Origin of the sequence: Bacteroides caecigallinarum (assembly GCF_016901995.1) — a bacterium.
In the GTDB taxonomy this organism is placed as follows: Bacteria; Bacteroidota; Bacteroidia; order Bacteroidales; family Bacteroidaceae; genus Phocaeicola; species Phocaeicola cellulolyticus.
On sequence record NZ_JACJLE010000027.1, the window covers coordinates 1 to 50,478 of the forward strand.

37 protein-coding genes and 2 tRNA genes are annotated in these 50,478 nt (G+C 38.7%); 18 read left to right on the forward strand and 21 right to left on the reverse strand.

Features of this window, described 5'->3' with window-relative positions; all coding sequences use genetic code 11:
• The 8 genes from H6A61_RS08385 to H6A61_RS08420 form a co-directional block, all read right to left on the reverse strand.
• Positions 1–271 (reverse strand): AAA family ATPase (locus H6A61_RS08385; protein ID WP_204392815.1); only part of this gene is annotated, 271 nt, incomplete at its 3' end.
• Positions 272–284: 13 nt separating this feature from the next.
• Complete coding sequence (locus tag H6A61_RS08390) at positions 285–2,333, reverse strand: phospholipase D-like domain-containing protein (protein ID WP_204392817.1); 2,049 nt, start codon at positions 2,331–2,333, stop codon at positions 285–287.
• A 75-nt stretch (positions 2,334–2,408) separates the two neighbouring features.
• On the reverse strand, positions 2,409–4,451 hold the full coding sequence (gene brxL / locus H6A61_RS08395) for a BREX system Lon protease-like protein BrxL (RefSeq protein ID WP_204392819.1): 2,043 nt from the start codon (positions 4,449–4,451) through the stop codon (positions 2,409–2,411).
• Between the two features lie 11 nt (positions 4,452–4,462).
• A complete protein-coding gene (locus H6A61_RS08400) occupies positions 4,463–6,991 on the reverse strand; it encodes a PglZ domain-containing protein (RefSeq protein WP_204392821.1) in 2,529 nt (842 codons plus the stop codon).
• Positions 6,992–7,057: 66 nt separating this feature from the next.
• The gene (gene pglX / locus H6A61_RS08405) at positions 7,058–10,696 is read right to left on the reverse strand and encodes a BREX-1 system adenine-specific DNA-methyltransferase PglX (RefSeq protein ID WP_204392823.1); all 3,639 of its coding nucleotides are present in this window, start codon (positions 10,694–10,696) and stop codon (positions 7,058–7,060) included.
• Between the two features lie 9 nt (positions 10,697–10,705).
• The gene (gene brxC, locus H6A61_RS08410; RefSeq protein ID WP_204392825.1) at positions 10,706–14,263 is read right to left on the reverse strand and encodes a BREX system P-loop protein BrxC; all 3,558 of its coding nucleotides are present in this window, start codon (positions 14,261–14,263) and stop codon (positions 10,706–10,708) included.
• A gap of 1 nt (position 14,264) precedes the next feature.
• Positions 14,265–14,876, reverse strand: coding sequence for a BREX protein BrxB domain-containing protein (locus H6A61_RS08415; protein WP_239469158.1), 612 nt, complete (start codon positions 14,874–14,876; stop codon positions 14,265–14,267).
• Positions 14,873–15,511, reverse strand: a complete 639-nt coding sequence (locus H6A61_RS08420; RefSeq protein ID WP_204392827.1) for a BrxA family protein — start codon at positions 15,509–15,511, stop codon at positions 14,873–14,875. Before H6A61_RS08420 ends, H6A61_RS08415 begins: the two co-directional genes overlap by 4 nt.
• A 400-nt stretch (positions 15,512–15,911) precedes the next feature.
• On the opposite strand from H6A61_RS08420, the gene H6A61_RS08425 reads away from it, so the two are divergent.
• Positions 15,912–16,514, forward strand: a complete 603-nt coding sequence (locus H6A61_RS08425) for a hypothetical protein (protein WP_204392829.1) — start codon at positions 15,912–15,914, stop codon at positions 16,512–16,514.
• A 22-nt stretch (positions 16,515–16,536) separates the two neighbouring features.
• Here the strand turns inward: H6A61_RS08425 and H6A61_RS08430 are convergent, their stop codons facing one another.
• The 3 genes from H6A61_RS08430 to H6A61_RS08440 form a co-directional block, all read right to left on the reverse strand.
• Positions 16,537–17,997: a chondroitinase-B domain-containing protein gene (locus tag H6A61_RS08430; RefSeq protein WP_204392831.1), complete on the reverse strand. Its 1,461-nt coding sequence runs from the start codon at positions 17,995–17,997 to the stop codon at positions 16,537–16,539.
• Between the two features lie 81 nt (positions 17,998–18,078).
• Positions 18,079–19,620, reverse strand: coding sequence for a sulfatase family protein (locus H6A61_RS08435; protein WP_154042809.1), 1,542 nt, complete (start codon positions 19,618–19,620; stop codon positions 18,079–18,081).
• Between the two features lie 153 nt (positions 19,621–19,773).
• A complete protein-coding gene (locus tag H6A61_RS08440; RefSeq protein ID WP_204392833.1) occupies positions 19,774–21,006 on the reverse strand; it encodes a glycoside hydrolase family 88 protein in 1,233 nt (410 codons plus the stop codon).
• Positions 21,007–21,224: 218 nt separating this feature from the next.
• Here H6A61_RS08440 and H6A61_RS08445 point away from each other — a divergent pair, with 218 nt between their 5' ends.
• Entirely contained in the window at positions 21,225–23,693 is a 2,469-nt protein-coding gene (locus H6A61_RS08445; RefSeq protein WP_204392835.1) for a polysaccharide lyase family 8 super-sandwich domain-containing protein, read from the forward strand.
• A gap of 18 nt (positions 23,694–23,711) precedes the next feature.
• A complete protein-coding gene (locus H6A61_RS08450; RefSeq protein WP_204392837.1) occupies positions 23,712–24,989 on the forward strand; it encodes a Y-family DNA polymerase in 1,278 nt (425 codons plus the stop codon).
• Positions 24,990–24,997: 8 nt separating this feature from the next.
• On the opposite strand, the gene H6A61_RS08455 is transcribed toward H6A61_RS08450, so the two are convergent.
• Complete coding sequence (locus H6A61_RS08455; RefSeq protein WP_154042805.1) at positions 24,998–25,453, reverse strand: LexA family protein; 456 nt, start codon at positions 25,451–25,453, stop codon at positions 24,998–25,000.
• Between the two features lie 55 nt (positions 25,454–25,508).
• Between H6A61_RS08455 and H6A61_RS08460 the strand changes: the two genes are divergently transcribed.
• Positions 25,509–26,597, forward strand: coding sequence for an HpaII family restriction endonuclease (locus H6A61_RS08460; protein ID WP_204392839.1), 1,089 nt, complete (start codon positions 25,509–25,511; stop codon positions 26,595–26,597).
• Positions 26,598–26,705: 108 nt separating this feature from the next.
• Here the strand turns inward: H6A61_RS08460 and H6A61_RS08465 are convergent.
• The 5 genes from H6A61_RS08465 to trxA form a co-directional block, all read right to left on the reverse strand.
• Positions 26,706–26,779, reverse strand: a tRNA-Arg gene (locus tag H6A61_RS08465).
• A 29-nt stretch (positions 26,780–26,808) separates the two neighbouring features.
• Positions 26,809–26,882 (reverse strand) — tRNA-Arg (locus H6A61_RS08470).
• Positions 26,883–26,975: 93 nt separating this feature from the next.
• On the reverse strand, positions 26,976–29,288 hold the full coding sequence (locus H6A61_RS08475; RefSeq protein ID WP_204392841.1) for a patatin-like phospholipase family protein: 2,313 nt from the start codon (positions 29,286–29,288) through the stop codon (positions 26,976–26,978).
• A gap of 476 nt (positions 29,289–29,764) precedes the next feature.
• Positions 29,765–31,810, reverse strand: coding sequence for a molecular chaperone HtpG (gene htpG / locus H6A61_RS08480; protein ID WP_154042802.1), 2,046 nt, complete (start codon positions 31,808–31,810; stop codon positions 29,765–29,767).
• Positions 31,811–32,041: 231 nt separating this feature from the next.
• On the reverse strand, positions 32,042–32,485 hold the full coding sequence (trxA, locus tag H6A61_RS08485; protein WP_204392843.1) for a thioredoxin: 444 nt from the start codon (positions 32,483–32,485) through the stop codon (positions 32,042–32,044).
• A gap of 300 nt (positions 32,486–32,785) precedes the next feature.
• Between trxA and H6A61_RS08490 the strand changes: the two genes are divergently transcribed.
• The 10 genes from H6A61_RS08490 (at position 32,786) to H6A61_RS08535 (ending at position 43,699) form a co-directional block, all read left to right on the forward strand.
• Positions 32,786–34,135 (forward strand): Na(+)-translocating NADH-quinone reductase subunit A, encoded by a 1,350-nt coding sequence (locus H6A61_RS08490; RefSeq protein ID WP_204392845.1) that lies wholly within the window; start codon positions 32,786–32,788, stop codon positions 34,133–34,135.
• A 34-nt stretch (positions 34,136–34,169) separates the two neighbouring features.
• Positions 34,170–35,333 (forward strand): NADH:ubiquinone reductase (Na(+)-transporting) subunit B, encoded by a 1,164-nt coding sequence (locus tag H6A61_RS08495; RefSeq protein ID WP_204392847.1) that lies wholly within the window; start codon positions 34,170–34,172, stop codon positions 35,331–35,333.
• Positions 35,334–35,348: 15 nt separating this feature from the next.
• Complete coding sequence (gene nqrC, locus H6A61_RS08500) at positions 35,349–36,029, forward strand: NADH:ubiquinone reductase (Na(+)-transporting) subunit C (protein ID WP_154042798.1); 681 nt, start codon at positions 35,349–35,351, stop codon at positions 36,027–36,029.
• 17 nt (positions 36,030–36,046) lie between these two features.
• Positions 36,047–36,685, forward strand: a complete 639-nt coding sequence (locus tag H6A61_RS08505) for an NADH:ubiquinone reductase (Na(+)-transporting) subunit D (RefSeq protein WP_154042797.1) — start codon at positions 36,047–36,049, stop codon at positions 36,683–36,685.
• Positions 36,686–36,704: 19 nt separating this feature from the next.
• Positions 36,705–37,328, forward strand: a complete 624-nt coding sequence (gene nqrE, locus H6A61_RS08510; RefSeq protein WP_154042796.1) for an NADH:ubiquinone reductase (Na(+)-transporting) subunit E — start codon at positions 36,705–36,707, stop codon at positions 37,326–37,328.
• A 19-nt stretch (positions 37,329–37,347) separates the two neighbouring features.
• Positions 37,348–38,616, forward strand: coding sequence for an NADH:ubiquinone reductase (Na(+)-transporting) subunit F (gene nqrF / locus H6A61_RS08515; RefSeq protein ID WP_204392849.1), 1,269 nt, complete (start codon positions 37,348–37,350; stop codon positions 38,614–38,616).
• A gap of 331 nt (positions 38,617–38,947) precedes the next feature.
• Positions 38,948–39,310: a hypothetical protein gene (locus H6A61_RS08520; protein ID WP_154042794.1), complete on the forward strand. Its 363-nt coding sequence runs from the start codon at positions 38,948–38,950 to the stop codon at positions 39,308–39,310.
• A 126-nt stretch (positions 39,311–39,436) separates the two neighbouring features.
• Entirely contained in the window at positions 39,437–40,792 is a 1,356-nt protein-coding gene (locus H6A61_RS08525) for an MATE family efflux transporter (RefSeq protein ID WP_239469160.1), read from the forward strand.
• 167 nt (positions 40,793–40,959) lie between these two features.
• The gene (locus tag H6A61_RS08530) at positions 40,960–42,111 is read left to right on the forward strand and encodes a C1 family peptidase (RefSeq protein WP_430746799.1); all 1,152 of its coding nucleotides are present in this window, start codon (positions 40,960–40,962) and stop codon (positions 42,109–42,111) included.
• A 1-nt stretch (position 42,112) separates the two neighbouring features.
• Entirely contained in the window at positions 42,113–43,699 is a 1,587-nt protein-coding gene (locus H6A61_RS08535) for a peptide MFS transporter (RefSeq protein ID WP_204392853.1), read from the forward strand.
• A gap of 96 nt (positions 43,700–43,795) precedes the next feature.
• On the opposite strand, the gene uvrB is transcribed toward H6A61_RS08535, so the two are convergent.
• Entirely contained in the window at positions 43,796–45,823 is a 2,028-nt protein-coding gene (gene uvrB, locus H6A61_RS08540; protein WP_204392856.1) for an excinuclease ABC subunit UvrB, read from the reverse strand.
• A gap of 140 nt (positions 45,824–45,963) precedes the next feature.
• On the opposite strand from uvrB, the gene H6A61_RS08545 reads away from it, so the two are divergent.
• The 4 genes from H6A61_RS08545 to H6A61_RS08560 all read left to right on the forward strand — a co-directional run bounded on the left by H6A61_RS08545 (position 45,964) and on the right by H6A61_RS08560 (position 48,617).
• Positions 45,964–46,806 carry an outer membrane protein assembly factor BamD gene (locus H6A61_RS08545; protein WP_154042790.1) on the forward strand — a complete coding sequence of 281 codons (843 nt, stop codon included), beginning with the start codon at positions 45,964–45,966 and terminating at the stop codon, positions 46,804–46,806.
• 26 nt (positions 46,807–46,832) lie between these two features.
• Complete coding sequence (locus H6A61_RS08550) at positions 46,833–47,168, forward strand: DNA-directed RNA polymerase subunit omega (RefSeq protein ID WP_154042789.1); 336 nt, start codon at positions 46,833–46,835, stop codon at positions 47,166–47,168.
• Between the two features lie 92 nt (positions 47,169–47,260).
• On the forward strand, positions 47,261–47,710 hold the full coding sequence (locus H6A61_RS08555) for a DUF4293 domain-containing protein (protein WP_204392858.1): 450 nt from the start codon (positions 47,261–47,263) through the stop codon (positions 47,708–47,710).
• A gap of 130 nt (positions 47,711–47,840) precedes the next feature.
• The gene (locus H6A61_RS08560) at positions 47,841–48,617 is read left to right on the forward strand and encodes a hypothetical protein (protein WP_204392860.1); all 777 of its coding nucleotides are present in this window, start codon (positions 47,841–47,843) and stop codon (positions 48,615–48,617) included.
• A gap of 30 nt (positions 48,618–48,647) precedes the next feature.
• Here H6A61_RS08560 and H6A61_RS08565 read toward each other — a convergent pair whose 3' ends face one another.
• The 3 genes from H6A61_RS08565 to H6A61_RS08575 form a co-directional block, all read right to left on the reverse strand.
• Complete coding sequence (locus H6A61_RS08565) at positions 48,648–49,025, reverse strand: VOC family protein (RefSeq protein ID WP_204392862.1); 378 nt, start codon at positions 49,023–49,025, stop codon at positions 48,648–48,650.
• 36 nt (positions 49,026–49,061) lie between these two features.
• Positions 49,062–49,784 (reverse strand): MBL fold metallo-hydrolase, encoded by a 723-nt coding sequence (locus tag H6A61_RS08570; protein WP_204392864.1) that lies wholly within the window; start codon positions 49,782–49,784, stop codon positions 49,062–49,064.
• A 113-nt stretch (positions 49,785–49,897) separates the two neighbouring features.
• Positions 49,898–50,203, reverse strand: coding sequence for a hypothetical protein (locus tag H6A61_RS08575; protein ID WP_204392866.1), 306 nt, complete (start codon positions 50,201–50,203; stop codon positions 49,898–49,900).
• Between the last annotated feature and the right edge of the window lie 275 nt (positions 50,204–50,478).

A 50,478-nucleotide genomic window follows, 5' to 3' on the forward strand; every position in this document is an offset into this window, starting at 1 on the left:
CATCAATACATACTTCAGAAGGTAAATTTATAAATTCTACTCCTATAACTATATCAACTTTATCGTTTGCTTCTTTTGCTTCTCTGTTCACATCAGTAGAATCCATAACAATGACACCTTTACTATCATTAAAAAAGATATCCAATGCTTCAAGAATTGTTGATTTTCCAACATCATTTCTACCAACAAAAGCTGTAAAATTATTAAGATTTATAACTTGCCTATCTTTATAACCTCTAAAGTTTTCAATAATAACGGACTTGATATTCATATTTTCTAATTTATTATTTTATATATTTTATACCATTATCAGAATAATCAAATTCTGTAACAATAATAGGTTCTTTGGTTTTTATTATTTTCAATGGGATAATCTTAGGTAGTCCTTTCTCTGGGTAAACAGTTACACTGAATGGAATTTCCATTTGTGAACTTCTCTTTGTATACAAGTTTACTTTTACGCAATATTTGCCTATAGGAGCAGTCCCATCCCAATATATATTTTCTACGGGCGTTGTTATATATGGAGTACTTACATTTGCATCTATATCTAATCGTCCTATTACATCTTGGCACTTATGTTCTTTTTGCCCATAATATATTTCTTGTCCATCAGGATCTATAACATGCAAATCTAAATCATCAATTGTATTCCATTTCAATGTAATTTTTAAACCACCCCTTCCTCCTTTACTTTCAATATTAGATGTTTTATTAATAATTTCGATTTCAGAATTGAGCGTATTTATTTGATTTTCAACGGTGCTTATTTCAGCTTCAGTCTCTTTTTTTTCTTGTTCAATTTGAGTTATTCTCGAATTTAAGTTAGCCTCATTTTCTTCGCTTTGTCTTCTTATCAAATTCCTTTCGTCTTCAGAATTTGCTGAGACTAATTGCGCTTCGACTTGTTTTTGGGATTCTTCCTTCTGTTGGATTATTTTATTTTTTTCTTTATCAATATCAGTGATCTTCTGATTTATCATTGCATGTTGACGATTAAGGGTTTCCAAGGTTTGAGTTCTCTTGGCTATTGCAGACTGTGAAGTATCATAATCGATTTCTGCTATTGAACGTGATGAATTATCAGTGTTGACTCCGAATTCTTTCATTGCAGCTATTACATTTTGGTTATCAGGAGATAATGTTTGTGCATCTATGAGATTTTGTCTTCTATTGCCAATGTTTTTCTTAGCTCTAAGGACTAGTTCTTCACTAATATATTGTTTAAATGAACTCCTATCATACTGTGGTCTATACGGAACTGTCTCAGGCATCTTATATACCTGATTAAATTGCATTAATAGAGAGTCAAAAATAGCAAGAAATGCATCTTTTACTTTAGGTAATTCTTCTATAATTATAACATCCTCCTTATTAATTTCTTCTGCATAGAAGGTCCAATTATATGAACCTGTAATTATTGTACTATCATCAATAATACAGAATTTATAATGAAGCATTTCAGGGTATTCTACAAGATGTAATTTTAAACCACAATCAATTAACTCGTCAAAATTAAGACAATATCCTCCATTATTGATAAAATCGTTATTTGTAACAAGAGTTACTTGTATATTTCTATTTAAAGCAGCCTTGATACAATTGAACAAATCAAAATTGGTAAACCAGGCTACAGCTATTTTGACAGAATGTTTAGCTGCGTTGATTTTGGTAATAATATTGTTGGCAATATTTTCAAATAAAGGAATAACTGAACCATTATAGACCTCAACTTCTTTAATCTCTGGTTCTGGTAAAGAAATACCTAATTTGTCAAGAATTTGTTGACGTTCTGTGGTATCACCAATTTTCCAAAGACTTGTAATGATACTGTTACTTGTATATGAAATTAAATTTTCCTTCCACATCCTTGCACCATATTTTGCGTTGCATTTGCTGAAAAGCTCTTTATATAAAGAAGGACGGATACGTAATTTCCTATTAGCAAGAATTAATTGTCTTGCTAAATCATACTTGATGTCATTATCAATAGTATCACCAAGTAAATTGTATACAGAATCAAATAATGATGAGTTGAAATCTTCATTTTCAGTTGAAAAGTTTATTGATATAGAAAGCGGTTCTTCTTTTGACCTTTCATCTAGAGCTTGCATGTTTGAAGAATAAACAGGTTTCCCCTCCATAACCTTTACACATAGCAGAAGTATGGTTTTTCCTTGTTTCATTGCATCAAATAGCTTCGTTTTGTCTTTAAGGAGATCTTTGGATAAAGGAAGGTAACCCTGAGTTTGAGAAGCTATTTCTTGTACAATAAATGTACGTTTTTCTCTATTATAAGAAATTATTTTGCAAATACTTTTATCTCCAATCATAATTTAATTTTTAATAACTATAAAATAATTTACATACTTTAGATATGGGTTTCTATATCATTTGAAAATACAATTCTATACGATTTTAGAGTCTTTAGAATACACAACAGTAAACTCTTTACATTTTCTTTTTCCCTGCTGTAAGGCCCCTAATGAGAATTTATTATAAGGTTCGAATATATCCAAACCTCTTCCGAGGGTGATAATCCAGCCTGTATCTGTTTTTATACAGCGGTCATGAAAGTCCCTGAACTCGTATGTAAACTCAATTCCGATATTAGTTAAATCATCTTTTATATCTTCCAAATCGTCAATAAGAGCCGGAACTTTCTCTTCCTCTTCCCATGTCTGCAAATGAATTTTAAGTCCCTCCACCGGACGTGTTTCCGTTAGCATCGATATAAATTCTGTCAGGTTTTTCAGTTGCCAGAAAGTACGGATAAACGGATCTTCAATTGTAATTATATTAGCGTCATTCAAATATTCTGCAAAAAGAGATTTATAAGAAACACCAGTCTGACCTAACCTAAATGAGAGATGTTTTTCCATTGGTTTATGGATACGCTGTCTTTTAGGTTTTTCCTCACAATTGTCTTGTTTTTCTATATTCTCTTCATCATAGTTTTTAACAGGTATATTTGGACAACATTCTGAGTTATTTATACGTTCAAGTGTTTCAATGAATATTTCCTGACCATTTTTCAGGTTTACATACTTGAATATTGCAGGCTCTGCTTTAAAAGTTTCGTCTATGATATAAAGCTGGTCTTTTACACGTTTACGGCATTCTGCCGCAAAATCAATTATTTCGAAAGCTTCTTCTTGTGTCATGTTTCCATCAGGATATAGTAGTTTCACCATACCTGAGAATGTTTTTCTGATAGCAAGATGGTCGCGCTCTGATAGGGAACTGTCAAATTTGGCATAACTCTGCAATAGTGAAGTCAGATCCTTGTTTCTCAGTTCATGCAATACTGCAGCTATATAGTCTGTTATAAGTCCATAACCTTTTGAGAAACTTTCTTTCTTTAACATTCTAACCTCCCATCCCGGATTATAAAGATGAATGCGGTCGAGGAATGCACCTTTGATAAAAGATGTAGGAATAGATTCAAACAGATGCGATGATTTCAGCATATATGGAACAGTATGTTTCGTGTTGCCCACAAATACCATTGATGCACTTGCCTCGTGAGTGGCTTTACCTCGGTTGAATGACTTGTTGGCGAGATAGTTTTGCATAGTATCTATTAATACAGCATCTACATTCCTACCTTTCTGTTGCTCAAACTCATCCCACGCGACTAAATCCCAATAGCCTACCAGTCCAAGAATTTCACGATTTCCACTCATCTTGACAAAAAGTCTGGCATTTGTTACATCACCACCACTTACCAGAACACCGTATGGTGACATTTCCTGAAAGATATGAGATTTACCTGTCCCTTTAGGACCAAGCTCCATAAAGTTGAAGTTGTTCTCAACAAATGGCAACAAGCGGGATAATGTTATGAATTTTTCCCGTCTGTTAAGTGTATCAGGATTCAGACCAACCGTATGAATAAGAAAATCAATCCATTCATCAGTCGTGAAATACTGTCTTTGTTCAATATAATCCTGAATATCAATATTCGATATTTGAATTGGCTTCAGCATTTGTATTTCCCAACGTACTCTAATGTCTTCTCCACTGATATATCCTATAGTTACTATACACCAAACGCCATTGCCGGACAACAACTTGGGATTTTCCTTAACATATTGTGAGCTGACCGGTACACCGGTTAGTCCTAAGTTTGCAAAAGAAGCCTGATATTCATCTAATTTTTCATTCAGAATTACGTTTACTTTGTCAATGATACGGTATTTTCCCAAATCATGGATTTTTCCTTTCACAGCTTCTGCATCGGCGCGATGAACATAGTTGTTCTGAATAACTTCCTTTACTTTTTCCAGTCCCATACGAATAGCTTCTTCGTCATCGCTTGCACAATATTGTCCCAAGAGGTATTCAAGTACAAATGTAGGTACAGGAAGTCCGCCTTTTACAAGAAATGCCAAATCCTTGCGAACTACCTTACCAATGAAGGAATTCATTATTTTCTGTTGTAAAGTCATATCTTTCTAAATCAAAAATCCTGTTCAATAATTGTATTATTCTTAACGCTTTCCTTTACCAATGGATTGAGGAAAGAGTCATCATTCTTATCATAGATGCGTAATTGCAAGAGATTAGAATGAGTAGAAGTATTTAGAACCAGTTCAACATCGTAAATACGGTTAGCAGGATTTACATTGTCTGTGCTTGATAATTTTATTTCTTTAAATGCAGTAACCTGTCTGTCATTGTCATAAACTGCACATATAATAGTACGTTCCTGCATTTCCATAGAAACAGCTTCACTTTGTATAATCTGAAATTTCAGACGACTGGAAACCATCCTCAGATCTCTCGATATAAGCGTAACTCCAACTTTTCCTGTTTTGTCAACTCGCTTTTGCCTGCTCCTTATAACCGGTATAATCATTTCCTGCAAAGATGCCCCTCCATGTGTGAATGAATAACCACCACCGGGAGCATTGAAACGGTTTGTTCCTGACGGTACTGCCACAATCATATTGCCATCCATTTCTGAAACATCTCTAAGGTAGAACTTATCTACGTTAGTAATACTATCCTTTGAAGAAGTCAGATAATAGCGTGTCTTACGTTCGATATTTTCTTCTGTAACGCACTGCTTGTCTTTTTCTTCAAAATCCATATCATTGTAGAGAAAACCATGATCGGAGGTAAGAACCACACTGGTAACATTCACACTTGCATGAAGTGATTTTATGAGCTTGCTTAACTGTGAAACAGCTGTAGTACAAGCTCGTGTCAGCTCATAAGCACCTGCATCATGACCATCTCGGTCGATAGTATTATGGAATATGTATATAAGCGGACGCTTGCATAAATCTCTTTTTTCGTCCAGGCTTTTCTTTTCCCAATCTGCATAATCTATACACAAAGCACCATCCACGTAATTATTCAGATGTTCGCTCCTTTGCTCATTAGTACGCAGCACCTTTCCGTCCACAGCCATTTCAGAGTCTTGGAATGACAATACACGGTGGGGCAGTAATGCAGTTTTTGTATATTTGGTTTCAGTAGGCAACATAGCTATTGCATAATCCATCTGTGCAATATGCTTTTCCTTTGCCAATTCGTTATATAAATCTGTTGCAACCTCATATCTTAATGCATCACTGACAATAAATACCTGCTTAACATTGGTTTTTCTTTCATTTGAATAGATGTCCTGTTGCCTTTTTGTTCCAAACAGATTTTGACGTCCGCCTTTCTCAAGCCAGCATTTAGTCCACTCCCGATTGATAGTATTACAGAAGTTTGCATAATCTGCATCCAACAGACGCTTTACTTTTGTAACCAACTCTGAATGACAGAATTCAGCCGGTAAATTGGTAAAGATTTCCAGACTCTTTCTGTAATAATTATCCAAAAGATAATAAGAACTCATATAGTTCGAAACATATTCTTCAGGACTATTCAATACGTATGTGGATATATTTCTATACATATTATAAAAATCAGCAAGTATGGCTGCATAATCAATCATAGGAATAAGAAGTTCATTCCCTTCCTGTTTCATACGCAGTTCCTGCATTCTTTCTCTAATACTTTCAGCATCTCCTGAAGTTACTGTTTCCAATGCACGATTTATGATTTGAAGACACAGTTCATCAGGCATATAGAAATATAATGCGTCAATTCCATATACTTTTACAATTTCCTCTACCTTAATGTCTGCTGAGAGAAAATTAAGAGCTTCTATAAATTTATCTCTTTTTGCTTTTGGCTGGTTTAATCCATAGCTGAGCAGTTTGTTGATATAATCCAACTGTATGGCATTATGGATTTTGTATTTCTTATAATTGTCAGCGTTTTCTACCGCCAATGACTGTGTGATTGCATTATACATCATCGATTCTGCCACACATTTCATCTTGTGCGTAGAATTGGGATCATACGTCACATTAAATATCTTATGCAGTTCTCTGTCCAAAGCATCTTTCGCATCTTTGTTCTTATTCAGAGCTGTATAAAATGAGTTCTCTTTCTTTTCCTCGCCAGGCAGCGACAAAGTAAAAAGTCTGATAACAATATCTTCCCATTCCATCAATTTATTTTCCGACAGATAACCGGTAATAAATCCTCTGTTGGCAATATTTATGCTAAAAGTTTCCGGTGTATAATAGTCATGAAGTATCTTGTCAAACTTCTGAAGCTGCAATTCTCCGATATGACGCTGGATATATGCTCCAAATTCATTTACATTCAAACGATGTTGCTGCAAGAAGGCTTCATAACTTTCTGCCTTATATTCCATGTTTGCAGCCAGTACATCCATCAACGGAAATATACCGGCATCAGCAGGTGATATAAAGTCAAACAAAAGAATTGTCTTTAACTCCTTCCATTCATTTTCCAATGCATATTTTGTTTTGAACCAACCTCCATCGAAAGCAACGGCATGATAGCCTTCTTTCCATTCAGCACTTGTCAATTCTGCTTTTATCAATGGATTGAAGACAAACAATACCCGAAGTCCGGGATTTGAGTCAAAATATCTGTATATGTTATCTTGTACGCTCATTTTCTTGTTTTTAAAGTGATTTTCGTGTAAAACTCACATAAATTTCGCGTAAATCACTATATTCCCTTATTTTAGTTTAACTACCACATCTCCAAACTTGGCATAATTAACCACTACACCATCATCCAAATCAAAATCTATCTGTTTGTCGGCTACGAGGTGCAGACGGTCGTGATATTCCCTACATTCTTCCAGGTCTTTCTGAAGCTTAGCCATATCTTTTCGTTCTTTTGTAGAAAGGGTGGCCGCTCTTGATTCCATTTCCGCTATGCGGGTTCCCAAATATTCTATATGCGGAAGCAGGTACTTGTTTCTTATCTGTTCTACAGTGTAAGGATTCATGCGGTGCATATAGGTAATACATTGAAATGCGCCTTTCTTTGAAGCAAACAGCCAATAGATTGGTCTTCTCTGATAACGGGAAAGCTGGTCTTTCCAGAAATCTTTCACAAAGTAAGTATCAATATCTTTTCCGAGTGCAGCTTCTATGAAATTAAGATTTTCGGTCAATGTATCTTCACCCAATGCTACTTTCAGGAATTCTCTGAAACGCTCACCCGCATTATCGGTAAATACGGTGTCACGAGCCATTAAAGGGATGATAGCATCGTCATCTATAGTGAAGTTTCTGCCATTATAGGAATATGTACAGACTTCATCATCTGTGGGATTAGGGTGTGCTATATATAATCCCGGTTTGTCCAGACGGTAACGTCCCATCATGCAGCCCACGGCATAACTGATAAATTGCTTGACAACTACATCCGGTTGGAACTCAATATGATTATCACCTACTTTAATTTCACCTTGCTGCAATATGGTGACTTCATCAAGAGGTACATCAGGTGTCAGCTCATCCTGTAAGCCATAGATTTCAATAAACTGACGGTTCAGTTCTTCTTCATTAGCATGGAGCTGTATAAAGCGTTCTTCCCAGTCTGTAGTATAAAGATTATATAGTGATTCTATCTTATAACTCTTTCCGATTTCTCCTTTTGCTATTCCTTGATTGATATAGCTGAGGAGTGGGTTTTCTTCAAAATCCCATGAGGTCTCGTGAGAGTCCCAGTCTTGTTGGGATATAGAGATATTATTATTGGCCATATCTTCAATTTTATGAACAACAGAATCTTTTATGGCTAATGGTACTTTAATAATATCTCCAATTTGTGTTGATACAGTTGGGTTTAGAATTGACGTGATTAAGTTGCTAACTTTAGTATTCAAGAATCCAATTGTATATAATAATGATGGATTATGCATTTTGGGAAAAATCATTGGACCTTTATTTGAATCAAAAATAAAGCCATTGGGAATCATTCTATATGAAACATATGTTGATGACATTCCACTCCATGTAATCCCCTCATTAAAATAATATGATTCATTACGGAATACAGCTAAACCAGATTCTCGCATAGCTTGAGCTTCATTTTCCCAGTTTACAACTAGAAAATTATTTCCATACCATTTTTGAACACCACCGCCTTTTGAATATGGAAGCCATTTATACATTTTTCTATCTTCTATTTCATTAGAGTATAAAAAACATTCTTTTTTTAAATTAACTTCATGCCAAAATCTAACAAATATGTCATTGTTACCTGTCGATAACCCTGATTTTACATCAAAAAAATCATTTATAGTATTGGCTATAGAAAACATGTTAATTAAGTTTGTACTTACCCAATACCCAATTGTATTTCCTGGTATTTTTTTAAAATTTTTCTGCTGAATATCTGGATAATATATTTTTGCACCATTCTCTGAATATACAATGTCCTCAACTTCTTTATTATAATCCGCAAAATAATAACGGAATTCATGATTGTCTAAAGTTTTTTCAAATAGCAATTGCAGATGCTTTTGATCAAACTCTTGAAATGTGCGCTCAATAAGTCGGAAATATGTACCATCTGCTTCAGGATTCTTTGTATTTGATATAACTGCAGAAGAAGCTCCAAAGTCAGCACCAAATACTCCTCTGCTAAGATGAAGTAAGGAATCTATGGCATTATTTTCGATAATGTTTTTACGTAAATCTTCAAATGTACTTAAAAACATCCATGATGGAGGGATAATGAAACCATATTTACCGTTCTTAACCAGATGTTCTGGCATCAATTCAACAAATACAGTTGCTAAATCACTCTTTCCAATAGCATAATTTTTCTTTACATATTCAGAAAGTTCTGCGTTCATATTGCCACTACCCATATACGGAGGATTCATCACCAATGCCGTATACTTGTCTGTCAAGGCAAGAATTATATCAAAAGCGGAAAGTAACGTCTTTATCTTGTTATTATCTGTTCCTATTTCTTTCCACTCGCTACTGCGCATAGCAATTGCAGTACGTGTAGTATCAGACAACTCAAACTTCATAATAGAACCTAAGTTGTCTGCCTGTTCCATCAGAGCAAGCGCATCAAGAGTTTCAGTTATCAACTTCTTATTTGCACCGGCAAAAAACTCAGTAAGAAGTTCGGCTACATTACCCTTAGCATTTAAGCGGCGCACTTTGGAAGCTACACTCATATCCAATACCCTTGGGAGGCAGTGAGCATCCAAAAAAGAATTGTCCTTCTGACAGGCTTTAATCAGCAAGGCAAACATAGCCAACTGCTTGGCACGTGTATCCAAATCCACTCCAAGAAGATTGAAATGGAATATATCTTCAATTGCTTTTCTGCGGTTATAGCCTTCTTCTATATAAATAGAATAAAGCAAATCGAAAGCCTCGTTCAGTATATGACCTGAACCGCAACCTAAATCGGCTACAGAAAGACTGTGTATATCCTCATAATGAAATACTGCTTCCGCAGGTGTCGGTTCGGCAGGTTCTACCAAATACTTCATCTGTTCCTTAATATCCATAGCATACGGATTATTATCCAGATAGATACGTCCCACCGTATTTTGTACCATGTACTTCACAATCCAGTTGGGAGTAAATATCTGAGTAGCAGCCGGAATATCGTCAGCCTCTGCTTTTTTCTTATTCTTAAATGAAGCAAACACTTCATCCTTCTTTTCGGATATATAGAACTGATACAGCCATCCTATCAGTTCGCTTTGTCTGTAATCATCTTCTGTAATAAACTCTGTATGGTTGAGCATATCCACAAAGCCACCTTCTGCAAGTATATTAACAGGTAGCAGGAGTTCTGTGTAATCGTCCATACTGCCGAAACAAGCAGACAGTATAGGATTCCGGTGACAGTAATTTATAATAAGCAATGTGAACTGTTCTGTTATCAATGCATCGTTGTCCAACAATTCCATCAGGTAAGCACGGTCTGATTCCGACATCGGTGCATAGATACCACGACGTGCATCTGCCACAATACGAGGCAGACGCAGTGATGTGCTTTGATATTCCAAAACCGGTTCGGTAAAACCGTTTTTCACTATGATGCGGATAGCTACAAACCTGTTGAACCAGGTATAGGCTGCTTCTTCCTTTACTTCCTTAATTCCTTTCTCTATAATACGCTCTCTCAATGACATCCATTTATCGTAAAATGTCATATCAGTAATTACTTTGCCCATAAAGACAATATGGTCTGTTCCCTTAACGGGCATCTTCTCTTCAGCAATATATCCCTGCTTGTCGAATCCCAACAGTCCCAATTTGTTATCAATACCCTCCAACAAAACCTTTCTGGCTTCCTGGGCAAACTTCTTTATCTGGTTTGTTTCCATACAATTTTTTTACAGAATAATCAATTCTTCACCTTTGGATATGTGATCCATAAGTTGTTGCTTCAATGTCTGCAGATAAGTATCTACATCCTGTTCGCTACAGATTTTATGCACAGTACGTGTACTTAATTTTACCTGTCTTACAGGTTTTGTGGCAGGCTGTGAATGCTCTTCCTTTCCCGGAACGGTTTTAGGTTTTGCGGATGCAGCCTGTGCCATAATCTTTGCAGCTTCCTGTTCATAGAAGGCAGCAGTATCCAGATTATTCTTCAAGGCAAGGATATTGTCAGGCTGTGATTTCTGTATGATGACGGCATCTGCTTGTATTCCATATTGTACCTCATTGTTTTCTGCCAACTTGAAAAGAGTCTCCACAGTCTTTGTATATTCAATCTTTATCTTGCTACGAAGTTCTTTTTTAAGTTCCTCAAGTTTATAACGAAGTTCATCCCTGAGTCTCTTGTAATACGGCATATTATCTATTGGCCACTCATCTGTAAGAATAGTACGTATAGACTGAATGCTTTCATCACATCCGGTCAGCTCACCGAAGTTCAATTCGTTGTCCTTTACGAAGGTTACATACTCTTTGTAGCGGCTTATCTGGTCATCATAAAACTCCCTCACCTGTTTGCATTTATCCATCTGCTCCAAAGCTGCTATCCTGTCGGATGTTATTCTTTTAAGAAACATCTCTACATCTCTTATTCCCATCCATTCACTTACCATCTTTTGCCATTTCTCTATTACGACGGCAAAAGGATATGTGCGGATTGAAGAGTAAATATCCGACAAAATAATCTGCTGTTTTTCAAGAGCATCCTTACATTTGGTATGAATCTCATTTACATCCAGGTCAGGATTTATAGCTTCACTCATACCGAATATGTCCTTCCAACTGCTTATAAAGTCGTTTACAATATCCTGTGAAATTTTCTGGGCTGCACGAATCGTAAATTTCTGCTGATCTTTCATCAGATTGTTGGCAATAATCTGTTTCTCCACATGAGGATTGTTGTTATATACAAATTCACGGATACGGCGGCGCACCAGCTCATCCAATACATACAGCGTGCATACCTCGTTCCATCCGTATGGAGCTGCTGCATATCGCAAAACCAAATCTTTCACATTCATTTCCGGGAAACTCCTTGAAAGATAATTGTCAACCTGAAGCTCTGCCTCTGTCATAGGGTACAGTTTGTAATGTTCCTGACTGACAGGGGAGAGAATGGTGCGTTTCAAATCTTCTGATGAAGATGTGATGCCTTTTACCAAAGAAGCGTATGGATACACATTTCCTAAATGTTTTTCCATTGCTTTTCTATAACGTTCCTGACCTTTCAATGAACCAAGTTCGGCAGCAGATAAAGTGGAAGAACCGATAACGATTTTACATTTATCAAACATTTCTCGGAAAGGCTTCTCTATTTTTGAAGTATATAAATCCTTTGCGCGATTTTTGAATTCTTCGTGTGTCTTGCCACGAAGTTCGGTATTAGCCTTATTGTTTCTCATATAGGTCTGAACCTGACAATACCAGTAGAAATCATTCTTCAACTGTTTCATGTCTTTATACAGGTCTGCCATGAAAAAGGCCATAACCTTAGATGTATTGCCGAAAGCATACTGTTCTGCCGTATCACAATCGGCATCCATTACAAACTCAATATTTATATCCGCATTGTTTGTAAGGAAATTCTTGCCCATAATGCTTGCACCAACAGAAAACTTGCCTGTAAAGTATGATTCCCTCGGCTGGGGATTGATATATGTGCTGAAAATTTCCTTCAGTTCTTCAGCCATAGTATTGTTGTCAATAGTCTGGCTCTTGATAAGCTGTGCTACTTCTGTCTCATCTTCACTGTAAAAACAGTATGAAACCGGAACACCTGGTTTTGCCTCTTCTGTACGGATTATATTATTGTCACACAGATATTCCAGCACCTTTTTAACTTTTTCTTTCAAAGCCAGCTTCTGTGTATCTACATCACTCATAAGCAGACAGGTGATATTATCAACTGTAGCCGGGAAAAGCAGCTTGTCTGTCTGCGAAAGATTACATATCATAAACAGGATGTTGACAATACGCTGACCGAAAGCTTTGTCTTCATAACTGTCTATCATCTTGTTGGCATTATGAATAGCCTTCTGTCCTTTGGCTACCAAAGCTCCTTTGAACATCGGTCCGAAGAACTGATCAAAAGAAATGAAGTTTCCTACTTCCAGTTCTTTAGTTTGTCTTGCAGTGCTGTGAGTTACCTTTATGATGGAACGTTCATTACCCTTTACTTCTTTCTCTACAAAGCCAAGATTTACAAAAGAGTTGAAAACTTGCATAATCAGTCTGAACTGATAAGGGACAAACGGATAGTAGTCAATGAATTCCTCTTTGTTTTCGAAAGATTTGTATGAGTTCGGAAGCTGGAACTGGGCAGAAATGGCATTACGCTTATGTTCGTAAAGTTTACCTAATTCAATTCCGGCAGTACCGTTTTTATCCAAAATACGTTTTTGCGTGATAAACTCAGGCTTGGTTCCGGTAAGAGATACTTTTACCTCAAATCGTCCCATGATTTTACCATAATCTTCACTGGTTTCATTTATCTGGCAACTCTGCAGGATTTCCTGAAGATCTTGCTGGGCAGTTGCTGTAATCCAGACTTTATCATCACAAGTCTCGTGAAGTCGTGTTACGATTTCCTGTAGCTGGAGCAGCAGTCCTTTACGACTGTCAATGAACTGACTTACTTCATCGACAAGGAAAATGAGTCTGTATTTTTCCTCCTGTTTGTTCAGGTATGCTTTCAGCTCATTGCAGAATGTCTCCACACTGACATGAGTATCATCTTTGGCTATACGTTCCCTGATAATATCCGTTGACAGTGTAGGAACCAGCTCTTTTCCTACTTCAAGGATATAATCCAGTTCGTTGATAGCAAGGTCGGCAGCATCAATGCTCCAGTCGAATCCATCTTCCTGCATTCTTTCTTTAAATGCTTCAAACTGACCTTTCTCGTCAAGAACCTTTTCAAAATGCTGTGCCAGAGCCAAATTGAATTTATTGTATCCGCGGAATGAATTGAATTCACTCCAGAATACATCAAGGAATACCTGCTTTTCATTACCGCGCACATTATGAACTGTACCTATATTAAAAAGTATGGTATCTACTTTTGCAGATTTCAACCACAAGGCTACATCCCTCATTTCGCTGATAGAAACCTCCGATTTACTTTCCGGCTGTTTTAACGGATCGGCTTCTTCTACTGCCTTTTCAAGTCTTCCCAATGCAAATTCACGGTATTCCGGATGCATGCAATATCCAAGGTATTTCAGGAAATGTGATTTACCGGAGCCAAAATAACCGTTTATCCAGATACCATTATGACTGAATTTATGACTCCGGATAGCTGATAATATTTTAAAAAGTCCGTTTATGATTTCGTCAGTGAATACATACTCTTCTATTTCTGTCTTGACGGTTTTTGCAGAAAAGTCGCTGGCTGACACAGCAGGATTGACCGGACGCTCTATGTCTTTGAGGTATATATCTTTAAGTTTCATATTAGTCGTTGATTAATAAAATGGCACGGTATGTATGTTCATCATCTATTCTGTTGAACAGGCGGAAAGTATTTCCTTCTTTTTCACCCGGATAAAACACTATGATTTTATACTTGTTGCTCTTGTTGTACTGTTCATAACTGGCAAGAAGGCTGCTGGTACGCATATATGGATACATTGAGCCTATACCATATAAAAAAACGTATGGACGCAGTTTGTCGTCCTTAATGGAAATATGTTCCATTATCCGGTTATGCAGATACTCGTAGAACTGTGGAGAATTTGCTTTATTAGTTAAAGTTCTCGTAACAGCTTCATGGTCTGTCTCATCCTTTTCGAGCATATATTTCAGATAGGAGGGATGTTTCTTTCCAAAAGACTGATTGTCGAGAAATATGCAAAACTCCTTGAATAAATCAATTTTCAAAACATCTACATAATTTACAGGACGCAATAATTGAACTTTGAATTCTTCAATCCGGCATCGCATTTTATATTCATCTTCTGGAGGATACTGAAAGATATAGAAATTATAGAAAATATCATTTTCAGTATTCTTGAAGTCTTCGCTGCACAGAAGATTATATAATTCAGGAATAGTCATACTCTTCATAATGCAACTTGTTTTATACGGTTGATTTCATATTGCTGAAGCAGGCAAGCATCCAAGAACCACGCTTCACCAAGTTTCAGATAAAAAGCAAATTCTTCATCACCCAAATATATAGGAGAGAGAGTTCCTGACTTGTCTTTTATAAAACCGGTTTTCTTTAGAAAAGACAAAAAAGAAATGGCGATTTTTTCTTTTGTTATTTCGCTCCAACCGCACACAAACTCATCATTAGCGGCAATCTCGTTAATCTCTACCAAGACATCCTGCTTTGTTATACTTTGATGTACCGAATTCCATTTCTTTAAAACAAGATTCAGATGTAAATCATAAAACAACTTGTAGCATTTCAGATTTACAAAATACATGGCTACTATCTTAGCTTCTTTTGAAAATCCCTTATAAGACTCCCAAAAGTGCATTGGTACTGCCTTATATCTTTTTACAAATTCGGCTACAGCTCTTTTTCTGGTCTGTTCTGTTCGCATCATTAAATAATTATTCTCTATAATCTCTTGCTTTAACAATGCTTCTGAATCATCAGACATTAATAGCGGCAACACATTTGTCATTTCCTCCCACATAAATCCGCAACCGGTCATAGCTGCAGAATACGGACTGTTTATTTTATTGCTCATATCCTTCATTCATTATAACCGGCAAACTTTTATTCTATTTAAATCAGACATCTCTATTAAATTTTATTACTTTGAATGCAAAAATATTAATTATATTTTATTTCTCATTATTGTTTCGTTCAAATACTTACTCAGTATGACTATTTTTACCACATCCTGACATCCTCACTATCATAAAAAACCGAATACGGACAAATACAGCCTGCGAAAATAATAACTTATCCGTAAGTTTGGCTGTTTCGAAAAATTTAAGCATCTTTACCTCCACACGGCCGTGTCGAGTGCTCCACACGGGCGTGTGCAGCTCTCCACACGAGCGTGTTGAGATCTTGACACGAACGTGTGGAGACAGACGAATAATGACGTCTGGAAATGTGAAACAAAACAAAGTTTTTAAATTATGGAAATAGAATATGATTTATATGAGAATCCCGGCAATGAGGGAAACGGCAGTCAAAAACTGCATGCCAAGGTGGTGACTAAGGACGTCATTACAACAAAAAATATTCGTGAGTATATCACAATGAAGTGTACCGCTACACCTGCCGATGTGGTTGCGGTGCTGACAGCCCTAAGCGACGAACTGTATAATGCTTTGAGCGACGGCTATTCAGTACATATTGACGGGCTGGGGTATTTCAGTCTGAGTCTTGGATGTAATTCTGAAGTCGGTTTGGAAAATAAGGCTGATGTTGATGTATGGGTGAGGGGAATAAAATTTGTTCCCGAAAAGGAACTTCTGGAAAAATTTGAAACAGCGAACTTACAGAGAGTGACAGACAAGTCGCGACACTCGGAGAAAATGACTGATGAGGAAGTGATGAAAAGACTGCAAGGCTATTTTGCCGAAAATGAATATATGCAGCGTAAGGATTTTGAGAAACTGACGGGATTCAATCTGTCAAAATCGTCGAGGTATATAAAACTTCTGGTGGACAGCGGGGTGTTGAAGAACATTGCTTCGAAATTCCATCCTGTCTATATCTTGGCAGGAAAGGAGTGACCGTGTCCACCAGAACTGTATTTTACTGTGCGAAGATGCCCGTTTCGGCATAATTGCCCGGGTATTCGTCACACCATGAAGGACCTGTAATCTTTTTGTTCAGAGGTTTGTCCTGAAGAGGAGTGGAGAGTACCTTTACGAAATCCATGTCTATTCCTTCGATAGATGTGTATGGAAGAATTCTTGTTAACTCTTCTGCGGTGATGCCTTTTGGTGCTGTACCGTTCTCCCAGCCTTTTATGCCCGTAACATCTATGCCTGAACACACATTGCCTTCCCATTTCTGATTGGCTGAGTTGCCTTTTTCTTCGTACCAGATAGACTTTGTCTTGTTGTGGGAAGATATATAATTGTTGACAAATGTTATGTCGTGAGGCAATTCTGCTGCATCTCCAAAGGCTTTCAGACGTCTGTCATACATAGGCGCAAGGTTGAATGCTGTTCCTTGTACAGCTATAAAAGTATTGCTCACTACCACCATATCGTATGCCAGAGCGTGTTCGCTTGCTTTCGGTCCGCAGTTGAAATATATACCTGCGTATCCTCTGTCTTTCATCGTTTTAGGAAGATAAAAGAAGTTATTGCCTATAATGTGGTTACTGCCCCAGATGTACATGCCGCCATAACCGTACATTTCGTCTGATCCTATGAATATGTTGTTCAGGGCAACCTGCTTGTCGCCATGACGGAAATTAAGTGTTCCGCGACAGTTGATGAATGTGTTGGCGAAATATACATTCTCCATAGATTTGCTTGTCACAATCTCGGCTTCAGAGTCTTGTCTTTCAAACAGGTTGTGGTCTATCAGACATCTTCCGTAGTCTTTGCGCCAGTAGCCTACTCTGATGCCGCCTCCGGCATTGCCTTTCTTTGGGGGATTGGAGAAATAGCAATAGCTGATGCGGTGATACATCGGTTTTCCAGGTTCTCCTTCAAGGGTTTTCTTTCTGGTGTTATTAAGATTTATAACCTGATCCTGGGTCGTTTTGCCTACAAATGCACAGTGGTGTATATGGCAATATTGAGGTACATGACCTGTTTCGTCGAGATTGGTAGATATATATGATGAGTTTGCGTTATCGAAATCGTAGAACAGGCAGTCTGACACTTCGCAATGGTCGGCATAAATGCTTACTATACCAGGGCCGTGAGTTTTCCATTCGCTAGGATTTCTGCTGCCGTCCTTGAAATACAATCCCGACAGGTGGATGTAATCTCCGCGGAGTTCGATTGCTGAATTGCCGGAGATATATGCTTTGCCCGGGTTCTGGGCTTTTATGGTTATCATCTTGTCGCCTGTTCCGTCTGCAGTTACCGTAAGACGTAGGTCTCTGTATGTTCCGTCGGTCAATAGAATAGTATCGCCGGGTTTTACTGTTGCCGCAGCATTTACGAGGTCTTGCGTTGTGCCTACTGTAATGTTTTCAGCCATGACACAGGTGGCAAAGGCCAGTGATGGAAGAATTGATAATATGCGTTTCATTTTAAATTTATTATGAGAAATGATAAAAATATCCGACTGCTTTATAATCAGAATGATTAAGGCAGCCGGACATAATAGGTATTAATATTTTACCATGTCGGAAAGTATCTGTTCCTTATACCATGGATCGTTTATTTCTTTCAGTTGTTTGCCCATAAGTGCCAGAAGCTCTTCTACTGCCTGTTTGTTCTCGTCAAGTGAAAGATTGTTCAGCTGATATGGGTCTTTCTCATCATCGAAAAGTAATGTCTTTGTAAGCTTGTTTTCCCTGTCGATGTAGAGTGCCAAAGTATATTTGTGTGTCTTTATACCTCTAGAACGTGGAAAATAGCTTATTACTTTTCCGTCTTTGTCTTTTTCTCCATCCATGTTCTGTATGTAGAGTGCTCCTTCAGGACGTACTATTGTCTCTGTGTTTTCTTCTTTGAAGAGTGGAGCGTAGTTATGTCCGTGTATTCCTTCTGGGATGAACTTTTCGAGGTTACACATTGCCAGCATTGTAGGCATGATGTCAGGAGTTGAAATCATCAGATTGTCAACTCTTGGGCGAAGGTGTCCCGGGTATCTGATGATGAAAGGAACATTCATTGACTCTGCATACGGTGAGTTCTTCGGATCATCGGTAAACTGGCTGCACATGGTCTCGCCGTGGTCGGAAGTAAATACTACTATTGTGTTCTTGTCTAATCCCATTTCTTTCAGGCAGTCGAGTATCATACCGAAGGCACGGTCAACACCTGTTACGGATGCGAAATAATATCTTGCAGATTCGGATTTCTCACGTTTCTTGTCGGCATTAGGACGGATAAGCAGACTGTCAATAGGCTGGTCCTTATAGAGATTGAAATCTTCTTCCATACAGTCGTCAAGCGAACGGTATGGGCTGTGAGGAGGATTCATACCTACCATTATGAAGAACGGTTTGCTTGTGTCGCGCTGGTTTCTTTCATTTTTCAGATATGAAACGACTTCTTTCGCTTCGTGTATAGGCGACCATTCTTTTGGCTCGTGTTTCTTTCCGTCGTTGTCCCAGTAATGCGGGTTCTTGTGTACGTCGAAAGTTCCGTAAGAATACCAGTAGTTGAATCCGTGACGTCTTTCCTTAGGAGTATAGGCATCCCATGCAGGTATTCTCTCTTCTACATATTTGCCCGGGTTTTCCGGGTCATTAGGGGTTGGGAAATCGGCATGCAGTTTTCCGAAGTATGCACAGTCGTATCCGTTCTTGCTGTAAACGTCGCTTATACATTCAAGGTCTGTGCGCAGTGAGCTGATAGGACGGTTGGAGTTACAGTTCAAAGGTACTCCACTTTCGTTAGGATACATTCCTGTGAGAAGACTTCCACGGTGCGGACTACTCAAAGGACAGTTACTCATGGCATTTGAAAGCACGAGCGATTCTTTGGCAAATCTGTTTATGTTTGGAGTGTGTACTGGGTCAGCCTTGAAGTTGACGTTCTTGTTGAATTCCGGTTCGTTCCAGAAGCCCATAGCCATGTTTCTGTACTGATCCGGGAAAACATATACTACGTTAGGCATTTCCGGTGTTTTCTGCTCCTGCTTTTGTGCGCATCCGGCAGAAAAGAGTGACAGACCGGTAAGAGGAAGAATTAGATTTCTCATGATTTTTATAGCTTTGATTGATGGTTTCAAGAAAAAAATATCTGTATTGCGTATAGTGATGTCGAGATTCTTTTTCATCCCAAAGCAATACAGATATTTCTACGGGATTCTCCCGATTTGATTTTTAATTATTAACTTATTCTCTCTTGTAATTTATTTTCCTACAAATGGTAATGGCTGGTTGTTCTCCAGATTACGTTTGCGAACAATTGCTTCCTGATAGTAGTAGTCGGCGTAGTTCAATGGAACATCTATTTCCTGTCCGTGAGGAATACTACCTACAGAGTGCATAAGGATGAAATTACCGTTTTCACCAACTTTGGCTTTGTAGTTAGGTGAAGAAAGGTTTGTCAGAATCTTGTCTGCAAGTTCCTTATAGTTCTTTCCCGGGCAATAACCATCCATTTCGTACAATGCAGATGCTATACATGCTGCAGCAGATGCGTCTCTTGGTTCGTTAGGAATGTTAGGAGCATCGAAGTCCCAGTATGGGATAAGGTCCTCAGGAAGGTTCTTGTCATTGAGGTAGAAGTTAAGAGTATTTTCTGCCTGGTCAAGATACTTCTTGTCGTGAGTGTAACGGTAGCATGTAGTGTATCCGTAGATAGCCCATGCCTGACCGCGAGCCCATGCTGATTCGTGTGCGTATCCCTGTGCTGTCTGACGGCTGCGAACAGCTCCGTCTTTCAGTGCGTAGTCAACTACGTGGTAGCAGCTGTTGTCAGGACGGAAGTGGTTCTTCATTGTCTGGTCAGCGTGAGAAACCGCAATCTTGTGGAATGTAGAGTCGCCGGATAGTTTAGTAGCTTCGAAAAGCAATTCAAGGTTCATCATGTTGTCAATGATAACCGGGCATTCCCATCCGCGTTTACCCTGCCATCCGCGGTCAGCATCCCATGACTGGATTACACCTGCTCCCGGACGGAAACGAGTAGAAAGTGATTTTGCTGCTTCAACGATTACGTCAACATATTCTGGTTTGTCTGCAACTCTATATCCTGTAAGGTAGCTGCATCCTATCATGAAACCTACATCGTGATGCCATTTAAGGTATTTCACTGAATCAAGGGCTTCAGTATATTTCTCAGCAAGTTTTTTCCATTTTTCGTCTTTTGTCAGATCGTAGTCCAACCACATACTTCCAGGGAAGAAACCGCTTGTCCAATCATCGATAGGTACATAGTGAATATTTCCGTTCTTGTCAAGAGTACGAGGGTTGAGAATTTTACCGCTCTTTTCGATAATATCGGTTTGGATGGTATGCTGTGCTACCATGTTGCTGATTTCGGCATCAATAAAACTTCCAGTCTTTTCAGGCTTTGTGCTGCATGATGCCAGTACTGCAGCAGACAAAAGTGCCAATCCTAAATTCTTTTTAATTTCCATGATATTAATAATTTGAATTTATTGCGCAAATATAAAATAAAAAAATGAATAATTAGTTGTCTTTTTATGTAATTTGTCAGCTTTGTAAAGGTTTTTGGTTAAAAAAATACGCAAATATGCGCTCGTGACGAAATAAAATGCTGTATATGCCTTTTTGAAGATCTATTTTTATAATATTTTTATATCTTTGCTTGACAAACAAGAAATCAATAAATACAATGAAAAAGTATCTTTTATTATTACCGGTTTTTTGGGGATGTTCGGTATATGCCCAGCAAAGTGAAATTAATCTGGCGTTTGAGAATTATAAGAAATATTATAATGTAGAATCTGTTGAAGCTAGTTCGGATAAAACAGAGGCTGTAAAAAGATTGCGCAGCTATTTTCACGAGAATCCTTATAGGTTGAAAGTTTTGAAAGATGGTGTGAAGGCACGCGAGTATGTTTCTTTGCTTACAGGGGATGGTACATTCTCTGATATGGATGCAACGGAAAAAGCTTTTGAGGAGAACGATGCATATAATAAAGGTTTTGCAAATACATCGGACGATAAGGTGGGAATCTTTATAGGCGATGCGCTGGAAAGAATCTTTCAGATATGCAGCGCTTGCAGATTGGGATACCTGCCCGCTGAAGAAGCTTTGTCTGATAAGGTGATGAAAGCAATAAAACATTATGGTATGCTGGAAATCTCACGTCCTAATGACAAACCGCGTTTCCATGCTTCATGTTTTGCTATTCCTACTGCTGCTGTAAATATTTATTTTGCAATGGTTGACTTGATGGACAAGGCTGAAAAAGGAGAAGCCGGTCCTTTGGTGACAGATGCCTGTGATATGTTGAAGGTAGTAGGTCTTCAGGCATGGACCCAACCATTGAGAAATGATGCTACAGATAATAATGTGGTTTCTATCGAGAGATTTCGTAATCACGTGTGGTGGGTTGGAGGCAATGCTTTGGCATACCGTTCGTTGTTGCCTGTAGCAGCCATGTATAGCTCTGTTCCTATGGTTGATTTGCTTGCTGAAGTATGCCAGAGAAGTATAAGTATGACTTCGCAGGTGACTTACGAAGAGTCATTCTGGACAGAAGGCTTTACTGCAGATGGTGCGGGATGGGGACACGGCATGCAGTGTCTGGTTTGGGGGTATCCTATAGACGGGGCTTCAAATGCACTCAATATGCTTACAATGCTGCGTGGTACTCCATGGGCACAACAGTTGGATAAAACAAACACTGATGCCCTGATGAACTTTTTCAGAGGGGGAAGTTGGTATTATTATAAAGGTTACAGACTTCCAGGACTTGATAGAGGGTCATATGTTTATAATCCAAATGAAAAAAGTATCCCATATGCAAAAATGTTGGATGGGGTAGTGAAAAACTGGCTTTCTTCTTTTAGTGCAGAAGAACAGAAAGAACTTATGGCATTACAGAAGGAGGTGAAGACAAACAGAATTTTCATGGATGGATATTCTGACGGAATGTATAAAGGTGTGAGATGGTTTTTCAATAACGATGACCTTATAAAGAAAAACTCAGATTATCATATAGATATAAATATGGCTTCCTTCAGAACGGATGGTCTGGAAAGTGCGGCTTTTGCGGATAATTATAATTTCTATCCTACTGATGGAGCTACGTTGTTCCAGCGTGATGGTGATGAGTATTTCAAAGTTATGGGAGGCTGGGATGTGACGGCCATGCCTGGTGTAACTGCAAGAGAAGGAATGGATAGACTTGTTCCTGTGACAAACTGGAGAGGGTATTGCAGTAAACATAACTTTGCGGCAGGAGCAACAGACGGTGGTGAGAATGGAGTGGCAGGAATTATTTTTGAAAAAATGAACGGCTCCGAAAAGAAAGGCGTAAATGACAAAGGTGATGCCGGTAAAGCTGAAAATGAAATGCTTTATGGATTTAAGGTTTATAAAGGATATTTCATTCTGGGAGATTATTTTGTGGCTTTAGGTGCCGGACTTACCAATATGGAACCTGAAATAGAAGGTGATTTGCGCACTACCATTGACCAGACTGCATGGGAGAATGATGTGTGTATTGTAAAGAACGGTAAGAGAAGTCCTGTAAACGAAGGTGAAGCTGTGGTATTGAAGTCAGACATGAAAAATCCGGTATGGTTGTCACAGACCGGAAAATTCTGTTATACTGTCCTACCTGAATTCACCAATAAAGCGTTTGTATCATGTGAAACACGTCCTACTGAATGGAAGAAACTTAATCCTTCAAATAAGATAACACCGTCAATGCCTAAAAACGTGAATATTCTGAGAATTTGGGCAGAGCATGGACGTAAACCAGTAGATGACAAATATGGATATGTGGTATATGCCGGTAAAGGAATTCCTGAAGGGAAATTGCCGTTTGAGGTTATGAGTAATGACACTTTGGTACAGGCTGTTAGATCACTGGACAAAACAGTAGTGCAGGCAGTCTTCTATCCTGGTAATAAAGGATTGAAATATAAGGGCTTGTCAATGTCGGTTTCAGAGCCTGCTGCAGTTATGGTGCAGAAAACAGACGGGAAATATAGAATTTCTGTTACAGAGGCTACTATGAATCCGGCCATAAAGAGTCTTACAATTACAATAAATGGAAAACAGTATGAAGTGACTCTTCCTGAAGGAATACATTGCGGAAGTTCGGTAACCGCTGAATTTAAAATTTAATATATCTGTCAGTAGCCTATGATAGCCCTTGTGGATTGTAATAATTTCTTTGTATCGTGCGAGAGAGTGTTCCGTCCTGATTTGAGGAACACTCCTTGTGTGGTACTGTCAAACAATGACGGTTGTGTGATAGCCCGCAGTAATGAGGCAAAGGCATTAGGTATAAAGATGGGGGCACCTTTTTATCAGGTCAGACAATTGCTTGAGGATAATGGCGTTGCTGTATTCAGCAGTAATTATGTGCTGTATGGAGATATGAGCCGCAGGGTTATGACGCTACTGTCGGCATGTACGCCAAAACTGGACATATATTCCATAGATGAGGCTTTCATGGATATGTCAGGAATGGGAAACCCGGAAGAACTTTCTGTATATGCGCATGATATAGTGAAATATATTACCAGAGGAACAGGAATACCTATATCTCTTGGAATTGCGCCTACTAGGACTTTGGCAAAAATGGCAAGTAAATTTGCCAAAAAGTATAAGGGCTATCATTCTGTATGTATGATTGATACTGATGAAAAAAGAGAGAAGGCACTGAAACTTTTTGATATTGCCGATGTGTGGGGAATAGGACGCAGGATAGCCAGAAGGCTGAAAAGCATAGGAGTGGAGACGGCATGGGATTTTGTGCAGAAATCCGAGGCGTGGGTGAGAAGAGAATTGACTGTGACAGGTGTACGCACATGGAAGGAACTGAGAGGAGAAAGTTGTATCAGTATAGAGGATTTGCCTAATAAAAAGTCTATATGTACAAGTCGCAGTTTTCCTGACGAAGGAATTAGTGACCTTGGTTTGATGGAAGAAGCTGTTGCCAATTTTGCATCTCAATGCTCTAGAAAACTTAAAGAAGATGGTACTGTATGTGGAGCTATGAGCGTGTTTGCATATACAAGCAGGTTCAGGAATGACTTGCCAAGTGATTATATGCAGTTTAATGTGTATTTCCCCGTCCCTACAAATGATATGATGGAACTTGTTTCAACGGCAGTAAAAGTGTTGAGGGAAAACTGGAAAACCGACGGTAGATGTTATTACTATAAAAAAGCCGGAGTGGTGGTATGGAATACTTGCAGCGACAATGCTGTACAGGGGGATTTGTTTGATGTCGTAGATCGTGAAAAGAGGGCTTCATTGACAAAAGCCATTGATGAGATTAACCGTAAAAATGGATTTAATACCGTGAGACTTGCTGTACAAGGTTATGACATGAAATGGGGACTTAAAAGGGAACATGTGTCCAAACGTTTTACAACAAACATAAATGATATAATTGAGGTGCATCTGGATTGATCCTGTTTCTATTCTCTTTTCCTTTTCGACCTTATCAGCTGCCTCTTTATATTATATGTGAGTACTCCCCATACAATAAAATCATTTTCTTCTGTAATTTTTATCGGAGGATAGTCTTCATTACCGGGAACAAGCCAAAGATTGCATTCGTTTTCATCTTTCATTATTTTTTTGAGAGTGAATTCTCCATCGATAAATGCCACTACTATATCTCCGTCAACAGGCTCAATGGATTTGTCTATTACCAGAAGATCGCCATCTGATATTCCAAAGCCTGTCATTGAATTGCCTACGGCACGGGCATAAAATGTTGTGGCAGGATGTAGCACCAGCTCCTTGTTTAAGTCGATGCTGTCTGTCATATAGTCCTGAGCCGGACTGGGAAATCCTGCACGTATGCCTTCTGTGGCAAAAGGCAAATCCAGTTCTGTACTTAAATCCGCTGAATAGAATATTAGTTTCATGTCTGCAAAGTTAAATAAATATCCGTATCTTTGTAACGGATTAATAATGATTAATATGGCATTTGAAGCAACAAAAAGAGAATGGGGCGAATTATACGCTTTTTTTAGAATTCTGGCGGATGGTAATGTCTCTGCGGGAACTCCTGATGTGAAACCTGATGAAACGAATGTGATACCGGTTGCAATGGTACAGCGTGAGGAACATGATGGTACGCGTCAATACATCATTGAGAAGGATTATATAAGAATTAAGGGCGAGAACATCGACAAGCAGATACCAAGAGAGGATTTTGAAACTGTGGCTGAACTCATCCGCGAAGCTATAAAAAATACTTCAGGCAATGATGTTATGTCGCCTGATGGGGTAGAGGAATTCCTTGATGAAGTGGCTATTTTCAATCTTGAGGCGCAGACAGAGGATCGTACGGATTTTTCTGTGGCTTTCTATGATGTAAATGCTCCTCTTGTAGGATTTTGTGTGCGCTCCAGACTGGGAGGTAAAATGTTGCCTTTGTTGGATGGTGGCCGTTCTGCCAATTTCAAGTTCGAACAGACTGGTATCAAGTTTGCAGTGCCTACAATTAATAAAATAAATGCGGAAGGCGAGGAGGACGACGTGACAACACGAATGTTGATGATAGAACGCCTTGGAGGCGTATTAAAATATAATGATGTTGCCGACAAGATATTCAGAAGCAATCTTTCGTTGATAGACTTGCATGCAGGCCGTATGTTTGCGGAGATGGTACGTATAATGTGGCTTGACGGTATTACAAAAGTTTCCGAGCTTACAGAAGAAATAAAGAAACTTAATCCGCTTAAAATAAAGAATGAACTGATAAACAAGCACGGCTACTATGAATATAAGGTAAAGGAGTTGCTTTTGGCGCTGGCTATGGGTATGCGTCCTGCCAAGATGTATAATGGCACTGAATCGGCTATTTCCGGTTTTATGTTTGTTACTTCTGAAGGTAAGGTCTTGTCTTATCAGAAAGCATATAGACAAGTGTTTGCCGATTTCCTTTATTATAACACACGCCTGGAAAAAGGTTCTACAGAAAAAGATAAATACGGCTACCTTGAACGTGAAAATGGCGTATATTATTTTAAACTGAATTTTAAGATTGGACTTTTGAAACGCTGATAATTGATAAAGGCTTATGAAGCAATTCATTAATATTGAATCTTCATAAGCCTTTATTGTAATGGAGATATACAAAAAAAGACATCTTATTAAAGATGTCTTTTTTTGTGACCGCGACAGGATTCAAACCTGTAACCGGCTGATCCGTAGTCAGCTACTCTATTCAGTTGAGCTACGCGGCCAAAGCCATATTTTTGTTAAAATTAAAGAGTGACCGCGACAGGATTCAAACCTGTAACCGGCTGATCCGTAGTCAGCTACTCTATTCAGTTGAGCTACGCGGCCATATCTTTTTTTAACGGGTGCAAAGGTATGCCTTTATTTTTAATTGTGCAAGCTTTTGAGAGATTTTTTTGAAGAAAAATAAAAAATATTTGTTTATTGCATGAATCTCTCTCCAAAAATCTGCCATCCTAGGGAAATTCCGGCATTCCAATTCTTATTTGGCGAGCTGTAGTAGTTCAAATATGCACTTACAGAGCCGAACGGCAATCTTACGACTAATGATAAATCTCCCATATATTCAAATTTGCTGAATATTTTGCCGTAAGTAGCCTTATTTGTTTCATTGCAATATATTGGGAAGAAAGGAACAAAGCCGTATATGCCTAATCTGGCATGTACCATATTATTGAATTTATAAACCGGTATGACTCCTAAACCTGCAAACTGGTTGGCTCTGAAGGCTTCGTTATAACTGATCTTGCTGTGTGGAGTAGGAGAGAATTCTCCTGCCTGCATCATGGTGGCACGATAGTTATTGCTGAAGTTACGTGACGAGTAATAAGCGTGCAGATAAGAACCTAATGATATTTTCTTCCCAAGACGGAAGTATTTTTCAAGTTCGTATGAAATCTGCAGCCATGCCTGAGTATATTTGAAATTACCGTCGTATGGGTCGGTTCCGGTACCTTGTTCAAATCTTTCCGTTCCCCAGTAAATATTTGCCGCAAGTCTTTCCCTTTTTCCGTTTACAGCATAAAGCTTGCTGTCGAGGGTGTTTCCTTCCATTACTACAGAGCCTCCCAATATCTCGTATTTGCTTTTATCTCTTGCGCTGTTAGTGAAATCTATTACATTGGTCTGGAAATATTGGTCGTAAAGACTTGCTATGCCTATTCCAAATTCAGCTTTGTGCTTGCTCAGGAATGGCATACTAATATATGCTTTCAGGAACCTTTCGTCTTTCTTATTGAAAACAGGACTGTTTATCTGATTAAAGAAGTTTTGTGTCTGTCCCTTATAGTCGAATGATGATAATGACATTATCATTCTATACGATGTCGGAATTTCTGTTTGCAGGTCTATTTTTCCTGTAAGCTGTAGATTGTTATATATCTGTCCCAACTGTCCTTCGATGGCAAACTCTTTGGAGTATTTTCCAAGATTATGGTATGATGCCCCCAAATAAATTTGGTTCGCTCCGTTTGAACCTACATTACCGCCTATCCTTAATGATATATCTTCTGCTATTTTTACATCCAGTATAAGTGTAAATGTGCTGTCATTATAGTCATATTGAGCATGTGGCAATATTTCTTCAATCATATTGTCTGATAACAGTCTGAAATATCCTTTTCTCAAGTCTTCCAGACTGAAGATTTCATTGTCTTTTGCATGAAATCCCCGTATAATATATTTTTTCTGCTGCTCGTTGGTGCCGTTTATTATTATTTTTCTGAATTTGAATTCCGGCATCTCACGTTTGAAGTCAATACGTTTTTTCTCAAGCATTCTGTAGCTTGTTCTTCTGGATATCCTTTGTTTTATGGAATCCATTAACTGTATGGTTCTGTTATAGCCGATATCGTGTAGCTCATCGTATCTGTCGAAATCCATTAAACCTACGTCGGTGTATTTGAAGGTCATCATTATACCTAATGAATCAGGAATGGAATAGTCTGTCTTTTGCATAATCATGTTTTCCAGCTGTCCCATGATGTCGCCTTCCTTGGGCTTGCTTGGATTTGAGCTGACTACGCTGCCTATTATTACATCCGGATGGAAGTCTTTTATCATGGTAGATACGGGAAAATTGTCATATATACCTCCGTCGTATGCCAATACAGAATCTATTTCAATAGGTTTGAACATTCCCGGAAAGCTCATTGATGCCCTTACGGCATCTCCAAGGTCTCCTTTGTCCATTATGAGCGCTTTTTTGTTATATACATCCGAAGCGACACATCTGAATGGAATGAAAAGATTGTCGAAATTGCCTTTGCACTTCGCTGTTGCCTGAGCATATAATTCAACGAATACAATGTTCATGTGCATAGGATCGACAACGCTTGATGGTAAAAAACGTGGTTTTACCTTTTTTGCCATTTTCATATTAGAGAGATGAATATTGATAAATTCCGGTGTGGGAGGATTCATCTTGAAATAGTACATATAGTCTTCTTCTATACCTCCGGATGAGTACCATTTCTTGAAGTCAGGCGATTTGAGCATTTTTCCCATATCATCAGGAGAATAGCCCATGGCATATAATGAGCCTACAATGGCTCCCATAGATGTTCCTGTAATATAGTCTATAGGTATGTTGTTTTCTTCCAAAGCACGTATTATTCCTATATGTGTCATTCCCTTTGCACCGCCACCACTAAGAACCAATCCGACTTTTTGTGCGAATATTGAACCACTTATATGGATTATTAGAAATAATATTAGTGCAAATGCTTTTTTCATACCATCTTTAAGTAATGATTGTGTTACGTAATTGTCAATTATCAAAGATACTCAAATTTTAAATCTAAGTCGAATTATATCCGTATTTTTTTATTGTTTGATATAAAATCGCATTTGTTTATCCTAATCTGTGTTTGCTTGAAGGTATAATTGACAATACTTTTTATTGTCAAATAAACAGATATGTATGAATGTGCATATCGATATTACAGGTGCTGATATAAGGGTATTATCAAAATATGTAGAGAAAATTCCATAGTGCAGGTTAAGAAGCATTATATGTGTCAGATACATTCGGTAACTTTTTAAAAGGTCCAAAATATAATTCCTGCTTTTTATCGTTTGGTCTTAATTTGTGTCCGGTTGCAGATGTGTAAGAATTTTATAAGAAAAGGGCTATATGTAAGGAGTAAAAAATAGGGCTATGCCATTTTGATATAACGGTATAGCCCTAAATAGTATTAATAATGTTGGTATTAAATCATTTCGATGCTTCTCTTTACGAAGTTTGTAAGAGCTTCACCCTTCAGCATTCCGTTCTGCAGTAATGCCAGGTCAATAAGCTGATGTACAACTTTGTTTCCGGCTGCATATTCATTCAAAATGCTGTTCTTCTGATTTTTCTGTTCATCAAGTTTCTTTTCTACATCTTTCAGCTCGTCTTTTTCGGCAACGGGGATTTCTTCGTCTTTCTTGCCTTCGTGAGCTTTACGGAGTTCGCTTTCTCTGAGTGACAGTATAGCTATTTCAGATTCTACAGGAACCAATTTTTCGGCGCATGCTGTTTCTGTGTCGCTCAAAACCTGTTTGATCAGTTTATGGTCGCTGTTCAGTACAAGGCTGTACATATCAGGCATTTCTCCATAGAAGCTCATTCCCGGCTGAATATTTGCCATTTCCTTCATACGGCGCATATATTCGGCCTGAGTGATTATTATCGGAGAACCGTTTTCGCCCATAGCCTGAGTTTCTACATGGAATTCAGTCTTCTGCAGTTTTGGCATCTGGCCGCTGAATACTGTAGAAAGTATGCTGCGCTTGTCTTCTTTCAACTCTTCGCCTTTCTGTTCGTCTTTTACAATCAGGCGGTCTATAACATCGCTGTCAACACGTGTGAAACGGCTCTTTTCCAGTTTCTGTTCCAGCATGTTTATCATCGGAACATCAAGCTGTCCGTCCATCATCAGTACGTTGTAGCCTTTGTTTACGGCTGCATCGATATAAGCATACTGTTCGTCACGGTTGTTTGCGTACAGATAAATCAGGTTACCATCTTTGTCGGTCTGGTTTCCGCTGATAAGAGTCTTGTATTCTTCCTGAGTGTAATATTTGCCTTCTGTATCTTTGAAGAGTGCAAATTTGTCAGCTTTAGAATAGAAGTCCTCTTGAGTCAACATTCCGTAGTTGATGAAAATCTTCAGGTCATCCCATTTGTTTTCAAATTCTTTACGGTCGTTCTTGAAGATTGACTGAAGTCTGTCTGCTACTTTCTTTGTTATGTATGTAGAAATCTTCTTTACGTTAGAGTCGCTCTGCAGGTACGAACGTGATACGTTAAGCGGAATATCCGGAGAATCGATTACACCGTGAAGCAATGTCAGGAAGTCAGGAACGATACCTTCTACTGAGTCTGTCACATAAACCTGATTGCAGTATAACTGTATCTTGTTTTTCTGCAAGTCGATGTTGCTCTTAATTTTCGGGAAGTAGAGCACACCAGTCAGATTGAACGGATAGTCAACATTCAAATGTATCCAGAACAAAGGCTCGTCTGACATAGGGTAGAGGTCTCTGTAGAATTTCTTGTAGTCCTCGTCCTTAAGTTCGCTTGGCTTCTTTGTCCATATAGGGCATGTGTCGTTTATGATGTTGTCTTCGTCAGTATCTACCTGCTTGCCGTCTTTCCATTCTTTTTTCTTTCCGAATGCTACAGGCACAGCCAGGAAACGGCAATATTTGTTCAATAATCCTTTCAGGCGGTTTTCTTCAAGGAATTCCTTGCAGTCATCATCTACATAAAGTATGATGTCTGTACCACGGTCAGCCTTTTCAGTTTCCTCAAGAGTGAACTCAGGACTTCCGTCGCAAGTCCATTTTACAGCCTGTGCACCTTCCTGATATGATTTGGTTACGATTTCCACCTTCTTTGCTACCATGAAAGCAGAATAGAAACCTAAACCGAAATGGCCTATGATTGCGTTTGCATCGTCTTTATATTTGGCTAGGAAGTCATTTGCACCTGAAAATGCAATCTGGTTGATATATTTGTCTATTTCTTCAGCAGTAAGACCAAGTCCGCGGTCTGAAATTACGATAGTGTCGTTTTCAGCTTTTACTCTAATGGTAAGGTCTCCCAATTCACCCTTGAATTCTCCTTTTGAAGCAAGAGTCTTCAACTTCTGTGTCGCGTCAACAGCGTTTGAAACAAGTTCGCGCAAGAAAATTTCATGGTCACTGTATAAGAACTTTTTAATGATGGGGAATATGTTTTCTGTAGTTACCCCGATATTACCTTTTTGCATATCTGTTATGTTTTTTATTAATAAATCGTGATTTTATGATATTTGGAAATATCGACGTGAATTCTATCAGCAAAATAAATGCCATACGTTTGATGACTGACATTATGTCATGACTGTTTAGGCGAATTGTGGAGCGTTATTAATGGCGGAATAATTAAAAAATAAAATGCTTTGTCATTTAAGGCAAAATAACAAAGCATTTTAAGTAAAACGTCAAAGCGTTTTTTTATGTCATTTCAACAGGAAATCGTTGATTGCTTTTTCCAGGTCCTCTTTTGGTAGTGCTCCTTGTGCAACCTGAGGCATTTTGTCCATCGGAATAAACAGCAGGGTAGGAAGGCTGGTTATGCCAAAAGCTGCAGCAAGTTCGCGTTCCTTGTCTGTGTTCACCTTATATATAATAATCTTATCTTTATATTTCTGGGCAAGGCTTTCCAATGTTGGAGACAACATGCGGCAAGGTCCGCACCAGTCAGCATAGAAATCTACGATGGCAGGTTTCTTTCCGTTATAAATCCATTTATCAGGATTCTTTTCATAATCGTATATTTTCTCCACGAATTCTGTCTTTCCTATATGTATAACTTTGCCGTTGCTGTCAGATGATACGGATTGGGCTTTAGTGGAAAGAGCTATGATAACGGCAGATGCTAAGAAAAATAATAGTCTTTTCATATCAAATTAATGTTTTAGTGTGAATGATTTGTTTTATCAGATGATTTTCTTTTGCAAATATATCAATTTTATTATTGGTTTACAACAGTCTTTATCTATTGTATTATAGATAAAAACTATAATAAAGGCAGAAGCAAAAAGCAATGATAAATGCATGTTGCAGACCAAATAAGTATTTGTTTATAACTGTTCTTTTAAATAAGGAAAAAATTCCTTATTTATCTGTCGAAAAAGTTCTTTTTTACTTATTTTTTCTTTAATTTTGCGGCAAAATTTAAAAACCATTTTTTATAACCCGATATGGCAAATGTAATTAAATTACGTAAAGGCCTGGACATCAACTTGAAAGGTAAGGCAGCTGCAGAAGTTGTGGCTGTAAAGGCACCTGGTTTCTATGCTTTAGTACCGGATGACTTTACAGGAGTAACTCCTAAGGTAGTCGTTAAAGAACAAGAGTATGTAATGGCCGGAGGACCCTTGTTTATTGACAAGAATCATCCTGAACTGAAATTTGTTTCGCCAGTTAGTGGCGTAGTGACAAGCGTAGAGCGCGGAGCTAGACGTAAGGTAATGAGTATTACTGTAGAGGCAGCAGCCGAACAGGATTACGAAGAATTCGGCAAGCAGAACGTATCTGCCATGAGTGCAGAGGCAGTTAAGGAACTACTTCTTAATGCCGGTATGTTCGCTTTCTTCAGACAGCGTCCTTACGATGTAATCGCAGATCCGACAGTGGCTCCAAGAGCTATCTTCGTTTCTGCTTTCGACACAAATCCGCTGGCTCCGGACTTTGAAGTAGCTCTGAAAGGCGAAGAAAACAACTTCCAGACAGGACTTGATGCTTTGGCTAAATTGGCCAAGACTTATTTAAGTATTAGTGTTAACCAGAAGTCAGCAGCTCTTACACAGGCTAAGAACGTTACTGTAACAGCTTTCGACGGACCTCATCCTGCAGGTAATGTTGGTGTTCAGATCAACAACATCGCTCCTGTAAACAAAGGTGAAACTGTCTGGACTATCGACCCACAGGCTGTAATCTTCATTGGACGTCTGATGAATACAGGTCGTGTTGATATGACACGTACTGTTGCTATCACAGGCTCAGAAGTTAAGAAACCGGCTTATTGCAAACTGAAAGTAGGTGCACTGCTTACAGACATCCTTGCAAGTAATGTAAACAAGGATAAGGAACTTCGCTACATCAGCGGTAATCCTTTGACAGGAAAACAGATTCCTGCTAACGGTTTCCTTGGCGCATTCCACAGTCAGGTAACTGTAATTCCTGAAGGTAACGATGTTCACGAAATGTTGGGATGGATTATGCCTCGTTTCAACGAGTTCAGTACAAGCCACTCATATTTCAGCTGGTTGATGGGCAAGAAAGAATATACTCTTGACGCTCGTATCAAAGGTGGAGAACGTCATATGATTATGTCAAACGAATACGACCGCGTACTTCCTATGGATATTCTTCCTGAATATCTTATCAAAGCTATCATTGCCGGTGATATCGACCGCATGGAACAGCTTGGTATCTACGAAGTAGCTCCTGAAGATTTCGCTATCTGCGAGTTCGTATGTTCTTCAAAGATGGAACTTCAGCGTATTGTCCGCGAAGGTCTTGACATGCTCCGTCGTGAAATGTGTTAATATATATAATGTGTATATAAGAATATAAATAATAATGAAAGCGTTAAGAAATTATATCGATAAGATAAAGCCAAACTTTGAAGAGGGCGGCAAATACCAGGCTTTCCGTTCTGTATTCGACGGTTTCGAAACATTCCTTTTCGTTCCGAATACTACATCTAAGACTGGTACGCACATCCACGACGCTATAGACAGCAAACGTATCATGTCTATCGTGGTTATTGCGCTTATACCGGCATTGCTGTTCGGTATGTATAACGTAGGTTACCAGCACTATGCTTTTGCAGGTATCGAAGGTAGCTTCATTCAGAAATTCGGTTACGGTTTTCTTGCCGTATTGCCAAAAATCATCGTTTCATACGTTGTAGGTCTTGGAATTGAGTTCGTTGTAGCTCAGTGGAAGAAGGAAGAAATTCAGGAAGGTTTCCTTGTTTCAGGTATGTTGATTCCTATGATTGTTCCTGTTGACTGTCCGTTGTGGATGCTTGCCGTAGCTACAGCATTCTCTGTAATCTTCGCTAAGGAAGTATTCGGTGGTACAGGTATGAACATCTTCAACCCTGCATTGATTACACGTGCATTCTTGTTCTTCGCTTATCCTACGAAGATGTCCGGTGACACTGTATGGGTGGCAAGTGACAGTATTTTCGGTTTAGGCAAGACTGTAGATGGGTTGACTGCCGCTACTCCGTTGGGTGTGGCAAAAGTTGCCGAATGCCCTGACTTCTCTTGGGACATGGTGACTGGTTTGATACCTGGTTCCATTGGTGAGACCAGTGTGATTGCCATTGCCATCGGTGCCGTGATTTTGTTATGGTCGGGTGTGGCAAGCTGGAAAACGATGCTGTCTGTATTTGTAGGAGGTGCCGTGATGGGTTTGGTGTTCAACCAATGGGGACCTGATACTGCGATAGCCCACATGCCTTGGTATGAACATTTGTGTTTGGGCGGTTTTTGTTTTGGTGCCGTATTTATGGCGACCGATCCTGTCACTTCTTCACGTACGGAGAACGGCAAATATATTTATGGATTCCTGATTGGTGCCATGGCAATCATAATACGTGTGCTCAACCCCGGTTATCCTGAGGGCATGATGCTTGCTATCCTGCTGATGAATATCTTTGTGCCGCTGATTGACTATGTGGTAGTGCAGAACAATATTTCGCGTCGTGCAAAACGTGCTATGTCTAACAAATAAAAAACCGAAAATACGATGAATACGAATAGTAACTCTTATACTATCATTTATGCTTCGGTAATGGTTGTTATCGTAGCATTCTTGCTGGCTTTCGTAAATTCTTCTTTGCGCGACCTGCAGGGAAAGAACGTAGAGCTGGATACGAAAAAACAAATTCTTTCGGCTTTGGGTATCCGTGAAGTGGAAAATGCGGAAGCCAAATTTGCCGAAGTAGTGAAAGAAGATATGCTGGTGGCTGAAGACGGTTCGCTGAAGCCGTACGAAGGCAGTTTTGTTACCGGATATGAGAAAGCATATAAGGAAAAAGGAGAAGCCCATATTTTCGTCTGCGAAATAGACGGACAGAAGAAGTACGTTATTCCTGTTTACGGAACAGGATTGTGGGGTGCCATCTGGGGTTATGTGGCTTTGAACGATGATAAGGATACGGTTTACGGCACTTACTTCTCACATGCATCAGAAACTCCAGGATTGGGCGCGGAAATCGCTACCGAGCATTTTCAGAATGAATTCAAAGATAAAAACGTGCTGGACGGAGATGCTATCGGGCTGGATGTCGTAAAGAATGGAAAGGTCGATAAGCCTGAATTCCAGGTGGACGGTATTTCAGGAGGTACGATTACTTCAGTTGCCGTAGGGCAGATGCTGAAGAACTGCATGGGAAACTATACCAAGTTTTTAACCGCTAAAGAATAATAGGAGGAGAAATTAATATGGGAAATTTATTTTCAGCCAAGAATAGGGAAGTGTTCTCCAACCCGATAAGCATGAATAATCCGGTCACCGTGCAGGTGCTGGGTATTTGTTCGGCACTTGCCGTAACTTCAAAACTAGAGCCGGCCATCGTGATGGGGCTTTCGGTAACCATTATTACCGCATTCTCGAATGTGGTTATTTCGTTAATCCGCAAGACAATTCCAAACCGTATCCGTATCATTGTCCAGTTGGTGGTTGTTGCCGCGTTAGTGACTATAGTAAGCGAAATGCTTAAGGCTTTTGCATACGATGTAAGCGTTCAGCTTTCAGTGTATGTCGGCCTGATTATCACCAACTGTATCCTGATGGGACGTCTTGAAGCGTTTGCGATGGCAAACGGTCCTTGGGAATCTTGTCTTGATGGTCTCGGCAACGGATTGGGCTATGCCAAGATTTTGGTCATTGTGGCTTTCATCCGCGAGCTTTTAGGCTCTGGCACGTTGTTGGGATTCAATGTACTGAACTATCCGGCTATTAGCGAGGCAGGCTATGTGAATAACGGATTGATGCTGATGCCGCCGATGGCGTTGATTATCGTGGCTTGCCTGATATGGTACCAGCGTGCGAAGCATCCTGAATTACAAGATAAGGAATAACAAGTAAAGGAAAGACATTATGGAACATTTTTTCAGTTTATTAGTCCGCTCCATCTTTGTGGACAATATGATATTCGCATTCTTCTTGGGTATGTGTTCATACCTAGCTGTTTCGAAGAATGTGAAAACAGCTGTCGGCTTGGGTATAGCCGTGACTTTTGTATTGGTGGTGACTTTGCCTGTCAACTATTTGCTTCAGACTAAGGTATTGTCTGCCGACGGCATCTTGGGCATCGACCTCAGCTTCTTGAGCTTTATCCTCTTTATTGCCGTTATTGCGGCGATTACACAATTGGTAGAAATGATTGTGGAGCGTTTCAGCCCTTCGCTGTATGCCTCGCTGGGTATTTTCCTGCCATTGATAGCCGTGAACTGTGCCATCATGGGAGCCTCTTTGTTCATGCAGCAGCGTATCAACCTTACTCCTTCAGACCCGAAATACATCGGAGGCGTCGCTGATGCCATCTCTTATGCATTAGGTTCAGGTCTGGGCTGGATGCTGGCTATCGTAGGCCTGGCTGCCATCCGTGAAAAAATGGCTTACTCTGATGTGCCGGCTCCGCTGAAAGGGCTTGGTATCACTTTTATCACTGTGGGTCTGATGGCTATGGCATTTATGTGTTTCTCTGGTTTGAACATCTAATAAAGAAAGGAATAAGACAATGGATATGAATTTTATTTTGGCAAGCATTGGAGTATTCCTTGTGACTATTCTGGTGTTGGTAGTAATCCTTCTGGTTGCTAAGAATTTTCTTGTTGCTTCCGGTAAGGTTAAGGTAACAATAAACGGTGAAAATCAGTTGGAGGTTGAATCAGGTTCTACGCTGCTCAACACGTTGGCAGTGAACAACGTATTCCTTCCTTCGGCATGTGGAGGTAAGGGTTCATGCGGTCAGTGCAAGTGTCAGGTTGTAGAAGGTGGCGGCGAAATTCTTCCTTCCGAAGTAAGCCACTTCAGCCGCAAACAGCAGAAAGACCACTGGCGTCTTGGCTGTCAGGTAAAGGTCAAGGGTGATATGTCAATAAAGGTTCCTGAATCAGTAATGGGTGTCAAGGAATACGAATGTACGGTTATCTCCAACAAGAACGTCGCTACATTTATAAAGGAATTCAAAGTGCAGCTTCCTGCAGGAGCCCATATGGACTTTATTCCTGGTTCATACGCACAGATTAAGATTCCTAAATTCGAAATGGATTATAACAAGGATATCGACAAGAGCCTTATCGGTGACGAATATCTTCCTGCATGGGAAAAATTCGGTTTGTTCGGCTTGAAATGTAAGAACGAGGAAGAAACTATCCGTGCTTACTCTATGGCCAACTATCCTGCCGAAGGTGATGTATTCATGTTGACTGTACGTATCGCTACTCCTCCGTTTAAGCCAGACCGCAGCGGTTTCATGGATGTAAATCCTGGTATCGCATCTTCTTATATCTTTACCCTTAAACCAGGTGATAAGGTATTGATGAGTGGTCCTTACGGTGACTTCCACCCAATCTTCGATTCTAAGAAGGAAATGATTTGGGTAGGTGGTGGTGCCGGTATGGCTCCGTTGCGTGCGCAGATTATGCATATGACACGTACTTTGCACACTACAGATCGTGAACTTCACTACTTCTATGGTGCTCGTGCATTGAATGAAGTATTCTATCTTGAAGACTTCTTGGCTCTTGAGAAAGACTTCCCTAACTTCCACTTCCATCTTGCACTTGACCGTCCTGATCCAGCTGCTGATGCTGCAGGAGTTAAATATACTCCGGGATTCGTTCATCAGGTAATGCTTGAAACTTACTTGAAGAACCACGAAGCTCCGGAAGATATTGAATACTACATGTGTGGTCCTGGTCCGATGTCTAACGCTGTAGTCAAAATGCTTGACAGCCTTGGTGTTGAACCATCTTCAATTATGTACGATAACTTCGGAGGATAATATTTCTAAGAGTTATATATGGAGAAGAGCCCGATACGCTGATGTATCGGGCTCTTTTATTATATATGTATTACATTAACAATAAAATCCTGTTATTGTTCAAATTTCTGTTAAACTCTTGATGCATATCAACAAATGACGTAGATTTTGAAGATTTTCTGTCATTTGTTTTTTCGTTACTGAGAACATGCTTATCTTTGTATCGGTAAAAAGAAAAAGGCTTAAGCTAAATGAAAGGTAAGGATATAGGAAAACTTACCAAAATGAGATTAAATTAAGGCAATCAAGAAAAGATTGTATTTTAGGTAACAACAAAAATTAAACATTAGGTATTATGAAATCAGGATTAACATTTATCGCCGCATTGGCACTTTCTGCAACAGTATTTGCAAACGGTAACCAGACTAAAACTACAGAAAAATGGAATGGTTCAATCAACAAGGCTCAGTTAGGAAAGTATCTTAAACTTTCTTCTGATCAGAGTGAAGAAGTTGCTGACATTTGCGATTTCTTTGAAGCAGAAATGAAAATGGCTAATAGAGCAAAAGAAGGTCAGGACGAAAAAGTTCGCAAGGCTGTTTATGGCAATTTGAAGTTGATGAAAAATACTTTAAATGAAAAGCAGTACTCAGATTACTTGAAACTTATGGGTATGACTCTTCGTAACAAAGGTATCGATATCGAAAAGAAGTAATTAACGATAAAAACTATATGAAGTCTCCGCAGCATTTGTTTTGTTGCGGAGACTTTTTTTGTTGTCCTTACGGAAAAAATATATTTACTTTGTATTCCTGTAAAATTTAAGGAAAGTAGGTTTAATATGAATTTTGGAAAGGAAGATCTGATAAACGGAAACATAACAGGAGCAATGTTGCGTTTTGCTTTTCCTTTGATGCTGGGAAATCTTTTACAACAGTGTTATAATATAGCTGATACTTTGATAGTAGGACGTGTCCTTGGTGCCGATGCTTTGGCTGCTGTAGGATCATCGTACGCCCTAATAGTTTTCGTTACTTCAGTTTTTATAGGTCTGTGTATGGGGTGCAGTGCGGTGTTCTCCATGCAGTATGGTTCGAATGATTTCAAAGAAATGCGCCGGAGTATATTTTCATCGATAGTGCTCGTAGGAGGTGTAACATTATTTCTTAATGTTTGTTCCTTAGTTTTCCTTTCGCCTATAATACGTATCTTGCAGACACCTCCCGAGGTGGAGCGGATGGTGCATGATTATCTTCTCATTATATTCTTAGGGATGATTCCTATCTGTGTATATAACTTTTATGCTTTTCTTCTTCGTGCGGTAGGAAATTCTTTAGTCCCGTTGGTCTTTCTGATAGTTTCGGTTGTTCTTAATATAGTTCTTGATGTATTGATGATGGTTACACTGGATATGGGTGTAGAAGGAGCTGCACTTGCCACAGTGATTTCTCAGATTGTAGGTTCTTTAGGACTTTGTTTATATACCTACAAGCATTTCCCGGATTTGCGCCTGAAACGTATAGACTGCATTGTCAGCAGGCAGTCACTGGCAAAGATTACATCATATTCATTTTTAACTGGAGTACAACAGTCCGTTATGAATTTCGGTATTCTTATGGTACAAGGGCTTGTAAACAGTTTCGGAACAGCCGTTATGGCAGCCTTTGCAGCTGCTGTAAAGATAGATTCCTTTGCATATATGCCTGTACAGGATTTTGGAAACGCCTTTTCCACATTTATAGCGCAAAATTTCGGGGCAGGACGTGTGGAGCGTATCCGCCGAGGAATTCGTATTGCTGTGTGTATTACTACGGCGTTTTCTATTTTTGTTTCGTTTCTGGTCTTTTTGCTGTCACCTTGGCTTATGGCTTTCTTTGTTTCGCCTGAAGAGACTGACATTATCAATATAGGTGTGGAGTATCTTCGTATTGAAGGAAGTTTCTATGTAGGTATAGGCTATTTGTTCCTTCTTTACGGTTATTATAGGGCTGTCGCATTGCCGTCAATGTCTGTTGTGCTGACCGTTGTTTCTTTAGGAACACGTGTAGCATTGGCATATTTCCTGGCTTCAGTCCCTGCCATTGGTTATACGGGTATATGGTGGTCAGTTCCTATAGGTTGGGCTTTGGCCGATATCATTGGAGTTTGGTTTTATCAGTCCAAACACAAGAAAAGATTGATGACTTATAGGGCCTAATTATGTGTCTCTACACATTTTAGTTTGAAAAACTGTGTTTTTCGCTTGACTCTGCTCCCGGCTTTGCGTATATTTGCAAACGGAAAATTCATTATGTAAATAAATATTATTTTTTGACATTAAAAAATAGAGAGATGAGAGTAAGAAACTTGACATTTGTAGCATTAATGGTTGCTGCATCTGCCGTTATGGCACAGGAGGGTAATGGGTATCAGTTTACAGACATAGTTTCAAACAAGGCTACATCAGTAAAGAATCAGGCAGCAACTGGAACATGCTGGTGTTTTGCAACTACATCTTTCATGGAGTCGGAGTTGCTTAGAATGGGGAAAGGTGAGTATGATCTGTCGGAAATGTTTATTGTCAGACAAAAGTATATGAATCAATTGGCTGATAACTATCTTCGTCGTGGAAGGGGAAATATAGGACAGGGTAGTATCTCGCCAAGTTGGATGACTGCTTTTCAGCAGGTTGGTATTGTTCCAGAAGAAGTTTATAGTGGAATAAATTATGATTCAAAGACTCATAATCATACTGAGCTTGAAGCTTATATGTCTGCAATAGCAGGACAGGCTGTAAAAATGAAACACCGTAGTTCTGAATATAACGAGCTTATGAATACTTTGTTCGACATTTATATGGGTAAACTTCCTGAAACATTTACATATAATGGTAGGGAATATACTCCGAAAAGTTTTGCTGAGAGTCTCGGACTGAATATGGATGATTATGTTATGCTTACAAGTTTCACGCATAAACCTTATTATGAGAAGTTTGAACTTGAAATTCCGGACAACTGGGAACATGCTAAAATGTATAATCTTCCGCTTGATGAGATGATGGATGCTACAGACAATGCCTTGAAGAACGGATATACTGTATGCTGGGATGGTGATGTAAGCGAGAAAGGTTTTTCATTTACAAATGGTGTTGCCATAAATCCTGAGGTAACAAAAATGGATGATTACAGTCAGACAGACAGGGCACGCTTTGAAAATATGAAAACCGGTGAAAGACTTGAGGAAGTATATAAATTCGAGCATCCTTATCCGGAAGTAAATGTTACTCCTGAAATAAGGCAAGAAGGTTATGAATCGTTTGTTACTACAGACGATCATCTGATGCATATTATAGGGTTGACAAAAGACCAGAACGGTACAAAATATTATATAACAAAGAATTCATGGGGAACTGAGAGAAACCGTTTTGGTGGATATATCAATATGTCTGAAAGCTTTGTGCGTGCCAAAACTGTTTATGTAATGATGCACAAGGATGCTTTGAGTAAAGAACTGAAGAAGAAACTTGGAATAAAATAAGATGAACAGTACGGAAGTGACAAACAATAGTAAAGGACATCCCAAAGGATTGTATCTTCTTTTTGTGACTGAAATGTGGGAACGTTTCAGTTATTATGGCATGCGTGCCTTGTTTATGCTTTATATGGTTCAGGCACTGCTCTTTGATAAAGAGTTTGCCTCGCAGGTTTATGGCAGTTACACAGGACTTGTTTATCTGACTCCGCTTATTGGGGGATATATTGCCGATAAATATTGGGGAAACCGAAGGTCAATTGTTGTTGGTGCGTTGGTTATGGCGGTAGGACAGTTCCTGTTATTTCTAAGTGCATGTTATTTTCATCATGTTGATGTGGCAAAATGGCTGATGTTCTGTGGCTTAGGACTACTGATAATGGGTAACGGATTTTTCAAGCCTAATATATCTACAATGGTTGGCCGTCTGTATTCTGACAATGACAAGCGTAAGGACTCTGCTTTTACTATCTTCTATATGGGGGTTAATGTAGGTTCTACTCTTGCCCCGCTTATTTGTGGGCTGATAGGAAATACCGGACATCCGGAAGATTTTAAATGGGGATTTCTTGCAGCGTGTATTGGTATGATTCTGGGAGCTGTTGTTTTTCAGATATTCAAGAACAAATATATCTGCGATCCTGATGGTAATCCTGTAGGAATTGCGCCTCAAAAGAAAGATGACAATTTGCAATCATTAGAAAAAGGTGATGGATGGCTTTCTGCGAAAAGCATAGTGGCGATAGTCGCTACAATTGCACTGACGCTCGTTTTCTCTGTGAATTGGGATTGGATAACCGGTAATCAGATTTCTACAGGAGGTAGTGTCTTCTCAGGGGCGGACTGGATAGGCTCTCTTATATATGCCACTGTGATAGTGATGCCTATACTGATAATAACAGATCATAGTCTTAATCGCAGTGAAAAGATAAAGATTGGAATTATCTATATCATAGCATTCTTTGTGATTTTCTTTTGGGCTGCATACGAACAGGCCGGAGCTTCATTGACATTCTTTGCTGATGAGCAGACAGACCGTAACATTGGAGGATGGGAGATGCCGGCAGCATATTTTCAATCGTTTAATCCTATCATGTTGGTGCTATTGGCTCCTGTGTTTGCCGGTCTATGGTCTTTTCTTGGTAAGAATGGACTAGAACCTAGTTCTGTAAAGAAACAAGCCATAGGTCTTTTCCTTTTGGCTATGGGGTATCTGTTCATTGCTTTCGGTGTTAAGGATGTAGAACCTGGAGTCAAGGTGAGTATGATATGGCTTACGGGATTATATCTTATCCATACAATGGGCGAGTTGTGTCTTGCCCCAATAGGACTGTCATTGGTGTATAAACTTTCTCCTGCACGGTTTTCTTCTCTTTTAATGGGTGTTTGGTATCTTAGTACATCTGCTGCTAATAAAATGGCAGGAATGTTGAGCGGATATTACCCTGAAGGTGGAGTAGCGAAAAATTTTTTAGGATATCATGTGGGAAATCTGTATGACTTCTTTCTCTTGTTCGTTTTTATGAGTGGTACTGCAGCTGTAGTGCTGTTCCTTTTATCCGGAAAACTGCAAAGTCTTATGCAGGAAAAATAAAAAATATACAGCCACAAAAGATTTCATTTACCATTATTGGGTAAACATCTTTTGTGGCTGTTTTTGTCTATTCAGGAATAAAAGATAATACTTGTTTTATTTGTCTTTAAGCATTTCTTCCAATTTGATAAGTTCATCCCTATATTGGGCAGCTTCGATAAAGTCGAGATTTTTTGCTGCATCCTGCATGAGTTTCCTTGTGCGTTCGATGCTTTTCTTAAGTTGTTCCTTCGACATGTACTGTACAATGGGATCTGCCGCAGCAAATGATGTTTCTGCCTGTTCAGTATAAGCTTTCGGTGCATTGTCTTTATTTTCTGCACTATTATCTTTATCTCCTAGAATTTGAGTTCTTACTTTCTTTATCTGTTGAGGTGTTATTCCATGTTCCTGGTTGTATGCAAGCTGCTTTTCGCGGCGACGGTTCGTTTCGTCAATTGTAAGCTGCATGCTTTCAGTAATCTTGTCGGCATACATTATCACTTTTCCGTTTACGTTTCTTGCAGCACGTCCGGCTGTCTGTGTGAGCGAACGATGTGAACGGAGGAAACCTTCCTTGTCAGCATCAAGTATGGCTACAAGTGATACCTCGGGCAGGTCAAGGCCCTCACGAAGAAGGTTTACACCGATAAGCACGTCATGAATACCCTGTCTTAGTTCATCCATAATCTTAACACGTTCCAGTGTGTCAACATCACTGTGGATATAACTGCATTTTATTCCGTTGTTCAGAAGATACTCGGAAAGTTCTTCGGCCATTCGTTTGGTAAGTGTAGTGACGAGTACACGTTCGTTTGCCTCAATCCTTTGCTGAATCTCTTCCATGAGGTCGTCTATTTGGTTCAGGCTTGGGCGTACCTCTATTATTGGGTCAAGCAACCCTGTAGGGCGTATTACCTGATCGACCACTATACCTTCGCTCTGTACAAGTTCATAATCGGCTGGTGTTGCGCTGACATATATAACCTGATTTACCATTTCCTCAAACTCTTCGAATTTGAGCGGTCTGTTGTCCATGGCTGCAGGAAGTCTGAAGCCATATTCTACAAGGTTTTTCTTTCTGGCTCTGTCGCCTCCGTACATTGCTCTGATTTGTGGTACACTGACATGGCTTTCGTCAATAACAAGGAGAAAATCTTTCGGGAAAAAATCTAGCAGACAGTAGGGGCGAGTACCGGCCTCACGTCCGTCGAAATATCTGGAATAATTCTCTATACCTGAGCAGTGTCCAAGTTCTCTAATCATCTCCATGTCGTACGTCACTCTTTCATATATTCTTTTGGCTTCCAGGAATTTGCCAGACTCTTCGAAAAAAGCCACTTGTTTGGTCAGATCGTCTTCTATCTGATGAATAGCCCGTAAGGTGCTTTCCTTGGTAGTCATAAACAGATTGGCAGGATAAATTTTGTATTCATCAAAGTCTGCCATTTTATGTCCGGAAACAGGATCGATTTCTTCTATTGCATCTATTTCGTCGTCCCAGAACATTACTCTCAGGATATTGTCGGAATATGCTAGATAAATGTCTATGGTATCACCTTTTACTCTGAAGTTTCCGCGGTTCAGTTCTATATCATTCCTGACATAAAGGCTATCTACGAGGCGTCGGAGAAATACATTTCTGTCTATAAGCTTTCCACGCTTTATTTCTATTACATTGTCGTAGAAGTCTGACGGATTTCCCATACCGTATATACATGACACTGATGAAACAACTATCACGTCTTTTCTTCCTGAAAGAAGTGCCGATGTTGCAGCCAGTCTTAATTTGTCTATCTCATCGTTTATAGCAAGATCCTTTTCTATATAAGTATCGGTAGATGGGAGGTATGCTTCTGGCTGATAATAGTCATAGTATGATACGTAGTATTCTACAGCATTGTTAGGAAAAAAATGTTTGAATTCGCCGTATAACTGTGCTGCAAGAGTTTTGTTGTGGCTCAGGATAAGTGTCGGTTTATTTATTTCCTTTATTACATTTGCTATGGTAAATGTCTTTCCGGAACCAGTTACTCCAAGCAGTGTTTGTGCCTTGACACCGTTTTTGATGCCCTCTGTCAGTTGTTTGATGGCTTCCGGCTGATCCCCGGTAGGTTTGTATTCTGATATTAATTCGAATTTCATGTAAATATGTTTTTTATGGTGTAAAAGTACATAAATATTTGTTTTAAAGCTATGTGGTAAGTAAAAATAACATTAAAAATGATTTTGATGTTGTATTATTCACAATAAAACAGTAATTTTGCAAAACTATTTTTGTTAATATGAAAAAATATATTGTTATGGTTCTTCTTTCTGCAGGGTTGCTGAGCTCCTGTGGAGAGTATAATAGCGTACTAAAGAGTACGGATTACGAATATAAATATGAAGCTGCAAAAGCATATTTTGCCAAAGGACAGAATAGTAAGGCTGCAACTATTCTGGAAGAACTTATTCCTATAATGAAAGGAACAAGATTTGGCGAGGAATCATTGTATATGCTGGCTATGACATATTTCAATCAAGGTGATTACGTTACAGCATCTCATTATTTCAATACATATTATACTACTTATCCTCGTGGCACATATACTGAACTGGCACGTTTTAATTCCGGAAAAGCGTTGTATCTGGATACACCTGAACCTAGACTTGATCAGAGCAGTACATATAAGGCAATACAGGAATTGCAGATGTATATGGAATATTTCCCTGGAACAGAACGTCATGAGATTGCTCAAAATATGATATTTGAGTTGCAGGACAAGCTGGTAGAAAAGGAGTATCTTTCAGCTAAGTTGTATTATGATCTGGGCTCTTATACGGGTAACTCGTCAATGACTAGTTCAGGTAACAATTATCTGGCTGCTGTTGTAACAGCACAGAACATTCTTAAAGAATATCCTTATACCAAACTTCGCGAAGACTTGTCAATACTTATACTCCGTGCCAAATATGATATGGCTCGTGAGAGTGTCCTTGAGAAGAAGGAAGACCGTATGCGTGAGACTATAGATGAGTATTATGCATTTAAGAATGAATTCCCTGAAAGTAAGTACACCAAGGAAGTAGAGAATATATTTAAAGAAGCCAGCAAATTTGTTGGTTCTGTAGAAGAAGAATATTAAAAACATTTATAATTAAATATCGAATTATGGATTACAAAAAATCAAATGCTCCTACCAACACCGTAACACGTAACATGATGGAACTGTGTGAAGACACAGGCAATGTATATGAAACTGTTGCAATAATAGGCAAGCGTGCTAATCAAATCGCGGTTGAAATGAAGAATGACCTTTCAAAGAAGCTTCAGGAGTTTGCATCGTATAACGATAACTTGGAAGAAGTTTTTGAAAACAGAGAGCAAATAGAGATTTCTCGTTATTATGAAAAACTTCCAAAACCAACTTTGATTGCTACTCAGGAGTATATAGAAGGTAAGGTTTATTATAGAAATCCTGCAAAGGAAATAGAGAAGCTTAAATAAAAGAGGGCTGGTAATATTCCTTAGAAGAAATTAAAGCCGTTTCGTAAAGGAGCGGCTTTTTTATTGTTAATCTGAAAACTGAATTTTAATTTATGATACAACGTATTCAATCTGTATATTTGCTCATTGTAGCAATTCTTTCTGTTATAGTAATTTCAAATCCTATTGGTAGTTTTGTTGGAACAGATAATTCTATTACGGAATTTACAAATCTTTCTTTGATAGCTCAGGATGGGACAGAGAATTATGAACCGTGGGCTTTGTTTGCTATTCAAATAATTTCTGCAATAATCTCATTGGTAACGATATTTATCTATAAGAAAAGAATGTTGCAGATACGGTTCACTTTGTTTAATATCATTTTGGCTATAGGTTATTATGTGGCTGTTGTGGCATTCGTCTTTATGTTGAAGGGTGATGCGACTTTTGTACCTTCATGGATTGTATGTTTGCCATTTGTAGGTATTGTTCTTGACTGGTTGGCTATTCGTGCCATAGGAAAGGATGAGATGCTTGTAAAGGCATATGAGAGATTGAGATGAGATAAATAGACTAATATATTTTTTATAAGATACCGGCAGACCAATTGGTTTGTCGGTTTTTTTATTATACGCTTGTATATTTATAATATTTATATTATATTGCATAAAAGGAAAAGGAAGGAGGTCTTTTATGTTTGATACAAACGCTATTGATAGTTTTAATTATGGCCGTACATCTGCAAATGGTGTTTATGCAATAAGTATGGCTACCGATTTCAGACCTTATTATGCCTTGTGGAGACTGTTCCCTGGTGAACAACCGCTATTTGTACGAACACTTGCAGTTACTTTTCAGGCTGCTTTAGAGCGTGCTAAGGATATACTTCAGAATTGTAACGTCCGATTGGAATGTTCAGATAATTCCGAGTTTGAGAATAGTTATGGCCGTACTGATGATATAATTCCATTTGGAAAGTATCGTGGAAAACGTTTGGCTGAAATATATTATGTAGAACCGTCATATGTGTTGTGGTTGGCAAATAAATTTAAACCTGATACAGACCGTTTTGACAGGTTGGTATATCTTGCAAGACTTTTTTCGAAGGTACATTTCGAGCTAACAGTTCATAAAAACAGAATATCCTCGGTCAGCCATTTTGTCGGAGAAAAGGGTGATAAACTTAAAGGGTTGTTACTCAAAGTTCTTAATGTGAGAAAACAGGTTGATGGGTATAAGGCTGATTTTTATGTGGATCAGAATGTGTTGGCGGCAGATCGTGATGGTAACAGATTTGTCTTTCTTGTTAAGGCTGCCGGCAGAAGCCTTTCTCCAAACGAATTGAGTTGTCATTCAAGACTGGTTGAAAATGGAGAGACATTACATGTCCTGTCTGCAAAAGTCATGTCCCATTATGAGAGTAGAGGGGTGAGATATACACGTTTGGGGTATGTGAAACTTGAAAAATAAATGGGCGGTAAATGCCGCCCATTTCTGTTTTTATTTTACATGAAGTATTTCTATCCAATAGTCATCTGGATCGTTTATGAAATATAATCCCATGCTTTCGTTTTCGAAACATACACATTCCATCTCTTTATGGAATTTTCTTACTTCGTCATAATCGCCTTCAACCCTGAAGCACAGGTGGCTTTCGTTTTCTCCCAACTCGTATGCTTCTGTATGGTCTTTTAGCCATGTCAGCTCAAGCATAAAGTTTGAGCATTTGTCAGTAAGGTAAACTAATATAAATGAACCGTCGGCAGCTTCTTTTCTATGGTCTTCAGTAAGTCCTAATGCTTTTTCATAGAACTTGATACTTCTTTCTAGATTTGTAACATTGATGTTGAAATGATCAAAATGTCCTTTTACTTTCATGTCTGTTATTTTTATTTGTTGAATAAATTAATGATATTATAAATTACTGAAAATCTGTCCCCTGTGATTGATTTCGGGAGAGTTGATATTTCGCAACCTTGCATATTCCTGAAATTTGTTTGCAGAGGCATAGTCATTCCAGAAATGCATAGGGATGAAGGTAGATGTCTGTATTGCATCTATAAACTGTTTTCCTCCACGCATATATTCTGTTCCTAGACGTGGATCTATAGGAAACATTGCAATATCAACTTTATCATATTTTTCTTTGATGATTTTAAGTTCATTCAAAAATTTCTGCTCATCCCTTTTCCATTCTTCTTCTGTACTTTCGTCCATCCAATGCCAGTTATTCAGGTCGCCGGCATGGAATAATGTTTTTCCTTCTGCTTCAATCATAAATGATATTCCTACGTCTGTAGAACCGAAAGCCGTTATCTTAATATTGTTGTCTGAATATTCTTCACCTTTTTTCAACCATATGGCTGTATCTTTTTCAATCCTTCTTCTTTTATAAATGTCATGTGAGAATATGTATTTAATATCGTTCTTCTGTTTTTTCCATTCTAGGACTTGTCTATTAAAGTGGTCTGCATGGAAATGACTTGAAAGAACATACATCGTTCCGTTCTTATTGAGTAATTTATCATGGAGAATTCCGCAGGATTCCGATTCGGAATCTTCAAAGAAATCAATGATAATGGTGAATTGGTTTGCCAGTATGGCAAATCCGCTATGATGCAAATATATTATTTCCATGTTGTGGAGATATTAAGTATTTACTGCAAAAATACACATTTAGAGAAAAAATATGCCCATCTGAACATCTATTTTTGTCCAGACAGGCATTTAATTTTAAATATGAAATTAGTTTATTCGATGATTGTTCCTTTTTCTGTTATGTAAATACAGTATTCAAAATTTTCTATATCCAGTAATGTAACCTGATAGATATTTGTACCGTTTACTGTTTTTACCTCTACTGACTTTACTATATAATCTTTGAAATCAAAATATAAAATCTCACGAATATTTGATGGCAAATCGTTTATATCAATTTCTGTAAATGATTTGTAAGTCTTTGTGTTATCAGAATAGTTGTTTGTTTTTTCGATACTGTTAGCAAATAAATTACCTATTCCTATAGTCATCATTAATACTGCAATAATCTTTTTCATATCTTGTTTGTTTTGTTTTTATTGTTTATACCATATTTAATTCAAATGGTATGCCAAATATGAATAAGATGTAATGCATTGAAAATCAGTTGTCTTCTGTCTGATGCCTATAGATGGTGTGTGGAATTTATCTACACTTAAGTGTGGAATAGTGTGAAAAAAAGAGGGTGTGTCAAAACTAAAATGACTACTCCTTAAAGTTACAGATTATAACTATAATATTTAAAAGGGGCCGTATCAAACTCTGTATTGAGTAATGATGCGGCCCTTTTTTA

Bases quoted from the DNA above. Each gene is read 5' to 3' on its own strand.
- H6A61_RS08570 (WP_204392864.1), bottom strand. From the start codon at position 49,784: ATGGAAATAATATATTTGCATCATAGCGGATTTGCCATACTGGCAAAC.
- H6A61_RS08505 (WP_154042797.1), top strand. From the start codon at position 36,047: ATGGGAAATTTATTTTCAGCCAAGAATAGGGAAGTGTTCTCCAACCCG.
- trxA (WP_204392843.1), bottom strand. From the start codon at position 32,485: ATGAAAAGACTATTATTTTTCTTAGCATCTGCCGTTATCATAGCTCTT.
- nqrC (WP_154042798.1), top strand. From the start codon at position 35,349: ATGAATACGAATAGTAACTCTTATACTATCATTTATGCTTCGGTAATG.
- H6A61_RS08575 (WP_204392866.1), bottom strand. From the start codon at position 50,203: ATGAAAAAGATTATTGCAGTATTAATGATGACTATAGGAATAGGTAAT.
- H6A61_RS08460 (WP_204392839.1), top strand. From the start codon at position 25,509: ATGGCATTTGAAGCAACAAAAAGAGAATGGGGCGAATTATACGCTTTT.
- pglX (WP_204392823.1), bottom strand. From the start codon at position 10,696: ATGGAAACAAACCAGATAAAGAAGTTTGCCCAGGAAGCCAGAAAGGTT.
- H6A61_RS08430 (WP_204392831.1), bottom strand. From the start codon at position 17,997: ATGAAACGCATATTATCAATTCTTCCATCACTGGCCTTTGCCACCTGT.
- H6A61_RS08495 (WP_204392847.1), top strand. From the start codon at position 34,170: ATGAAAGCGTTAAGAAATTATATCGATAAGATAAAGCCAAACTTTGAA.
- H6A61_RS08435 (WP_154042809.1), bottom strand. From the start codon at position 19,620: ATGAGAAATCTAATTCTTCCTCTTACCGGTCTGTCACTCTTTTCTGCC.
- htpG (WP_154042802.1), bottom strand. From the start codon at position 31,810: ATGCAAAAAGGTAATATCGGGGTAACTACAGAAAACATATTCCCCATC.
- H6A61_RS08440 (WP_204392833.1), bottom strand. From the start codon at position 21,006: ATGGAAATTAAAAAGAATTTAGGATTGGCACTTTTGTCTGCTGCAGTA.
- uvrB (WP_204392856.1), bottom strand. From the start codon at position 45,823: ATGAAATTCGAATTAATATCAGAATACAAACCTACCGGGGATCAGCCG.
- H6A61_RS08555 (WP_204392858.1), top strand. From the start codon at position 47,261: ATGATACAACGTATTCAATCTGTATATTTGCTCATTGTAGCAATTCTT.
- H6A61_RS08535 (WP_204392853.1), top strand. From the start codon at position 42,113: ATGAACAGTACGGAAGTGACAAACAATAGTAAAGGACATCCCAAAGGA.
- H6A61_RS08475 (WP_204392841.1), bottom strand. From the start codon at position 29,288: ATGAAAAAAGCATTTGCACTAATATTATTTCTAATAATCCATATAAGT.
- brxC (WP_204392825.1), bottom strand. From the start codon at position 14,263: ATGAAACTTAAAGATATATACCTCAAAGACATAGAGCGTCCGGTCAAT.
- H6A61_RS08455 (WP_154042805.1), bottom strand. From the start codon at position 25,453: ATGAAACTAATATTCTATTCAGCGGATTTAAGTACAGAACTGGATTTG.
- H6A61_RS08490 (WP_204392845.1), top strand. From the start codon at position 32,786: ATGGCAAATGTAATTAAATTACGTAAAGGCCTGGACATCAACTTGAAA.
- H6A61_RS08420 (WP_204392827.1), bottom strand. From the start codon at position 15,511: ATGAGCAATAAAATAAACAGTCCGTATTCTGCAGCTATGACCGGTTGC.
- H6A61_RS08530 (WP_430746799.1), top strand. From the start codon at position 40,960: ATGGTTGCTGCATCTGCCGTTATGGCACAGGAGGGTAATGGGTATCAG.
- brxL (WP_204392819.1), bottom strand. From the start codon at position 4,451: ATGACTTTACAACAGAAAATAATGAATTCCTTCATTGGTAAGGTAGTT.
- H6A61_RS08560 (WP_204392860.1), top strand. From the start codon at position 47,841: ATGTTTGATACAAACGCTATTGATAGTTTTAATTATGGCCGTACATCT.
- H6A61_RS08425 (WP_204392829.1), top strand. From the start codon at position 15,912: ATGGAAATAGAATATGATTTATATGAGAATCCCGGCAATGAGGGAAAC.
- nqrF (WP_204392849.1), top strand. From the start codon at position 37,348: ATGGATATGAATTTTATTTTGGCAAGCATTGGAGTATTCCTTGTGACT.
- H6A61_RS08445 (WP_204392835.1), top strand. From the start codon at position 21,225: ATGAAAAAGTATCTTTTATTATTACCGGTTTTTTGGGGATGTTCGGTA.
- H6A61_RS08545 (WP_154042790.1), top strand. From the start codon at position 45,964: ATGAAAAAATATATTGTTATGGTTCTTCTTTCTGCAGGGTTGCTGAGC.
- H6A61_RS08390 (WP_204392817.1), bottom strand. From the start codon at position 2,333: ATGATTGGAGATAAAAGTATTTGCAAAATAATTTCTTATAATAGAGAA.
- nqrE (WP_154042796.1), top strand. From the start codon at position 36,705: ATGGAACATTTTTTCAGTTTATTAGTCCGCTCCATCTTTGTGGACAAT.
- H6A61_RS08415 (WP_239469158.1), bottom strand. From the start codon at position 14,876: ATGAAGAGTATGACTATTCCTGAATTATATAATCTTCTGTGCAGCGAA.
- H6A61_RS08400 (WP_204392821.1), bottom strand. From the start codon at position 6,991: ATGAGCGTACAAGATAACATATACAGATATTTTGACTCAAATCCCGGA.
- H6A61_RS08525 (WP_239469160.1), top strand. From the start codon at position 39,437: ATGAATTTTGGAAAGGAAGATCTGATAAACGGAAACATAACAGGAGCA.
- H6A61_RS08565 (WP_204392862.1), bottom strand. From the start codon at position 49,025: ATGAAAGTAAAAGGACATTTTGATCATTTCAACATCAATGTTACAAAT.
- H6A61_RS08550 (WP_154042789.1), top strand. From the start codon at position 46,833: ATGGATTACAAAAAATCAAATGCTCCTACCAACACCGTAACACGTAAC.
- H6A61_RS08450 (WP_204392837.1), top strand. From the start codon at position 23,712: ATGATAGCCCTTGTGGATTGTAATAATTTCTTTGTATCGTGCGAGAGA.